Origin of the sequence: Streptosporangium sp. NPDC049376, from assembly GCF_044466505.1 — a bacterium.
GTDB lineage: Bacteria > Actinomycetota > Actinomycetes > Streptosporangiales > Streptosporangiaceae > Streptosporangium.
Genome location: NZ_JBITMT010000015.1, coordinates 114,914 through 170,533 on the forward strand (window position 1 = coordinate 114,914; position 55,620 = coordinate 170,533).

Below are 55,620 nucleotides of genomic sequence, written 5' to 3' on the forward strand. Positions count from 1 at the left end.
GAGATCCTCGCGGGACTGCGGGAGAGCTTCGACCTGACAGAGGCCGACCCGGGAGAGCGCGGCAGCGCCCCGGCCGAGCTCTTCCTGGTCGGCGGCGGACCGGCCAGGGTGGGTGTGATCGGTTCGGTCACCCGCCCGTTCTGCGGCTCCTGCGACCGGGTACGGCTCACCGCCGACGGCCAGGTCCGCAACTGCCTGTTCGCCACGGACGAGTCCGACCTGCGTGCGGCGATGCGCGCGGGCGCGGGCGATGAGGAACTGGCCGAGCGTTGGCTGGCCGCGGTGCGCGTCAAGAAGGCCGGGCACGGCATAGACGACCCGTCCTTCCTGCAACCGTCCCGCCCGATGTCCGCCATCGGCGGATGAGCGGGATGAGCGTCCGTCACGACGCCTGCATCCTGGCGGGCGGCATGGCGAGAAGGCTCGGCGGACAGGACAAACCAGGCCTCCACGTCGGCGGACGCCCACTGGTCGAGCGGGTCGCGGCGGCCGTACCGGACGCGCGGCGGCTGATCGTCGTCGGCTCCCCCCGTTCCGGCCTGCCCGGGGCCGTTTTCCTGCGCGAGCGCCCGCCGGGCGCGGGGCCCGTCCCCGCGCTGCGGGCGGGGATGACCGCCGTGACCGCCCCCTGGGTCGCCCTGCTCGCCGCCGACCTGCCGTTCCTGACGGCCGGGCACGTCTCGGCGCTGTTCGCCGCCGCCGAGGGGGCCGCAGGGGCGGTGCTCCTCGACGAGGAGGACAGACAGCAGTGGCTCGCCGGAGTCTGGCGTACGGCGGAGCTCACCCGGGCACTGGACGGCTACGAGGGACGGTCGCTGCACGGACTGCTCGGCCCGCTCGGGCCCGTCGGGCTCCGCCTTCCCGGGAAACCGTGGTTCGATTGCGACACACCGGATGATCTGCTGCGTGCCGGAGGCGGTGAGCCGGACGCGGCGGAGAACGCCGACAAGGCCGTCGACGAGGAGCGAGCGATGAACGTGCTGGAGGAGTGGACCGAGCTGGTCTGCCGGGAACTGGGCGTCGATCCGGCGCGGGTCGACAGGGACGCGGTGCTCGACCTGACGAAGGAGGTCGCCCACGGGGTGGCACGCCCGGCCGCCCCGCTGACGGCCTACCTGCTGGGCCTGGCCCAGGGGGCGGGAACCGCGGGCGACGACACGCTCAAGCGGCTGATCGAACTCGCTCAGGAATGGGAGAGAAAGACCGGAGACTGAGATTCCGGAGAAAAGGGCGACGCCGGGTGGTTACGGGGGCAAACCACCCGGCGTCGCTTCATCGGCGTTCCGACGGGGGCCCGGAACGCCGGCACCAGTGCCCCGACGGGGGACCAGGGCACTTGCTTAAAGCGTACACCTCCAACCCCTGAGATGCGTCAAGAGTTAGTCACGACCCGATCTCGCGTCGGTGGCGTGGGATCTCGTTCTGGCTGTCATCCGTAATGCCGAAGCCACTTTCCGCCTCGCGACGTGGTGCGTTGGCCCCGATCACGGCAACATACGGTAAAAAGATCGCGCCGGCGAAGAGCAGCAGCCTCACGGGCAGCGGGGCGGGCACGGTGAAGGCGAGGATGAGGCAGAGCAGCCGGATCCCCATCTTGATGAGGTAGTTCCTCTCGCGCCTGCCGATGTCCTCGCTCAGGGAGGGCTGCGCGTCGGTCACCTGGTGGACCTGTCGGCGCCTGTGCCATTTCCTCACATCTCCAACCTAGACCTCGCCTCCGGCGGGCGGGAAAGCGCGTGCGACCCTGGCCTCCAGGGGCCTACGGGGGTCTCCGGGGCCTTCGGGCAAGGAGGACACGATGACGGATCGTACGTACCGGGTGACCGAGATCGTGGGCACGTCGGGGGAGAGCATCGAGGCGGCCGTGCGCAACGGCGTCCGGAGGGCCTCGCAGACCCTGCGTCACCTCGACTGGTTCGAGGTGACCGAGGTCAGGGGGCACATCGTGGACGGCGAGATCGGGCACTTCCAGGTCGGCCTGAAGGTGGGCTTCCGCCTGGAGGACGACGCCTGAGGCCGCGCGGCGCCCGGGGACGTCCGTGAGGGACGGTCCGCGGGCGCCGCGGAGGGCTCAGCTGGCCTGGCTGACCGTCGACATGTTGAAGTCGGGGACCCGGACCGCGGGCATGACGGCGCGGGTGAAGTAGTCGCTCCACTCACGGGGCAGCGTCCGCTCGGCGGCACCGACCTCGGTGAGGCGGCCGAGCAGGCCGACCGGGCTCTCGTTGAAGCGGAAGTTGTTCACCTCACCCACGACCTCACCGTTCTCGACCAGGTAGACGCCGTCGCGGGTCAGGCCGGTCAGCAACAGGCTCTGCGGGTCGACCTCGCGGATGTACCACAGGCACGTCAGCAGCAGGCCCCGGCCGGTCGAGGCCACCATCTCGTCGAGTGAACGGCCGTCCCCGGGACCCGTCATGATCAGGTTGTCCGTCGCCGGGGTCACGGGCAGGCCGGTCAGCTCCGCCGAGTGCCTGGTCTGCAGCAGGTTCGCCAGCCTGCCGTCCGAGATCCAGTCGGTGGGCGCCAGCGGCAGCCCGTTGTCGAAGACCGAACTCTGCCTGTTCGAGGAGTGCGCCACCACGAAGGGGGCGGACTCGACGCCGGGCGCCGCGGGGTCGCTGCCCAGGCGGACGGGCAGCGGGCAGAGCGTGTCCCCGACACGGGTGCCGCCACCGGGCCTGGAGAAGACCGTGCGGCCCTCCATCGCGTCCCTGGCCCCGGCCGTCCAGTACAGGTAGATCATCAGATCGGCGACGGCCGAGGGCGGAAGCAGTGTCTCGTAGCGGCCCGCGGGCAGGTCGATCCGCCTCCTGGCCCATTCGAGGCGTGTGGCCAGCGAGGCGTCGAGCGCCGCCACGTCGACGTCGGAGAAGTCCGGGGTCGCCACACCCGCCCAGGCCGAGCGCCGCATGTCCGGAGACTTGGCGTTCAGCTCCAGGCGCCCCGTCGGCTGCGTGTGGCGGAGCCTGGTGCCCGCCGAGGTGCCGACGAAGGTGGTGGTGACGAGGTGCTCGGCGAAGCCGTACAGCCTGCGCCCGCCCGACTCGGCGGCGGCGAACGTCTCGCCGAGCGCCGGGGCGAACGCGCCGAAGACCCCGATGGAGGTCGGCTCGGCCGCCTCCTGCCAGTCGGCCGACTGGGCGCCCTCGGCCAGCGGCCTGGCGTCCTCGGACGGCCTGGCGTCCTCGGCCGCGTGGTCGGCCGCCGCGACGATGTCGGCGAGCTGCTCGGGGCGGGCCGCCGCCCGCGAGACCACGCCGACCCCCCGTCCCGCGACCGAGATCACGGTGAGCTGCGACGAGCGGGTCACGCCGTTGGTCGTGAGCGTGTTGCCCGCGAACCGCAGGTTGGCGCTTGAGGTCTCGTCCACGATCACGACGGTCTCGTCGGCCGTGGACAACTCCAGTGCCCTCTCGATGATTTCCTGGGGACTCATCCCACTCCTTGCCCGGTGGTCCGCAGGGGCGTCCCCCGGCGTGCGGTGTTCGTCGGTTGCCCGCTCGTGGGCGTGCTCTCCAGGCCCGGGCCAGGGAGGGCGTACCCGTCTCCCCACCGGCTCACGTGCCACTCTCCCGCAGGGTATTCAGGACGCGCACATCCCGGAAGAGCGCCGTGGGGCAGCCGTGGCTGACCGGGGCCACCTGGCCGGGCTGGCCCTTGCCACAGTTGAACGCGCCGCCCAGCACGTAGGTCTGCGGTCCGCCGACGGCCGCCATCGACCGCCAGAAGTCGGTGGTCGTCGCCTGGTAGGCGACGTCGCGAACCTGGCCGGCGAGCCTGCCGTTCTCGATCCGGTAGAACCGTTGCGCGGTGAACTGAAAGTTATATCGTTGCATGTCGATCGACCAGCTTTTGTCACCGACCACGTAGATGCCGCGTTCGACCCCGGAGATGAGCTCCTCGGTCGAGGGGCCCTCGGGGGCGGGCAGCAGCGAGACGTTGGCCATGCGCTGGATCGGGGGATGGCCGGGGGAGTCGGCGAACGCGCAGCCGTTGGAGGAGCCGAGCCCCTTCAGCAGCGCCATCCTGCGGTCGAGCTGGAAACCGGTCAGGACGCCGTCCGAGACGATGTCGAACCGCCTGGCCGCCACACCCTCGTCGTCGTAGCCGATCGTGGCCAGGCCGTGCTCGGCGGTGCGGTCACCGACGACGTTCATCGCCCGCGAGCCGTACACCAGGGTGCCGAGCTGGTCGAAGGTGGCGAAGCTGGTCCCGGCGTAGGCCGCCTCGTAGCCCAGGGCCCGGTCGAGCTCGGTGGCGTGCCCGACCGACTCGTGGATCGTCAGCCACAGGTTCGACGGGTCGATCACCAGGTCGTAGCGCCCGGCCTCGACGGAGGGGGCGGCGAGTTTCTCCGCGAGGTGCTCGGGGATGCGGGCCAGCTCGCCGGGGAAGTCCCAGCCGGTGCCGGTGAGGTACTCGTAGCCGCGCCCGACCGGAGGGGCGAGCGTGCGCATCGACTCGAACCTGCCGTCCTGGGTCCGTGTCGCCTCAAGCTGGGGGTGCACGCGCACCCGCTGCTGCGTGATCGAGGCACCCGCCGTGTCGGCGTAAAACTTCTGCTCCTTGACCTGCATCAGCGAGGCCTGTACGTGATCGACCCGCGGGTCTCGCAGCAGCCCCTCCGACCAGGCCGCCAGCAGGGCGACCTTGTCGCGCATCGGCACCTCGAACGGGTCGACGTCGTAGGAGGAGACCCAGGTGACCTCCGAGTGGACCGGCTCGGGGGCCAGTTCGACCGGCTCGCGGTTGACCGGCGCGCAGACGACGGCCACCTCGACGGCCTGCTCCGCGACCCGCGCGGCCGCCTCCGCGGTGAGCTCGACACCGGCCGCGAACCCCCAGGTGCCGTTCTTGACGACCCGTACGGCGTAGCCGAGGTCGTCGGCGTCGGAGGACCCCTCGGGCAGCGCGTCGGACAGGTTGAGTGTCTCCGCGCGGACGCGCTCGAACCGGAAGTCGGCATGCTCGGCGCCGAGGTCGCGGGCGCGCTGCAGAGCCGCGTCCGCCAGTCGCCTCATCGGCAGGGCGAGGAAATCGGGATCGATCTGGCGCATGTCAACGATCCTAACCCTGTGATCTTGTCCCTCACGGACAAGAGGTTTACCGCCGGGTAGCCGCTAGCGTCGGGTGCATGGCTCGATCTGTTCTCGTAACCGGCGGCAATCGCGGCATAGGCCTCGCGATCGCCCGCGAATTCGCCAGGGCCGGTGACTCCGTCGCCGTGACCTACCGCTCAGGGCAGCCCCCGGAGGGTCTGTTCGGCGTGCGCTGCGATGTGACCAGCATGGCCGACGTCGACGCGGCGTTCGGGAAGATCGAGGCCGAGCACGGCCCGGTCGAGGTGCTCGTCGCGAACGCGGGCATCACCAAGGACACGTTGCTGCCGACGATGAAGGAGGAGACCTTCACCGACGTCATCGACGCCAACCTGACCGGCGCCTACCGGGTCGCCAAGCGAGCCACGCGCGGCATGCTCAGGCTCAAGCGCGGCAGGATCGTGCTAATCTCCTCGGTGGTCGCCATGCTCGGCTCGGCCGGCCAGAGCAACTACGCCGCCTCGAAGGCCGGGCTGATCGGCTTCGCCAGGTCGGTGGCCAGAGAGCTGGGCTCGCGCGGCATCACGGTCAACGTGGTCTCGCCCGGGTTCGTCGAGACCGACATGACGGCCGAGCTCGAAGAGGCCTACCAGGAGCAGATCCGTAAGAACATCCCGCTGGGACGCTACGCGAGCACCGAGGAGATCGCGCGCGTGGTCGGGTTCCTGGCGAGCGAGGACGCCGCCTACATCACCGGGGCCGTGATCCCCGTGGACGGCGGCCTGGGAATGGGGCACTGACAATGGGAATTCTCGAAGGCAAGCGCATCCTGGTCACCGGTGTCCTGACCGAGGCCTCCATCGCGTTCTCCGTCGCCAAGCTGGCCCAGCTGGAGGGCGCGCAGGTCGTGCTGACCGGCTTCGGCAGGCTCAGCCTGGTCGAGCGCATCGCCAAGCGGCTGCCCGAGACGCCGCCGGTGATCGAGCTGGACGTGCAGAACACCGAGCACCTCGACTCGCTGGCCGACCGGGTCGGCGAGCACCTCGACGGCCTCGACGGCGTGGTGCACTCCATCGGCTTCGCCCCGCAGAGCTGCCTCGGCGGAAACTTCCTGAACACCTCGTGGGAGGACGTGGCCACCGCGGTGCACGTCTCGACCTACTCGTTCAAGTCCCTCGCCGTGGCCTGCCTGCCGCTGATGAAGGAGGGGGGCGCGGTCGTCGGGCTCGACTTCGACGCCAGCAAGGCCTGGCCGGTCTACGACTGGATGGGCGTGGCCAAGGCCGGGCTTGAGTCCTGCTCCCGCTATCTGGCCCGTGACCTGGGCAAGCACAACATCCGGGTCAACCTGGTGGCCGCGGGGCCGCTGCGCACGATGGCCGCCAAGAGCATCCCGGGCTTCGCCGAGTTCGAGGACAGCTGGCCGGAGAAGGCACCGCTCGGCTGGGACCTGCGCGACACCGTGCCCGCGGCCAAGGCCTGCCTGGCACTGATCTCCGACTGGTTCCCCGCGACGACCGGGGAGATCGTCCACGTCGACGGCGGCGTGCACGCGATCGGCTGACCGGCGGCTCAGGCCGTCCTGTGCCGCTTCATCCGCAGCGGCTCAAGCGGGATGGACTTCTCGCCGATCCGCCTGACGTACAGCAGGCGGACGGCGAGGATCGCCGCGAGCAGCAGCACGGCGGTGAAAGCCGTGCCCAGCGGGTCCGGTGTCTTGGTCGGTGTGACGGCCCGCTGGAACCTGCGCATGACCGGGCCCGCGGGCCACAGCAGTTCGAGCCGGGGCGCCTCGGCGTCGACCGTGGGCGGCGGGGTCTCGGAGCCGGTGGCCTCCCCACGCCTGCCGCCGCGTTCGCCGCCCCCGTCGGTCTCCGCCACGCGCCTGCGGGTCTGCGGAGGACGCGCCTGCTCGCCCGCCGGCCGCCGCGTGGCCTCCTCCGCGGGCACGGTGCCGCCGGCGTGGGAGGGCCGGGGGCTCGGGGAGGCGTGCGGGGACGGTGCCGTCTTGTGGGCCGGGTTCGCCGAGGTGCCCGCACATCCGGGGGAGTCGGACAGCGGGGAACAGGCGCCGCCCGGGTTCTGGGACGGCAGGACGTCGTTGTCCGCCGGATCCTGGATGTCGGGGACGTCCTGGACGTCCGCGGTGTCCTCACCCCAGGGGGTCACGAGGATCTCGGGAAGGACGGACGGCTGAGGCTGGTCCAGAACGCTCTCCGCGTCCAGCACGTCGGCCCCGCTCTGCGCCTTTCCGATTTTATCGCCTTTTTTGGCGTTATCGTCTTTCTTGCTCTTTCCGGCTTTTTCGGTATGCGGTGGGGTTTCCGCGTTCTGTCCGTAGCCGTAGCCCTCCCCGCCGGGGGAGGGGCCGCCGGCCGGTCCGTTCGCGGGGCCGCTCGTGGCACTGCTCATGGCGCCGCCCGGAGTGGCGCTCACGGTGTCGTCCGGCGGGCCCCCCGCCGTGTCGCTCACAGTGGTGCCCGCGGTGGTGCTCATGGTGACGTTCACGGTGTCGTCCACGACGACGCCGCCGAGCAGGGCGCCGCCCACAGCGTCACTCACAGTGTCACTAACGGTGTCGTTCGCGGTGGCACTCACGGTGTTGCCCAGGACGCCGACCGCCTCGCACAGACCGCCGGTCACCCCGCCGAGAAGCCCGCCGCCCTCACAGTCACCCGCCTGGGTGACGGCGCTCACGGGGGCGGGTGCGACGGCGAGCAGTACGCCGCCGAGTGTCAGCGCCAGGGCGCCGACGGAGATCGCGGTTCGCAATTGTCCCCCTTGTGCATCGGTGACGGAACGTCGCTGACACCTGAGTGCCCCTCCTGTCACCATTGACAGTTTTGTGGGGAGGCCAGGGTTTTCCACGTAAAGTTGCCATTCGGTATCGAGTAGTGATACGCGAGATGGATTCTCGTTCTGTTCGGGCTCGCTTTCCTCGTTCCGAGTTCCTCAGTCCGCCGAGACGTCGTCAAGAGCCTCTCTGATCTCCACCGGCAGGACGAGGTCCTCCGACTGGAGCACCCCGGTCAGCTGGGCACAGGTCCTGGCGCCGACGATCGCCGCCGCGACCCCCGGCTGGTCCCGCACCCAGGACAGGGCGACCGACAGTGGCGAGACCCCCAGCCCCTCGGCCGCGGTCGTCACCGACTCCACGACCCGCCGGCACCTCTCGTCCAGGTACGGCGTGACGAAGTCGGCGAAGTGCGGGGTCGCGGCCCGGGAGTCGGCGGGGATGCCGGTGCGGTACTTGCCGGTGAGGACCCCCCTGCCCAGGGGCGACCAGGCCAGTACCCCCGCGCCGACGTGCTCGGCCGCCGGGACCAGCTCACGCTCGGCCTCCCGCGCCAGCAGCGAGTACTCGACCTGGGCCGCGACGATCGGCGTCCGCCCGGGGACCGCCCGCTGGCTGACGGCCGCCGCCGCGAGCTGCCAGCCCGTGTAGCCGCAGACACCCGCGTAGGCCGCCCTGCCCGAGGACACGATGGCGTCCACCGCGGCCAGGGTCTCCTCAAGCGGCACCTCCTGGTCGAAGGCGTGCAGCTGCCACAGGTCGACCTCGTTGATCCCGAGGCGACCGAGGGAGGCGTCGATGGCCGCGATCAGGTGCCTTCTTGAGGCGTCGCGCGGCCTGTGTCCGGCCGGGGTGAGCACGGCCTTGGTCGAGATCACCAGCTCGGAACGGGGCACCGAGTCCCGCATCATCCGCCCGAGCAGCCGCTCCGCCTCGCCGCCCGAGTAGACGTCCGCGGTGTCGATGAGGGTGCCCCCGGCATCGGCGAACGTCCGGAGCTGCGCCGTGGCCTCCTCCGCGCCGGTGTCGCGTCCCCATGTCATCGTCCCGAGTCCGAGGCGGGACACCGACAGGCCGCTCCGGCCCACATAGCGCTGCTCCATGATCCGGCCAGGGTACCGCCCGGCCGGTTAAAAGTAGTGGAGCGAGGCCTGCAAGACTTGCCCGCGTGACGACCCTGTTGCTGGCCAGACACGGCCTGACCCCCCTCACCGGTCCCGTGCTGGCGGGCTGGACGCCAGGACTCCACCTCAGTGACGCAGGCCGGGCCCAGGCCGAGGCTCTGGCCGTACGGCTGGGCCCGCTGGAGCTGGACGCGATCGTCTCCAGCCCGCTGGAACGCTGCCAGGAGACGGCCGGAGCCGTGGCGGCCGGGCGGGAGACCGAGGTGGTGACCGACGAGCGGTTCGGGGAGTGCCGCTACGGAGACTGGACCGGCCGCCCGATCGCCGAGCTGGCCAAGGAGCCCCTGTGGCGGGTCGTGCAGACCCATCCGAGCGCCGTGACCTTCCCCGGCGGGGAGTCGCTGGCCGCCGTACAGCACCGGGCGGTGAGCGCCGTCAGGGAGTGGAACGAGCGGCTCGGCCCGAAGGGGGTCTATCTCGTCTGCAGCCACGGAGACGTGATCAAGGCCATCGTGGCGGACGCGATGGGCCTGCACCTTGACCAGTTCCAGCGGATAACCGCCGACCCCGCCTCACTCACCGCGATCCGCTACACCCCCCTGCGCCCCTTCGTGCTCAGGCTCAACGACCTGGGCGGAGAGGTCGCCGGGCTGCGCCCGCCAGAGGAAACCCAGGACGGAGCGGGGGAGAAGGACGGGGGACAAAACCTCACCGAGAGCGACGCCGCGGTCGGCGGCGGTGCCGGGACCACGTAAGGTCAGGGCTATGCCGGTCTTCGACTACGACCCACCTGAGAGATTCGTGGCCGGTGCCGTGGGGCAACCGGGATCGCGAGCGTTCTTCCTGCAGGCCCGCGGGCAGGGCCGGCTGACCACGGTCGGGCTGGAGAAGTTCCAGGTCGCCGCGCTGGCCGACCGGCTGGACGAGCTGCTCGACGAGGTGCTGCGGCGCGGAGGGGCCCAGGTGCCCGCCGCCGCCCCCGCCGCGCTGACGGACAACGACCCGCTCGACGTGCCCATCAGCGAGGACTTCAGGGTGGGCGCCATGGCCCTGGCCTGGGACGCGGAGACCGCCCAGGTGGTCATCGAGGCGCAGGAGGCCGTCGCGGAGGACGAGGAGGACTTCGAACCCTCCCCGCTGTCGGAGCCCGCGGTGCTGCGCGTGCACATCAGTCCCGCCGCCGCCAGGGCCTTCACCAGGCGCGCCATGGCCCTGGTCGCCGCAGGACGCCCACCGTGTCCGTTGTGCGGCCAGCCTCTCGACGCGGATGGGCATATTTGCGTGCGTCTCAACGGTTACCGGGGTAGGAGCGCTTCACAGGCAGAAGGAGGCGAATGAGTGCCGAGGGCGAGTTCACGCTGAGCGCGGCTCCCATGGCGGGACTGGACGACGAGACCGCTCTGCGTCTGCTCCGCGACGGGCACCTGGAGGTCGAGGGCCGTCTGGTCGAGGCGAGCAACATGACGCTCTACTGTTCGGTCCGGCTCGGCGGCCTGTCCGCCGCCTGCGTGTACAAGCCGGTGCGTGGAGAACGCCCGCTGTGGGACTTTCCCGACGGCACTCTCGCCGCCCGCGAGGTGGCCGCCTTCGAGGTCTCCGCGGCCACCGGCTGGCGGATCGTCCCGCCGACGGTCTACCGTGACGGCCCGTTCGGCCCGGGAATGTGCCAGATGTGGATCGACGCCGACCCCGACGCCGACCTGATGGTCCTCATCCGCAGCCGCCAGCCCTCCCTGCGGCGGATGGCGGTCTTCGACGCCGTCGTCAACAACGCCGACCGCAAGGGCGGCCACCTGCTGCCGCTGCCCGGGGGGCACGTCCACGGCGTCGACCACGGGGTCTGCTTCGCCACGGAGAACAAGCTGCGCACCGTGCTGTGGCAGTGGCGTGGCAAGCCGCTGTCGCGCGAGGCCGTGAACGTCCTGGCCCGTCTCGAACGTGACCTGGAACAGGGAGGTCTCGGCCGCCGGCTGCGCGAGCTGCTGACCCCCGCCGAGGTCCAGGCGACGGGCGAACGGGTTCGCAGGCTCCTCGACACCGGCCTGCACCCCCTGCCCTCCCAGGACTGGCCCGCCATTCCCTGGCCCCCGATCTGAGGTTCTTGATCCGAGGCCCTGATCCGAGGGACCCCGGTCCGGCCCGTCCGGCGGCGGGGGCGTAGCCTGCCGGGCATGTGCACGGTTGTGGTCAGCGTCGATCCCGGCGCCGACGTTCCCCTGATCATGGTCGGAGTGCGAGACGAGTTCGTCGACCGGCCGTGGTCGCCCCCGGGGCCGCACTGGCCGGGCCTGTTCGGTGGACGCGACCTGCTCGCGGGCGGGACCTGGCTCGCCGTGCATCCGGCGGAGGGCAGGATCGCCGCGCTGGTCAACGGGCAGGGCGTGCCCGCCCCGCAGGAGGGCAGGATCTCGCGTGGGGGGCTGCCGCTGACGGCCGCGGCCGAGGGCGGTCTCACGGGCCTCGACCCCGCGGGCTACGACCCCTTCCACCTGGTCCTGGCCGACCGGAGCGGAGTCCGGCTGTGGCACTGGGACGGGACCGGGCTGTGGGACGAGGAGCTCCCCGGAGGAACGCACATGATCGTCAACAGCGGCTGGGAGCGCGGTGAGGAGAACGAGCGGGTCGCCTTCTTCCGCCCGCTGTTCGCCAAGGCCACCAGGCCGGACACCCTCGGCGGCCCCTGGCGGGAGTGGCGGGAGGCCGCCACCGGTGCGGGCCTGGCCAGGGACGATCCCCGGGCCATGATCGTCCGGCATGAGCTGCCCGACGGACGCGTCTTCGGCTCGCTGTCGGTCTCCCTGCTCGGGCTGTCCGCCGAGGGCGTCCGCTACGACTTCACCGGCGATCCGCGGGACCCGGCGGCCTTCCGCCGCGTCCTGCCGGAATGATCCACGGGGTCGCCGAGGTTGAGAAAGTGCCCCTGTACCACCCACCGTCCCTGCCTGACCGGGACGGTCTGTCTGCTGGATAGGCTCATCACATGAGATCGTGGTCTGCGCCGAAGGTCCCTCGGCTTCCCGGTGCCGGTGTCCCGTTGCGGTTGTTCGACACCGCCTCCGGGGAGACCGGCCCCACCAGGCCGGGCCCGACGGCGCGGATGTACGTCTGCGGCATCACGCCGTACGACGCGACCCACCTCGGGCACGCCAACACCTACCTCGCCTTCGACCTGGTCAACCGCGCCTGGCGGGACGCCGGTCACGAGGTCCACTACACCCAGAACGCCACCGACGTCGACGACCCGCTGCTTGAGCGGGCGGAGCTGACCGGCGTCGACTGGCGTGAGCTGGCCGAGCGTGAGATCGAGCTCTTCAGGACCGACATGGAGGCGCTGCGGATCCTCCCGCCGCGCGAGTACGTCGGGGTGACCGAGGTCGTCGACCAGGTCGCCGAGCTGATCGAGCGCCTGCGCGACAAGGGCGCGACCTACGAGCTCGACGGTGACGTCTACTTCGACGTCGCGGCGGCGCCCAAGTTCGGCGCCGTCTCCGGATATCCGGAGGAGCTGATGCTCACCCTGTCCCGCGAGCGCGGCGGCGACCCGGACAGGGCGGGCAAGAAGCACCCGCTCGACTGGCTGCTGTGGCGCGCCGAGCGTCCCGGTGAGCCGTCCTGGTCCTCACGCCTCGGCAGGGGCAGGCCGGGCTGGCACATCGAGTGCACCGCCATCGCGCTGGCCAACCTGGGCAGCGGGTTCGACGTCGCGGGCGGCGGCTCCGACCTGATCTTCCCGCACCACGAGTGCGGCGCCCACGAAGGCCATGTGGCCTGCGGGGAGTGGCCCTTCGCCAAGGCGTACGTCCACGCGGGAATGGTCGCCCTCGACGGCGAGAAGATGTCCAAGTCCAAGGGCAACCTGGTCTTCGTCTCCAAGCTCCGCAGGCAGGCCGACCCGATGGCCATCCGGCTGGCGCTGCTGGCCCACCACTACCGCGCCGACTGGGAGTGGACCCCCGACCAGCTGGCCTCCGCGGAGGTACGGCTGGCCCGCTGGCGCTCGGCGACCGGGCTGCAGACCGGTCCCCAGGCGCGTGACCTGCTTGAGGAGGTCAGGGCCAGGGTCGCCGACGACCTGGACGCCCCGGGGGCGCTGGCGCTGATCGACGGCTGGGCGGAGCGGGCGCTGGCGGACGGCGGCACCGACCCGCAGGCGCCCGGGCTCGTCAAGGACATCACCGACGCGTTGCTCGGCGTCGAACTCTGAGAACGCGCAGGCCCGTGCCGCGGAGAGCGGCACGGGCCCGAGGCCGGGACGTGCGACCGGAAGGCAATCCGGTGCTCCGGCGGGAGACCTGAGGTCAGGGTCAGACGATCCGGACCTGCTCGGCCTGCAGACCCTTCTGGCCCTGCGTGATGACGAAGCTGACCCGCTGGTTCTCCTCCAGGGAGCGGTAGCCCCTGGAGTCGATGGCCGAGTAGTGCACGAAAACGTCGGCGCTGCCGTCATCCGGCGCGATGAATCCGAAACCCTTTTCGGCGTTGAACCACTTGACGGTACCTTCGGACAAAACCCACTTCTCCTCGTCGGGAGCCTCACCGGACCGCCAAGCCGGCGGTTCGGGGCTGCGTTGCGGGCCTCGCCTGCACCCACGAAACCATCGGGAGAAACCGGAAAGCCCGCCGTCGGCGGACCTCATTGAGCACTTGAGATGATAAGGCTTGCTGAGAACTACGACTGCAACCGGGCGACCTTATCAGAGGGGTTACCGTCTGACAAGTCACGAGTTGGCGGCGAAGAACCGTTCCTGCTCCTCCTCGGGGAGCCGGTCGACGAACAGGACGCCGTCGAGGTGGTCGGCCTCGTGCTGCAGGACCCGGGCGAGGGTCCCCAGGGCGCGGACGGTCACGGGCTTGCCGAACATGTCGCGGCCACGGGCCGTGACCATGTAGGAGCGTTCCAGCGGCCACCAGAGGCCGGGCGCCGACAGGCACGCCTCATCGGCCACGATTCTGCGCTCTGACGCCTCGATGCGCGGATTGACCAGATGCCCGGACCTGCCGTCGAGCTCGTAGACGAGGACCCTCAGCGAGACGCCGATCTGCGGGGCGGCCAGACCGGCTCGGCCCGAGCCCGCGCGCAACGTCGCCTGGAGCGACTTGACCAGGCCGCGCAGCTCGCGGTCGAAGTCGGTCACCGGCTCGGCCGCGGTCCTGAGCACCGGGTCTGCGAACAGTCGGATCGGCTGGACGGTCACGCGCACTCCCCGGGTCGGCGGGCGGACAGGCACACGATTCCCATTGTCGCCTCCGGCCAACCCCCGTGGGGGCCGCTTGGCCGTATGGGCGAAGGGAGCGCATCGGTCTTCCGGCCGGTGCGCGGGCTCACTCCGGCGGGGTGCCGCCGGCGGGGTCCTCGCCGGGGGCGCGCTCCAGGCGCAGCTCGCGGATGATCTCCTCGGCGCTGTCGTCCCGCGACGGCAGGAAACCGGTGCCGACGAACATCTCGTAGTAGGCGTGGCGGAAACACCCGGCCAGCAGCAGCCGGGCGCTGGCCAGCGGGTCCGCGTCCGCCGAGATCCGGCCTATCCGCTGCTCGGCCGCGAGGTACTCGGCCAGGGGGACGACCTCGGACATGGGGCCCATCTCGCTGTCACGCATCGCCTCACGGAAGCGGACGGTGACCGAGGGGGAGGTGAAGGCGGGCAGCGCCGCGGCCTGGACCTCCAGGTAGTAGTCGATGCCCGCCCTCGCGATGGGCAGCAGGTTGTCGTTCACCCGCCCTTTTCCGACGAGATACATGAGGTCGTCGAGAATGCGCACCCAGACCGGAAGCCGGTCCTGCAACAGGGCGAGGAACATGTCGACCGCCTGCCCGGGGGTCGTGCCCCGCACCTGAGGGTAGGAGGGGACGTTCTCACCGTCCTCGCGTTTCATGATCACGGCCATCTCGAGGACACGGCGTCGCGCCTCCTGTGCCTTCTGGTGCGGATCGAGCTGTGGAGTGGCCATGATCGCCCTAACGTGCGCTGTCACGTGGACAATGTTCGGCGCGGTGACGGGCCCGTTCACCGGTGTTTACAGAACGGTGTTTCTCCTGGTCGTCCAAACGTCGTGAACCGGTTTCCCAACCCGGTGCGACCCGAAGGAAGACCCGGATGGTCACCGATTATCACTCTAAATCAGTGGAGAAAGGAGTAAACGATTATAACTATGTCGCGGGCGTCTCAGCCATCGCCGTCGCGATCTCTGCGCCGGAGATAGCGTTCGAACTCCGCGGCGATGGCGTCGCCGCTCGCCTCGGGCAGCTCGGCGGCGTCCTTGCGCTCCTCAAGCTCCTTGACGTAGTCGGCCACCTCGCTGTCCTGTGAGGCCAGCTCGTCCACCCCGTGCTCCCAGGCCCGCGACTCCTCCGCCAGGGCGCCCATCGGCATCGGGATGTCGAGGAGGTCCTCCATCCGGCTGAGCAGCGCCATGGTTGCCTTGGGGTTGGGCGGCTGCGCCACGTAGTGCGGCACCGAGGCCCACAGTGAGACCGCGTGCACCCCGGCGGTGCCGAGCGCGTGCTGGAGCACGCCGACGATGCCGGTCGGCCCCTCGTAGCGGTTCAGTTCCAGGTTGATCGCTCTGGCCAGCCCCTCGTCGGTCGCCGAGCCGACGATCGGCACGGGCCGGGTGTGCGGGGAGTCGTTGAGAAGCGCGCCGAGCAGTACGGCCAGCTCGACGCCCAGTTCGCGGCAGATCACGACGATCTCCTCGCAGAACGAGCGCCAGCGCATGTTCGGCTCGATGCCGCGCACCAGCACCACGTCGCGGTCGGCGCCGGGAGGACGGGCGAAGGACAGCTTGGTCGTCGGCCACGTGATGGACCTGGTCAGGCCCTCACCCATCTCCACGATGGGGCGCGTCACCTGGAAGTCGTAGTACTCCTCCGGATCGAAGGAGACCAACGGGGTGGCCTTCCACTCCTCCTCAAGGTGTGCGATCACTCCGCTCGAAGCCTCGCCCGCGTCGTTCCACCCCTCGAACGCGGCGATCAGCACCGGGTCGACGAGCTCGGGTAGACCTTCGAGTTCGATCACGCGCGGCCTCCTCCTGGTTTCCTCGCCGTACTGTCTATCCCGCTAAGCCTATGCTGTGAGGGGGCCTTTACGTCACCTTCCCAGGGGTGCGCATGATCAGGACGGCCACGGCACGTTCGCCCCGTCCTGCCCGCCGCGGTGCCGTACGGCGGGGCGGTGACGGTCGCAGGGGCCCCAGTAGTCTTGTCCCATGACGAGCACCCCGTCTTTCCGTGAGGCTCTGGCCGAGCGGGTGATGGTCGCCGACGGGGCCATGGGGACGATGCTCCAGGCCCACGAGATCACCCTCGACGACTTCGAGGGGCACGAGGGCTGCAACGAGGTCCTCAACGTCACCCGCCCCGACATCGTCCGCGCCGTGCACGACGCCTACTTCGAGGTCGGCGTCGACTGCGTCGAGACCAACACCTTCGGCGCCAACCTGGCCGCGCTGGGCGAGTACGACATCCAGGAACGCGTCTTCGAGTACTCGGAGGCCGGGGCCAGGGTCGCCAGGCAGGCCGCGGACCACTGGTCGGCGCCCGGCCGTCCCCGATACGTGCTCGGATCCATCGGGCCCGGCACCAAGCTGCCCACCCTGGGGCACCGGCCGTACGGCGTGCTGCGCGACGCCTACTACGACAACGCGGCCGGTCTGATCTCCGGAGGGGCCGACGCCCTCATCGTCGAGACCTGCCAGGACCTGCTCCAGGTCAAGGCGGCCGTCGTCGGGGCGAAGCGGGCCGTGGCCGACGGGGGCAGGGACGTGCCGATCATCGCCCAGGTGACGATCGAGACCAACGGCGCGATGCTGCTCGGCTCCGAGATCGGCGCCGCGCTCACCGCCGTCGAGCCCCTCGGCGTCGACGTCATCGGGCTCAACTGCGCCACCGGCCCGGCCGAGATGAGCGAGCACCTGCGCCATCTGGCCAACCACGCGCGGGTGCGCCTGTCCTGCATGCCGAACGCGGGCCTGCCCGTGCTGACCTCGGACGGCGCCTACTATCCGCTCTCGCCGGAGGAGCTGGCCTCCGCCCACGAGACCTTCGTCCGCGACTACGGCCTGTCCCTGGTCGGCGGCTGCTGCGGCACCACGCCCGAGCATCTGCGCCAGGTGGTCGAGCGGGTGCGCGGCCACGAGGTGCCCGCCCGCCGTCCCCGTCCCGAGCCGGGTGCCTCCTCGCTCTACCAGAGCGTCCCCTTCCGCCAGGAGACCTCCTACCTGGCCATCGGTGAGCGCACCAACGCCAACGGCTCAAAGGCCTTCCGCGAGGCGATGCTCGCGGGCGACTGGGAGGAGTGCGTCGAGATCGCCAGGGCGCAGGCCCGAGACGGCGCCCACATGCTGGACCTGTGCGTCGACTACGTCGGCCGTGACGGCGCCGGCGACATGCGGGAGCTGGCCTTCCGGCTGGCCACGGCCTCGACGCTGCCGATCGTGCTCGACTCGACGGAGCCCGCCGTGATCGAGGCGGGACTGGAGATGCTCGGCGGGCGCGTGATCGTCAACTCGGTCAACTACGAGGACGGCGACGGCCCGGACTCGCGCTTCCACAGGATCATGCGGCTGGTCCGCGAGCACGGCGCCGCGGTGACCGTCATGACCATCGACGAGCAGGGCCAGGCCCGCACCGCGGCCGACAAGGTCAGGATCGCCTCCAGGATCATCGACGACCTGCGCCGGGACTGGGGGATGCGGATCGAGGACATCGTCGTCGACACCCTCACCTTCCCCATCGCGACCGGCCAGGAGGAGACCAGGCGCGACGGCGTCGAGACCATCGAGGCGATCAGGGAGCTCAAGCGGCTGTACCCCGGCGTGCAGACCGTGCTCGGCCTGTCCAACATCTCCTTCGGCCTCAACCCGGCCGCGCGGGTGGTCCTCAACAGCGTCTTCCTCAACGAGTGCGTCAACGCGGGCCTCGACTCGGCCATCGCGCACGCCTCCAAGATCCTGCCGATGTCACGCATCCCCGACGAGCAGCGCCAGGTCGCCCTGGACATGGTCTACGACAGGCGCAGGGAGGGCTACGACCCGCTGCAGCGGTTCATGGAGCTGTTCGAGGGGGTGGACGCCGCCTCGGTCAAGGCCGACAGGGCCGCCGAGCTGCTCGCCCTGCCGCTGTGGGAGCGGCTCAGGCGCCGTATCGTCGACGGTGAGCGCAAGGGGCTCGAAACCGACCTCGACGAGGCCCTGGCCCTGCGTCCGGCCCTGGAGATCGTCAACGACGTGCTGCTCGACGGCATGAAGACCGTCGGCGAGCTGTTCGGCTCCGGCCAGATGCAACTGCCGTTCGTGCTCCAGTCGGCCGAGGTGATGAAGAGCTCCGTCGCCTACCTCGAACCCCACATGGAGCGGGTCGAGGGCGAGAGCAAGGGCCGCATCGTGCTGGCCACCGTCAAGGGCGACGTGCACGACATCGGCAAGAACCTGGTCGACATCATCCTGTCCAACAACGGCTACGAGGTCGTCAACCTCGGCATCAAACAGCCGGTCTCGGTGATCCTTGAGGCGGCCGAGGACAAGGGCGCCGACGTGATCGGCATGTCCGGCCTGCTGGTCAAGTCCACGGTCGTCATGAAGGAGAACCTGGAGGAGATGAACTCCAGGGGCATCGCCGAGCGCTATCCCGTGCTGCTCGGCGGCGCCGCGCTCACCCGCGCCTACGTCGAGCAGGATCTCGCCGAGCTCTTCCAGGGTGAGGTCCGCTACGCCCGTGACGCCTTCGAGGGGCTGCGTCTGATGGACGCCTTCATGGCGGTCAAGCGCGGTGAGGAGGGCGCCAGGCTGCCCGAGCTGCGCGAACGGCGGGTCAGGACCGGGGCGAGACTGGTCAGGACGCCGGAGGAGGAGCTGCCCGCCCGCTCGGACGTGGCCGCGGACAACCCCGTGCCGAGGGCGCCCTTCCACGGTGAACGCGTCGTCAAGGGCATCCCGCTCGCCGACTACGCCGCCTTCCTCGACGAGCGCGCGACCTTCATGGGTCAGTGGGGCCTGAAGGCCGCGCGGGGCGGGGAGGGCCCCTCCTACGAGGAACTGGTCGAGACAGAGGGCAGGCCCCGCCTGCGCATGTGGCTGGAGCGGATGCAGACAGAGGGCCTGCTTGAGGCGGCCGTCGCCTACGGCTACTTCCCCTGCGTCAGCGAGGGGAACGCGCTGATCGTCCTGGACGAGGCGGGCGGGGAGCGCACCAGGTTCACCTTCCCGCGCCAGCGCCGTGACCGGCACCTGTGCCTGTCGGACTTCTTCAGGTCCAGGGAGTCCGGTGAGACGGATGTGGTCGCCTTCCAGATCGTCACCATGGGCGGCCGGATCTCCGAGGCGACGGCCGAGCTGTTCGCCAAGGACGCCTACCGTGACTACCTGGAGCTGCACGGCCTGTCGGTACAGCTCACCGAGGCGCTGGCCGAGTACTGGCACGCCCGGGTCCGCGCGGAGCTCGGCATCGGTGGCGACGAGTCGCTTGAGGACATGCTGAAGGTCAACATCACCGGGTGCCGTTACTCCTTCGGCTACCCAGCCTGTCCCAACCTGGAGGACCAGGTCCAGCTGACCCAGCTGATCGACCCGGCCAGGATCGGGGTGAGCCTGTCGGAGGAGTTCCAGCTCCATCCGGAGCAGTCGACGTCCGCGCTGGTCGTCCACCACCCTGAGGCCAAGTATTTCAACGTCTGACGTGTAAGGGGTTTTCAGGGTATGGACGCGGTTCTCTTCGACATGGACGGTCTGCTCGTCGACAGCGAGAAGATCTGGTTCCAGGTCGAGAGCGAGGTGATGGAACGGCTCGGCGGCGACTGGAGGCCGACCGACCAGGAGAACCTGGTCGGCGGTTCGATGCCCTCGACCGTCGCCTACATGCTGAAGGCCTCCGGCTCCGGCGCGGACCCCGCGGACGTGGCGGCCTGGATGCTGGAGGGCATGACCTCCAGGCTCGCCGATGGGGTCGAGATGATGCCGGGCGCCGCCGAGCTGCTGGCGGCCGTACGGCGGGCGGGGCTGCCGACCGCGCTGGTCACCTCCTCGCTCAGGCCCATCGCCGAGGCCTGTCTCGACGGCATCGGCAGGCACAACTTCGACCGGGTCGTCACCGGGGACGACGTGACGAGGACCAAGCCGGACCCCGAGCCCTACCTGCTGGCCGCGAGCCTGCTCGGGGTCGGCCCGGCCCGCTGCGTCGTGCTTGAGGACTCCCCGAACGGTGTGACCTCCGCCACCGCGGCGGGCTGCCGTGTCGTGGCCGTGCCCAGCGTGCTGCCCGTCCCGCAGGCACCCGGGCGCCTGGTCGTCGGCTCGCTGCGCGAGGTCGGCGTCGAGACGCTGCGGGAGCTGTCCGCCGCGAGCCTGTGACCCACCCGGACTCTTCCCTGAGAGGGTCCCCGGCGGCCCCCTAGGGGACGTTCCCTCCGCTGGGAGGAGGAACGGTCCTCGCGCGACATGCCAGGATGGATCGGGTAAGCCGACTTTGAGGGGCGGTCCGCATGTTGTCGTACGGTCAGATCGCGTGGTTGCCGCTGTGCGCCGGGGTCACCGGGGTGGGGCTGGTGCTGAGCTTCCTGGCGCTGCGCCGCAGAGGCGCGGCCGCGGGACTGAGAGGGGCGGCCTGGTCGCTGCTGCCCATGGCGGCCTACCTCACCGGTGCGCTGCCCGCGCTCTGGCAGGCGGGTACGGCCATCGCCGGATTCCTCACCGGCCTGGTCTTCAACCCCATCGTGTGGTCGGGGGTCGCCGTCACGGGGCTTTCCGCGCTGCTGTTCCTGGTGTCCGGCGTGCTGCGCCGCCGTGCCGCCCCCAAGGCGGCCGCGGCTCCCGCGGCCTCCGCCGCCCCCGCCGCGCCGGGGGTCACCGCCGGGTCCCCGGCCACCCAGCCCCTGCCGCGGCGCCAGCCCCAGGCCGGAGCGAAGCCGGGCGCCCAGACCGGTGCCAAGCCCGGCGCCCGGGGGGCCTCGCCCGCCGCCGACGACGACTTCTCGGATATCGAGGCCATTCTCAAGCGCCGCGGGATCGGATGACCCAGCGTCACCCCTTGGGTGCAATGTCACAAATCTGAGACACAAGCCGAACGGCTTCTGGACATTCGCTTCAAGATCAAAACAAATGAATTTCGCATGAATCACAGTTGAGCCACATGGTGTGCCAGGGGACTAGTCAGCGCAGATCAGCCCATAGATTCTGCGTCACGGGACCGTCAAACGGCCCATAGACTTCAGGCGCGCTACCCGACCCGGGCACGCGTAATAGGACAATGTCGTCTGGGACCCAGGGGGCCACTGGTATGACCGCACCGCTCGATGTCTCCGGGCAGGCCATGGAGGCCCAGCCCGAGGCCGTTCTCGAAGGGGCGGGCGGAAAGGCCATCGAAGGCCGTTCGCTCGGGCGGATCGCGTGGATTCGCCTCAAGCGCGACAAGGCGGCGATCATCGGCGCCTTCATCGTGGCCTTCCTGACCTTGGTCGCCATCTTCGCCGAACGTCCCTTCGGGGGCCTGATCGCGCTGTTCGGTGACAACCCGAACATTCCGAACAACGACCTGATCGACCCGCTCACCAGCGCCCCCAGCGGCGCCTGGGGCGGCATCAGCCTGGAGCATCCGTTCGGCCTCGAACCGGTCAACGGGCGCGACCTGTTCGCCAGGGTCCTGTCGGGTGCCCAGATCTCGCTGCTGGTCGCCTTCCTCGCCACCCTGATGTCGGTGGTGATCGGCTCGCTGATGGGTGTGTTGGCAGGCTTCTTCGGGGGCTGGGTCGACACGCTGATCAGCCGCCTGATGGACATCTTCCTGGCCTTCCCGCTGCTGCTGTTCGCCATCGCCATCGTGGGCGCGCTGCCCGACTCGGCGCTCGGCCTGACCGGCAACGGCCTGCGGATCGCCGTGATCGTGTTCATCATCGGTTTCTTCAGCTGGCCGTACATCGCGCGTATCGTGCGTGGTCAGACGCTGTCGCTGCGTGAGCGGGAGTTCGTGGACGCCGCGCGTTCGCTCGGCGCGGGCAACGGCTACATCATCTTCCGCGAGATGCTGCCGAACCTCGTGGCGCCGATCCTGGTGTACGCGACGCTGCTCATCCCCACGAACATCCTCTTCGAGGCCGCGCTGTCCTTCCTCGGAGTGGGCGTGAACGAACCGCAGGCCTCGTGGGGCGGCATGCTCACCCGGGCGGTGGACTACTACCAGATCGCCCCGCACTTCATGATCGTTCCGGGCCTCGCGATCTTCATCACCGTCATGGCCTTCAACCTGCTGGGCGACGGGCTCAGGGACGCCCTCGACCCGCGCGCCCGATAGCGGAACACGACCGTTTCTCCATATCACTGTCACTCATGACAAGGGGTGTACCACCACGATGAGGAAGACCAACGTCCTGGCGCTCGCGGCGCTGGGCACCGTGCTGACGATGGGGCTCGCCGCCTGTGGCGGCACAGCCGGTGGCGGTGGCAACACGTCCCCCGCGAACAACGGCTCGACGGGCACCGGTAACGCCTCGGCCGCCAAGCACAACGACGGCTACACCAAGGTCGTCAACCCGTCGGACGCCAAGGGCGGCACGCTCAAGTTCGCGCTGACCGACGAGCCGGACTCCGCCGACCCGGGCAACACCTACTACGCCTGGAACTGGAACTTCACCCGGCTCTACGCCCGCCCCCTGATGACCTACGCGGCCAAGCCCGGTCCCGAGGGCCTGAAGCTGGTCCCCGACCTGGCCGAGGCCCCCGGTGAGGTCAGCGCCGACGGCAAGACGTGGACCTACAAGCTGAAGAAGGGCATCAAGTACGACGACGGCACCGAGGTCAAGGCCGCGGACGTCAAGTACGCCATCGCCCGCAGCAACTTCACCGCGGAGCTCACCGACGGTCCGAAGTACTTCGCGCAGTACCTCGACGCCGGCGACTACAAGGGTCCCTACAAGGACAAGAACCTCGACGACTTCAAGGGCATCGAGACCCCCGACGACTACACGGTCGTCTTCAAGCTCAAGGCGCCCTTCTCCGAGTTCGACTTCCTGGTCGCCAACCCGCAGTCCGCCCCGGTGCCGCAGGCCAAGGACACCGGTGTCGACTACGAGAAGGCCGTCGCCTCCACCGGTCCCTACAAGTTCGAGAGCTACGAGGTCGGCAAGCAGCTCAACCTCGTCAGGAACGAGAACTGGGACCAGGCGACCGACACCACCCGCAAGCAGCTGCCTGACCGCATCGAGGTGCAGTACAAGCAGAACGCCGAGGACATCGACAACCGCCTGATCGCCGGGCAGATCCAGGTCGACCTGGGCGGCACCGGTCTGCAGCCCGCCGGCCGCGCGAAGGTCGTCAGCAACCCGCAGCTGAAGGACTCGACGGACAACCCGTTCACGCCCTTCAACCGCTACGCGATGATGTCCACCAAGGTCGCGCCGTTCGACAACGTCGAGTGCCGCAAGGCCGTGCAGTACGCCACCGACAAGGTCGCCACCCAGGCGCCGTGGGGCGGCCCGCTCGGCGGTGACATCGGCACCACCGCGATGACCCCGACCACGGTCGGCTACAAGCCGTTCGACCTCTACCCGAACGGCGCCGACCACAAGGGCGACCTGGCCAAGGCCAAGGAGGCCCTGGCGGCCTGCGGTCACCCGGACGGCTTCTCGACCAACATCGCGGTCCGCGGTGACCGGACCAAGGAGGTCCAGGTCGCCGAGGCGATGCAGGCCTCCCTCGACCGGGTCGGCATCAAGCTCACGATCAAGAAGTACCCCTCGGGTGACTGGAGCGCGCAGTACGCCGGCAAGCCGGACTTCGTGCACAAGAACAACCTGGGCATCATGATCGCCGGCTGGGGCTCCGACTGGCCGTCCGGCTTCGGCTTCCTGTCGCAGATCGTCGACGGCCGGGCCATCAAGCCCTCCGGCAACTACAACATGATGGAGCTCGACGACAAGTCGATCAACGAGCTGCTCGACAAGGGCGTCCAGACCTCCGACGCCGCCGCCCGCAACGAGATCTGGGCCCAGGTCGACCAGAAGGTCATGGAGTCGGCCGCGTTCATGTCCTTCGTCTACGAGAAGACGCTGATCTTCCGTCCCGCCAGCCTCACCAACGCGTACGTGCACCCCGCCTGGGGCATGTACGACTACACGTGGCTGGGTGTCAAGCAGTAGTCCTTCTCTAGCTAGCCAAAGGCAGGTGAAGGCCTGACGATGCCCGGGAGCGACCCTCCCGGGCATCCCGGCCGAACGATCGTGGTCGCTTTCATCGTCCGCCGCGTGATCGCCGCCGTGCTGATGCTCGCCGTCGTCAGCATGGCCACTTTCGCGATCTTCTTCCTCATCCCGCGCGCCCTGGGACAGACCCCTGAGGGCATGGCGTCGCGTTACGTGGGAAGGGACGCCACACCCGAGGCGATCCAGGGAGCCGTCAAGCGGCTGCACCTGGACGACCCGCTGCTCGTGCAGTACGGGCGTTTCGTCAAGGGCATCGTCGCCGGTGAGGATTACTCCCTCGGCCCCAAGAAGGCCGAGTGCCCCGCGCCCTGCTTCGGCTTCTCGTTCAACAACAACCAGCCGGTCTGGCCGACGCTGCTCGACCGGTTGCCCGCGACGCTCTCGCTGGCCCTCGGCGCCGCCGTCCTGTGGCTCGTCACCGGTGTCAGCATCGGTGTCATCTCCGCGCTGAAACGCGGCACCGCACTGGACAGAGCGGCCATGACGATCGCCCTGGCCGGAGTGTCGTTGCCGATCTACTTCACCGGCCTGGTCTCCCTGTCGGTGTTCGCCTACACGCTCGGGATCTTCCCCGGCGGCGGCAGCTACACCCCGATCACCCAGGACCCGGTCATGTGGTTCCAGGCGCTCGTGCTGCCCTGGATCACCCTGGCCTTCCTCTACGCCGCCCTGTACGCACGGCTCACCAGGGCGGGCATGCTGGAGACGATGGGTGAGGACTACATCCGCACCGCCCGCGCCAAGGGGCTCAGGGAGCGCACGGTCGTCACCAAGCACGCCCTGCGCGCCACGCTGACCCCCATCCTCACCATCTTCGGTCTCGACCTCGGGCTGCTGCTGGGCGGTGCGGTGCTCACCGAGAGCACCTTCTCCATCCAGGGAGTCGGCAAGCTGGTGATCGACGCGATCCGCGGCAACGACCTGCCGGTCGTGCTGGGGGTGACCCTGTTCGCGGCGTTCTTCATCGTCCTGGCCAACCTCATCGTGGACATCCTGTACGCGGTGGTCGACCCGAGGGTGAGGCTCTCATGACGACTCAGCCACCCGAGTCCTTCCTCGAACTGCGCGACCTGCGCATTCACTTCCCGACCGAGGACGGCCTGGTCAAGTCCGTCGACGGCCTGTCGTACAAGCTCGACCGGGGCAAGACCCTGGGCATCGTGGGCGAGTCCGGCTCCGGCAAGAGCGTGACGAGCCTGGGCATCCTCGGCCTGCACAAGGGCGGCAGCGCGAAGATCTCCGGTGAGATCTGGCTCGACGGCGAGGAACTCGTCAGCGCCAGTGCCGACCACGTGCGGACGCTGCGCGGCAAGAAGATGGCGATGATCTTCCAGGATCCGCTGTCGTCGATGCATCCCTTCTACTCCGTCGGCGCCCAGATCGTCGAGGCCTACCGGATCCACAACAAGGTCAGCAAGGCCGTCGCGCGCAAGCACGCGATCGACATGCTCGGCCGGGTGGGCATCCCGCAGCCCGACAGGAGGGTCGACGACTTCCCCCACCAGTTCTCCGGTGGCATGCGCCAGCGCGCGATGATCGCCATGGCGCTCTCCTGCGACCCCGAGCTGCTGATCGCCGACGAGCCGACCACGGCCCTCGACGTGACCGTCCAGGCGCAGATCCTGGACCTCATGACCGACCTGCAGCGCGAGTTCAACTCCGCGCTGATCATCATCACCCACGACCTCGGCGTGGTGGCCGAGCTGTCGGACGACATCCTGGTGATGTACGGCGGCAAGTGCGTCGAGTACGGCTCCGCGGAGGACATCTTCTACCGGCCGGAGCACCCCTACACCTGGGGCCTGCTGGGGTCGATGCCCCGTCTGGACCGTGATCGGACCGAGCGCCTGCTCCCGATCAAGGGCACGCCGCCCTCCCTGATCAACGTCCCGAGCGGTTGCGCCTTCAACCCCCGGTGCGCCTACGCGGGCCGTACCGAGGGCAAGTCCACCACACAGGTGCCCGAACTGCTGGAGACCGAGGGCGGTCACCTGGTCCGCTGCCACATGCCACGCGCGGAGCGGCGGTCCATCTGGGACAACGAGATCAAGCCGATGATGGAGAGCACGTGAGCGAGCGTAGCCAGCGAGCCGGTGGGCACACCGTATGCCCGCGAGTGACGGGAGAGGGCGCGTGACCTCGCACGAGGACCACAAGAACGAGGCCGAGGTCCTGCTGTCCGTCCAGGGGCTCCAGAAGCACTTCCCGGTGACCAAGGGGCTGCTGCGCCGCCAGGTCGGCGCGGTCAAGGCCGTCGACGGGGTCTCCTTCGACGTCCGCAAGGGGGAGACGCTCGGCCTGGTCGGTGAGTCCGGCTGTGGCAAGAGCACCACCGGCAGGCTGATCACCCGGCTGCTCGAACCGACCGGTGGGAAGATCCACTTCGAGGGTCACGACATCACCCACATGTCGGCGTCGCGGATCCGCCCGCTCCGCCGGGACATGCAGATGATCTTCCAGGACCCCTACTCCTCGCTCAACCCCAGGCACACGGTCGGCGCCATCGTGGGCGCCCCCTTCCGCATCCAGGGGATCGAGACCGAGCAGGGTACGAAGAAGGCGGTCCAGGACATCCTCGAACTGGTCGGCCTCAACCCGGAGCACTACAACCGCTATCCGCACGAGTTCTCCGGCGGCCAGCGCCAGCGCATCGGCATCGCCCGCACACTCGCGCTCAAGCCCAAGCTCATCATCGCCGACGAGCCGGTCTCCGCGCTGGACGTGTCGATCCAGGCCCAGGTGGTCAACCTCCTGGAGGACCTGCAGGACGAGCTGGACCTGACCTACGTCATCGTCGCGCACGACCTGTCGGTCATCCGGCACATCAGCGACCGGGTCGCGGTCATGTACCTCGGCAAGATCGTCGAACTGGCAGACCGCAAGTCCCTGTACGACACGCCGATGCACCCGTACACCAACGCCCTGATGTCGGCGGTGCCGATCCCCGACCCGGCCAGGCGTAACGACCGCGAGCGCATCCGGCTCCAGGGCGACGTGCCCAGCCCGCTCAACCCGCCGCCCGCCTGCCGCTTCCACACCCGCTGCTGGAAGGCGCAGGAGGTGTGCAAGACGGTCGAGCCGCCGCTGGTCGAGCTGGCCCCCCGGCACCAGGTGGCCTGCCACTTCCCGGAGAACGCCCCGGAGACAGGCCGGGCGACCCCGGCCGAGACGGTCTCCGCCTGAGGCGCCGACGCGCCGGGGCGCCGAGGCATCCGGACCTCCCGCCCCGTACGGCCCCGCCGTACGGGGCGGCCGGCGTTCAGGGGAGCAGGGCCCCGGCGAGGGTGCCCAGCAGCACGGCGGGCAGGAACCCGGTACGGCGGGCGCACAGCCCGGCCACCGTGGCGGCGACGGCCAACCGGACCGAGGGAGCGCCGCCGGGCGCCGCCTGGACGGTCACCACGGCGGCCAGCAGGGCCACCGGCAGCGCCGCGGCCGCCGCGCCGAATCCCGGGCCGCCGACGCGTCCCGAGGCCGCCGCGCTCACACCGGCCAGCCGCAGCAGGTAGGTCGTCACCGCCAGCCCCGTCACGAACAGCACGACGCTCACGCCCGTCTCACCGCCCCCGGCAGTACGGCCAGCGCCGCGAGCGCGACCGGCAGGCCCGCGGGCAGCCACCACGAGGACACCAGCGCCGTCGCCGCGGCGCCCGCCGCGACGGCCAGATCGGCACGGGTGCGCAGCAACGGGGCCAGCAGCGCCGCGAAGGCCGCGACCGCGGCGCCGTCGACGGCCTGCCGGGCCTCGTCGGGCAGCGCGGCCCCCAGCGTCGCGCCCACGACGGTCCCGGCCACCCAGCCGGTGAAGAGCACCGACCCGACGACGAGGAAGGTCCGCCTGCGCGCGCGGGGGGACTCACGCGTCACCGCCGCGGCCACCGACTCGTCGGAGACCAGGTGCGCGGCGAGCGCGCGCCCCCACCGGGTCGGGAAGACGTCGCCGAGCGCCAGGCCGAAGGCGGTCAGCCGCAGGTTGACCAGCGACGCCGTGGCCACCGCGGCGGCCACTGAAACGGTCACTGAAACGGACGCTGAGAGGGCCACTGAGGCGGCCGCCGTGGCCCCCGGGACCGCCGGAGCCCGCGTTCCCACGTCGTCCAGCGCGGCCAGCCCGACGATCTGGCTCCCGCCCGCGTGCACCGCCACGCTGGCCAGCACCGCCTCCCAGACGGACCAGCCTCGCTCGACCGCCGCCGCGCCGAACACCGCCGAGTAGACGGCGGCCCCGCCCGCCGCGCCCAGCGCGAGCCCGAGGTCCTCCCGGAGGCCGCCCCGTCGTCCGGGAGGGGGCGTGCCCGTTCGTCGTCTCATGCGCCGATCCTCGGCGAAGGACCCCCGTCCTGTTCAACAGCCTCCGGCTATGCCCATAGCCGGAGGCTATCGTTGCGGGATGGAGGTTACGCTGCCCGCGGTACGGGCCTTCGTGGCCGTCGTCAGGGAGGGCTCGTTCGGCGGGGCGGCCACCCGGCTCGGCGTCAGCCAGCCCACGGTGAGCGCCGCCGTCAGACGCCTGGAGACCGCCGTGGGACGGCCGCTGCTGGTTCGTGACCGCGACGGCGTACGGCCGACCGAGCTGGGCCACCGGCTGCTGGCCCACGCGGTGGCCGTGGTGAGCGCCGCCGACGACTTCGAGGCGCTGCTGGCGGGGGAGACCCCGGAGCTGACGGTCGGCTTCATGGGTGAGGCGGCGGGCCCGCTGACCTCCCGGCTGCTCGCCGTCGTGCGCCGCGCCCGCGGCGGAGAGGTACGGCTGCGCCGGTTCGACTTCGACGACCCGTCCTGCGGCCTGCTGACCGGGGCCAGCGACCTGGCCGTGGTGTGGCCGCCGCTGGAGGCGGGTGACGCCCTGGAGACCCTGCTCCTGGGCACCGACCGGCGTGCCGTGGCCGTACCCGTCGGAGACCCTCTCGCCGGGCTCGCCACCGCGGGGCCGGCCGAGCTGGCGGGCCGCGTCTGGGTGGTGCCGCGCAGCCGGGACGAGGTCTGGCGGGCCTTTCGCCGTCCTGAGGCGGTCGGGGTGACGGACGTGGCGGGGGAGGTCGGCTCGGACGCGATCGAGGAGACCCTGGAACTGGTCGCGGCGGGACGGGGCGTCGCCCTGCTCTCTGAGGGGACCGACGAGCACTACGCCCGTGCCGGAGTGGTCTTCGTCCCCCTCACCGGCGGTCCCAGGTGCGCCACCGCCCTGGCCTGGCGGCGCGCGGACACCCGCCCTGTGCTGGCCGGCGTCCTGCGGGCACTCGGGGCTAGGGAATGGCGCCCGGAGTGATCAAGCCGGTCTCGTAGGCCAGGACGACGGCCTGGACGCGGTCGCGCAGGCCGAGTTTGGTGAGCACGTTGCCGACATGGGTCTTGACCGTGGTCTCGCTGACCACCAGCTCGGCGGCGATCTCCGCGTTCGACATGCCTCTGGCGATGAGCTTCAGCACTTCGAGCTCCCGCTCGGTCAGCCGGTCCAGACGGGCCGGAGTCGACTGCTGGTAGGCCGAGGGCAGCCGCGCTCCGAAACGGTCGAGCAGCCTGCGCGTGACGCTCGGCGCGACGATGGCGTCTCCCGCGGCGACCACCCGGATGGCCTGCACCAGCTCGTCGGGCGGGACGTCCTTGAGCAGGAAGCCGCTGGCCCCGGCGCGCAGCGCCTCCACGATGTACTCGTCGAGGTCGAAGGTCGTCAGCACCAGCACCCTGGGAACGTGCGCCCCACCGGTCGCCTCCCGGACGATCCTCCTGGTCGCCTCGATGCCGTCGACCCCGGGCATCCTGATGTCCATCAGCACCACGTCGGGCAGCAGAGCCCGCGACTGGTCCTGGGCGGCCTTGCCGTCCCCGGCCTCGCCGACCACGGTGACGTCGGGCTCGGCCTCCAGGATGAGACGGAAGCCGGTGCGCAGCAGTGGCTGGTCGTCCACCAGCAGCACTCTGATCGTCATCACACGTCCTTGAGGGGGAACCGGGCATTGACCTCGAACCCGCCCTCTGGGCGCGGGCCGATCCTCAGGACTCCACCATAGAGGGCCACACGCTCACGGATGCCGACGAGGCCGTGGCCGCTGCCCTCCCCGGGGACGGCGTCGCCGTCGAGGCCCCGGCCGTCGTCCTCGACCTCGACGGCCAGCTGGCCGTGCTCGTGCCGTACCGTCACCCAGGCGCGGGCCGTGGGACCCGCGTGCCGCAGGCTGTTGGTCAGTGCCTCCTGGACCAGCCGGTAGGCGGCCAGGTCGACCCCGGGCGGCAGCGTCCCCGGGGTGCCCTCGACCCACAGCTGCGCGCGCAGGCCCGCCTCCCGCATCTGGTCGACCAGCGCGGGGATCTCGGCGACCCCGGGCTGCGGGTTGCGTTCGGCGGGGGAGGCGTCGGTCCTGAGCACACCCACGATGTTGCGCATCTCCGCCATCGCGGTGCGGCCCATCTCCTCGATCGCGGACAGGGCCTCCCGCGCCCCCTCCGGGTTGGTCGCCAGCACCCGGCGCGCCGCGGAGGCCTGGACGGTCATCACGCTGACGTGGTGGGCGACCACGTCGTGCAGCTCCCTGGCGATGCGGGAGCGTTCCTCCGCCCTGGCCGCCCTGGTGTCGGCCTCCCTGGCCCGTTCGGTGCGCCGGGCCCGGTCGCGCAGCTCCTCCAGGTACGCCCTGCGCAGCCGTACGCTCCGGCCGGTGAGCCACATGGTGACGGTGAGGACCGTGACCGGCAGGTGGACGCCCCAGTCGCCGAGCGTGCCGCCGGGAACCGTCGTGACGAAGTGGCACACCAGGCTCCACACCAGCGCGCACAGGCTTAGCGCCAGGCCGCGGTGGGCGGCGACCGTGTAGACCAGCAGCAGCACCGCGGGCCACAGCGGCAGCCCGTCGACGCCCAGTGTCGCCAGGGCGATCCCCGCCAGGCAGGTCGTCAGCAGCATGGAGAAGGGCGCGCGGCGGCGCAGCACCAGGGACAGACACCAGGCCACGGTCAGCGCGGCGACGAGGCCCTCCTGCGTCCCCTCGCGGGGCGGGACGGCGCGCAGGAGGAGCACGGCGACCCCCGCGAGCGCCACCGCGAGAGCCGTGTCGGGGACCAGTGGACGGTCGTTGAGCCAGGCCCGCAGGACGCCGGAGGGGTTGCGCACACAATCAATTTAGGCGCCCAGTCTCCGCCGCCGCCCTGCTGCGGGTGGATATCGCACTCATACCCACGGATGACGCGGAACGCCTCGGAGGGCTGCGGAGGTGCTCAGAGTTCGTCGGTCGCGGCCCTGGCAGGACGTCTTCTCGTGCTGCGCACGGTGTCGCCGGGCTGCCGCTCGGGCAACGGCGGGGGAGTGCCGCCGAACTGCGGGCACAGCTCCTGGTAGTTGCACCAGTCGCACAGGCGGCTCGGTCGCGGCGGCCACTCGCCGGTCTCCATGGCCCGCTCGATGGCCGTCCACAACGCCCGCACCTTGCGCTCCGTCGCCAGCAGGTCGGCCTCGTCGGGGGCGTAGCGCAGGACCTCTCCCTGGCCGCCGAGGTACATCAGCTGCAGCACGCGCGGCACCGAGCCGTGCAACCGCCACAGCGCCAGCGCGTAGAACCTCATCTGGAACAGCGCCTTGGCCTCGAAGGCGGGGCCGGGCGCGCTGCCGGTCTTGTAGTCGACGACCCGGACCTCCCCGGTCGGCGCGACGTCGAGCCTGTCGATGTAGCCCCGTAGCACCAGGCCGTTGTCCAGCGTCGCCTCGATGTAGAGCTCCCTCTCGGCGGGTTCGAGGAGGGTCGGGTCCTCAAGGGTGAAGTAGCGCTCGACCATGACGGCCGCCTGGGAGAGCCACGCGGCCAGCTCCGCCTCGTCGGTGAACATGTCCTCGTAGGACGGCTCGGCGGCCAGCAGCCTGCGCCACTGCGGTTCGAGCAGGTCGAGCGCCGCGGCCCGGGTGCGTTCTGCGGCCGGCAGGTCGTAGAGGCGTTCGAGCACCGAGTGGACCATCGTGCCGCGCACCGCGGCGGGTGACGGCGGCTCGGGCAGCCGGTCGATCACCCGGAAACGGTAGAGCAACGGACATGTCATGAAGTCGCCCGCCCGGGACGGCGACAACGCTCCGATGATCGTGGGCTCGGTCGGTGGCATGTCCGCACTGTAGGTCACGGTGGCGACAGTTCGGGACGGCTCGCGGAACCCCACGCGGACCTCACAGGTCCTTCCGGGGGCCTCACGGGTGGGAGGTCTCGGGGAGATCTCGGAGGGGTCTCGGGAGGACCAGGTTGGCCGCGGGCGGCTGCGGGCGGCCCGATGGCGCGTAGCATCGAGGCCTGAAGACGATGTGAGCGAGGAACGGTGAGCCAGCGGTGAGCAGCGACAGCCCGCGCCAGGACAAGCCAGGACTGCGGATGGGGCGGCCCTTCGGCATCCCCGTCTACGTCTCGCCGACCTGGTTCATCGTCGCGGCGTTCATCACCTTCACCTTCCAGGGGTCGGTGAGCGCCCAGCTGCCCGAGCTGGACGTCCCGATGACCTACGTCGTCTCCTTCGTCTTCGCGGTGCTGCTGTACGTCTCGGTGCTCCTGCACGAGCTGGCCCACTGCGTGGTCGCCAGGATGTACGGCCTGCCGGTCCGCCGCATCACCCTCTACCTGCTCGGCGGCGTCTCGGAGATCGAGCGTGAGCCGGAGACCCCCGGCAGGGAGTTCATGGTGGCCTTCGCCGGGCCGCTGCTGTCCCTGGGCCTGGCGGTCATCGGGTTCCTGGCCTACCGGGTCATCGACCCCGGCACGGTCGCGGGCGTCCTGGTCTTCCAGCTGTGGCTGGCGAACCTGATCGTCGGGGTGTTCAACCTCCTGCCCGGCCTGCCCCTGGACGGCGGCCGCATGCTCCGAGCCGGGGTGTGGAAGCTCACCAAGAGCTCAGGCTCGGGTACCGCGACCGCCGCCTGGGTCGGCCGGGCGCTGGCCGTCCTCCTGGTCGCGGTGCCGGTCGGCCTCGCGCTGATCAGCGGGCAGGCGCCGAACACCAGCATGCTCATCTGGTCGATCCTGCTGGCCTCCTTCATCTGGCTCGGCGCCACCCAGTCGCTGCGCAGCGCCCGGGTGCGCGCCCGCATCCCGCAGGTCAACGCCCGGGCCCTGGCCAGGCGCGCCATCCCGGTGACCGCGGACGTGCCGCTGGCCGAGGCGCTGCGCCGGGCCACCGAGGCGCAGGCGGGGGCGATGGTCGTCGTCGACCACGACGGCCGCCCGACCGGGATCGTCAACGAGGTCGCGGTCGAGGCGACCCCGGAGAACCGCCGCCCCTGGGTGAGCGCGGGCTCACTGGCGCGCAACCTCGAACCGTCGCTGGTGCTGGCCGCGGACCTGACGGGCGAGGCCCTGATCGACGCCATGCGTGAGAGCCCCGCCGGGGAGTACCTCCTGGTCGAGCGCGGCGGTGAGATCTTCGGGGTGCTGGCGACCTCCGACGTGAACCGTGTGTTCAGCGGGGCCTAGACGGTACGGTACGGGCCCGTCCCGCGGTTCCCGGGGGAGAGGCGCCGTCCGGGTTCTCCGGCCCTCGTTCCTGAAGGTCTTCTGCTGTACTTTTTGCTACGGTCCGATGCGGTTGATTTGATTGACCCGGTCCCACCTGCCGTGTTCCGGACGCGCACAACCGTCCGGGCTGGGTGCGGCTGGTGACGGACGGGCCGATGCGGGTTCCGTTCATCGGGTGGCGTTTCCGGGAGGGAGAGTTCTGTGACCGACGAGGGCTTCGGAGTGGTGCGTCCACTTCCAGGCAACGGGCTGGTCGCCCATGTGGGGGGCCTGCTGCTGGTGTGTGACGCGGCTGAGCCCGTCGTCGAGGACCTTCTGGGCGCGCTCAGGGAGACGGCGGCCTCCGGCGGCGACGGCCGGGCCCTGGCCCGCCGCGTCGCCCAGGTGCTCGCGGTCGTGATGGGCGAACCCGTGGCGTGCGCCGTCGCCGGTCCGGTGGCCTCCGGGGTGGCCGTGCTGGTCAGCGGCCCGGCGTTCGCCTCGGTCACCGGTCAGGGCGGTGAGGTGCAGCTCGCCGGGCGCGACGCCCTCACCTGGTCCGACCGGCTGGTGCCCGGCCCGGTCACCCGGGTCGAGCTGCGCCTTCCGGAGGCGGGGCAGGCGCATCCGCTGACCCGGCTGGACAGCGGTGTGGTCACCGCGGGCGGAGTCCTATGCGACCCCGCCGAGCCCGGGCAGAAGCCCGTAGGGGTCCCGCGCCGTGAGCCGGTGGCCGAGGCCCTCCCGCAGGCCGCGTCCGCCGTGGAGCCGATGCCCTCAACGGGAGCTCAGGCGGCGCCCCCGCCGGTCCCGGCACCCGCCGAGTGGGCCGAGCCCGCGCGGTCCCAGCCGTCGGTGGACTGGTCCGTGCCCGAGGCGGCGTCACCGCCCCCCGCCTCCCCTGAGCCCGCGGCGTCCCCGATGCCCCCGGGGCCGCCCGCTCCCTATCCGATGGGCTCCCCGGACCACTACGCCTCCGGCCCGCCCGCGCACCAGTCCGCTCCCCAGGGATGGCACTCCGATCCGGGGCCGCAGATTCCCGCCATGGCCCAGCACGAGGAGCCGGAGCCCGTCCCCGACATCCGTGACCAGCCCTTCGAGTACGAGCTGCTGACGCCGGGAGGTCTCCAGGGCACGGCGGAGTCCCCGCTCTCCCCGGCGCCCGCGGACCAGCAGGCCGAGTCCCGCCCGCTGGTCTACGGGGTCGACTGCAAGAACGACCACTTCAACGACCCGCGCGTGCCGTACTGCGCGGTCTGCGGCATCGCGCTGGTCCAGCGCACGCTCGTCCCCTACAAGGGACCGCGCCCGCCGCTCGGCGTGCTCCTGCTCGACGACGGCATGACGCTCCGCCTCGACAGTGACTACCTGGTCGGCCGTGACCCCGAGCGGGCCCCCGAGGTCGCCGACGGGTCGGTGCGTCCCGCGAAGGTCACCAGTCCCGACGGGTCGGTCTCGCGCCGTCACCTGCGGGTCGCGCTGGACGGCTGGGACGTCAACCTGGTCGATCTGGGTTCGGTCAACGGCACCCAGATCCAGCCGCCGGGCGACCCCAACTTCTACGACATCCCGCCGAACGAGCCGGTCGCCATCCTGCCGGGCACGACCGTGCGGATCGGCGTCTCACGCACGATGCGTTACGAGTCGCACCGTAACCGCTGAGGACCGGCGCGGGCCGCGCTCAGCTCCGTACGGAGACCTCGACAGGGCTTTCCGCAGGGGTCCGGCGCAGCGCGGAGACGAGCGCGGGCCAGTCCACCGGGTCGGCGTCCCGCTCTGCCCGGACCAGCAGATGCGCCGCCGGCCCCGTGACCTGCCCGGCGCCGTCCCCGGCCACGGTCAGGGCGTCCCCGGGCACCGGGCCGCCGGTCACCTCGACCCCGAGCCGGGTCAGCCGCCTGACGAGGGCCGGGGCCCTGCCGCCGCCCTCGACGACCAGCGGGCGCCCGCAGGCCAAGGCCAGGGTGAGCGCCACGCGGACGGTGTCCTCGCCGGCCTGCCCATGAGGCACCGCGACCGGCCCGGCGGGCGGCGGGCCCGGCGGACCGGGTGAGGCCACCGTCACCACGGGGCAGGCGACCCCGTCGCGGATCGCGGCGTGCCCGGGGGTTCCCCGGGGCAGCACGACGAGGCCCGGAGCGGCCTCCGCGGCCAGCTCGGCGAGCTCGGCGCCGACGGAGGCGCTGAAGCGGCTCACCACCCTCACCTCGGGGCCGTGCGCGCGCACGGCGTCCGCGAGGACCTCAAGCTCGTGGAGCGTCTCGGTCAGCTCGGCCAGCTCCGACGACAGGCCCCCGCCGAGTTCGAGCCGGCCGCCGGGATAGGGCCGCAGATGGGCGAGGATCACCTCGGCGGGCGCGGCGGAGCGGGCCAGGAGGGCCGCCAGCTCCGCCAGCGGGACCTGCTCGGCGGGGGAGCCGGGTACGACGACCAGCACGCGGGTGGCGGCGCGCGTGCCGAGGGCCTCGCGTCCGGCCTGCTCGATGTCGCGCGCGACCCGCCGCCCGGGGTAGACCTTGCGCAGCAGCGGCTCCGTCATCGCCGTGGTCAGCAACGCCATCACCACCATCAGCGAGTACAGCTCCTCGTCGAGGACGCCCTTCTGCAGCCCGACGGACAGGATGACGAGTTCGGTGAGTCCACGGGTGTTGAGAAGCGTGGCGATCGCCAGCGCCTGCCGTCCGGGAAGCCGTGTGCGGGCCGCGGCGTAGGAGCCGAGCAGCTTGCCGCCGATCGCGACCACCAGGATCGCGGCCAGAGTCCCCAGGCTGGACAGGTCGAGCGTGCGGAGGTTGACGTCGAGCCCCGCGACGACGAAGAACATCGGCAGCAGCAGGAGCACGGCGAGCTGTTCGAGGCGCTCCAGGATCTCGTGGTTGAGCCGTTCCGCGCCCTCACGGGGCATCACGGCGCCGAAGACGAACGCTCCGAAGATGAAGTGCACATGCATCCACTCGGTGGCCCAGGAGGAGGCCAGCAGGCCGATGAGCACCAGGGAGAGCAGCCCCGGGGTCAGCCTGCCCGCCCGCTGCCTGGCGGGCACCAGGTGGGCCAGCAGCGGCCGGACGACCAGGAACATCAGCAGCCCGTACGGCAGGGCCAGCGCGACCCGCCACTGGTCCGCGCCCTCGCCGACGCCTCCACCGGCGCTCCCGCCGGCGCCCGCGAGGCCCGCCACGACGGCGAGCGCGGTCCAGGCGAGCACGTCGATCACCGCGGCGGAGGCCAGCGAGAGGCCGCCGACCGTGGAGCGCTGCATCCCCCGGTCGGTGATGATCCTGGCCAGCACGGGGAAGGCCGTCGCCGCCATCGCCGCGCCCATGAACAGCACGAACGGCAGCGTCCTGGCCCCGTCGACGTGGTCGCCCGCGATGCCGAGCGCCAGCGCGCAGCCGAGCACGAACGGCACGAGCGTCGAGCCGAGCGCCACGGTCACCGCGGTCCTGCCCCGGCCCCTGACCAGCTTCTGGTCGAGTTCCATGCCGACGACGAACATGAACAGCACGAGCCCGACGTCGGCCAGGGCGCGCAGCGGGGGCATCATCCCGTCGCCGAACAGCCGGTCGCCGAGAAGCGGCCCGAGCAGGGTCGGGCCGAGAAGAATGCCGGCCACGATCTCCCCGACGACCGGTGGCTGGCCGAGCCGCCGGGCCACGGCCCCCAATAATCGCGCGGAGATGAGGACGATCACGAGGTCGAGCAGCAGCAAATCAACGTGGAACACTGGGACACGCTTCCCCGTAAGTAATGAAAGTAATGAAAAGCCCCGAGAGTGACCAAGGCGACGTTACCGTCTTAATAGATCATCGCGAGCGTCGCGGGGCACGTCGAAGGGAACGCCGGTGGAGGGTATCGCCGACTACGAGTTCGTCCGCCCGCTGGGAACGGGCAACCATGGCGAGTTCTACCTGGCGAGGAGACCACGGCGGCTGCCGGTCGAGGCCGACCTGGTGGCGGTGAAGGTGGTCGGCGGCACCGGCAAGGACGCCTTCCGGCGGGCGACCAGGGAGCTGAAGGCCTTCGCCACGGTGCGCTCGCCGTACCTCGTTACGCTCTACGACGCGGGGCAGCAGGGTGGGGTCTTCTACTACTCGATGGAGTACTTACCCGAGGGCTCGCTGAGACTGCCCGCCGGGACGCCCTCGCGGGAGCGGGTCCTGCGTTCGGTCGCGTGCGCGGCCCAGGCCGTCCAGGCGCTGCACGAGGGGGGCATCCTGCACCGGGACGTCCATCCGGGCAACGTGCTGCTCACCGAGACCGGGGGCAAGCTGTCGGACCTGGGCCTGTCGCAGGTGTTCGCGCCCGGCGCGACGGTGACCGGGATGGGCGGCATCGGGTCGGCCGAGTTCACCGACCCCGCGCTGCTGCGGGGCGGTGACCCCTCTCCCGAGGGAGACGTGTGGTCGCTCGGAGCAACGCTGCACTGGTCGATGACCCGCACCGGCCTGTACGGCGAGCTGCCCGTCCACGACCCGCTGCTGACCCTGCGCAGGGTCAGCACGACGCCGCCGTCGGTCAGCGGCGATCTGGAGCCGGAGCTGGCCGACCTCGTCCGGGCCTGCATCGGGGACATGGCCGCGCGGCCGACCGCCAGGGGGGTCGCGGACCGCCTGCACGCGCTGCTCGACTGAAGGGGGCCGGTCCTACCCTCGCAGCCTGTACCACTGCAGGTCGTCCAGGCGGGTGCCGTCAGGGCCGGGCAGCAGGCCGTGCACCAGGCCCTCCCTGGTGAAGCCCGCGCGCTCAAGCACCCGGTGCGAGGCGTGGTTGTCCGGGGCGGTGCCCGCGACGACCCTGGTCAGCGGGGTGTGCTCGAAGGCCCACTCGACGAGCAGGTTCACCGCCCGGGCGGTGAACCCCCTGCCACGGAAGGCGGGCAGCAGGCTGTAGCCGGTCATCGCCTGGCCGAGCACCGGGACGATCGAGGTCAGCTGGATGTGCCCGGCGAAGGCGTCCGTCGCGGCCTCCCTGATGGTCAGCTCGACGCGTTCGCCCGCCAGCCAGTGCGCCCCCGCCTCCCGGCACAGTTTCTCGACCCTGGCCATGTCCGGCCCCTCCGGGGGGACGCTGTAGCGCACGACGTCGGGCAGGTTCTCCAGCGCGTGGTGGTCGGCGACATCCTGGGGGCCCAGGGGCCTCAGCCGTACCACGCCGTCGGACAGGGAACCGCCCGGCAGGGCGGGCAGGAAGGGCTGGACGCGTTCGCCGGACTCGCCGTACAGGCGGGCGAAGGCGATCAGGTCGCTCCTGCCGCCGTCCCTGCGGGCCTCGGCCGAGCGCCTGACGCCCTCGCGCTGGAAGCCCGCGGCGAGCGCGACCCGCTGGCTGGCCAGGTTCTCGACATCGGTCAGCAGTTCGAGCCGCCGCACCCCGAGGGCGAAGGCCCATTCGGTGAGCGCCCTGGTGGCCGCCGTCGCGACCCCCCGCCCCTGCGCCCACGGAGCGACCAGGTAGCCCACCTCGCCGTTGCCGCGCGCGTCGAGCGGCCTGAGGCCGATGTTGCCCATCCACTCGTCCGTCTCGGTGTCGGCGATGGTGAAGGAGGCGCCGCCGTCCCGCCAGGACCGCTCGGCCGCCCTCAGGTAGGCGAACGCGTCGTCACGGGTGTACGGCACCGGCAGGGTCGGCAGGAAACGGCTGATCCGAGGGTCGTCGCAGGCGCGGGCGATCGACTCGACGTCGGTCTCGGCCGGTGGGCGCAGGACGACGTCCCGGGAAAGGATCACGTCTTGTGGGAGCATCCCCAAGTGCTATCAGTTCCCCATGAAGGGGGACCAATCATTTCGGTCCGATCACGCTCTCCGGCGTGCGTCGAGGCCTTCATCGGGCCTTCATCGGGTCCTCGCCGGCGGGACGGGTGGCGGCCGGGCGCCGATAACCTTGCGGGCATGGGTTTTCGCAGGCATGGGCCGTTTCAGGCCGGGGATCAGGTTCAGCTCACCGATCCCAAGAACAAGCGTCACACGGTGACGCTGAAGGAAGACGGGGTCTTCCACACGCACAAGGGCGGCATCCCGCACAGCGACCTGATCGGCCGGCCCGAGGGGTCGGTGGTGCGTTCGTCCGGCGGCACCCAGTATCTCGCGTTCCGGCACCTGCTCCAGGACTACACGCTGTCCATGCCGCGTGGCGCCGCGGTCATCTACCCCAAGGACTCGGCGCAGATCGTCGCCATGGCCGACATCTTCCCCGGCGCGCGTGTCGTCGAGGCGGGGGTCGGCTCGGGCGCGCTGACCTGCTTCCTGCTGCGCGCGGTCGGCTCCGAGGGCCGGGTCACCTCCTACGAGCGGCGTGAGGACTTCGCCGAGGTCGCCACCAAGAACGTGGAGAAGTTCTACGGCGGCCCGATGGACCAGTGGCGCCTGGTCGTCGGTGACTTCGTGGACGCGCTCGACGAGAGCGACGTCGACCGGATCATCCTGGACATGCTCGCGCCGTGGGAGTGCGTCGACGCCGCGGCCAAGGCCCTCACTCCGGGTGGTGTCATCTGCTGTTATGTGGCGACAACCACCCAATTGTCCCGCACGGTGGAAACTCTCCGCGAACACGGGAGTTTCACCGAGCCTCATGCGTGGGAGACCCTGGTTCGCGACTGGCATGTCGAGGGCCTCGCCGTACGGCCGGACCACAGGATGGTCGGGCACACCGGGTTTCTCGTCACCGCGCGTCGCATGGCGGACGGGGTGACCCCACCACCGCGTCGCAGGCGTCCAGCAAAGGGGGCATATGGCGAAGAGTCCACCTCTTCCACCAGTTGATGACGATTCAGCCACGAGGGTGCACCGGAGAGTGACGCGGGAACAGAACTCCGTGTTCTTATGCTCCAAGGACTAAACGCACCATAAGGGATTGTTAAGTGCCTACTTAATGTAGGCATACGAACACTGCTCGGCCAGGTAAGGGACAGCCCCCAGATGGGTAGGGTTTTGAGTAGTCGGTCTCGACTGGGAAGGAGGTGACGCCGTGGCAGCTCGCGACGACGCCGAGGCTCGTGCCGCGCAGCGCGAACGGGAGGTCGCCGACCTCACAGCACAGGTCTCCTTCCTGCAGGAGGAGATCACCACGCTACGTCGGAAGCTGACGGAGTCTCCCCGGCAGGCCAGGATTCTCGAAGAGCGTCTCCATGAAGCACAGGCGAACCTCGCGGCCGTAACCGGCCAGAACGAGCGGCTCGTGGCCACCCTCAAGGAGGCCAGGGACCAGATCGTCGCGCTCAAGGAGGAAGTCGACCGGTTGGCGCAGCCGCCCTCCGGCTTCGGCGTGTTCCTTGAGTCCAGGGAAGACGGCACGGTGGAGGTCTTCACCGGCGGTCGCAAACTTCGAGTGAACGTCAGTCCAGCGGTGGACGTCGACTCGCTGAAGCGTGGCCAGGAGGTCATGCTCAACGAGGCGCTCAACGTCGTCGAGGCCCTCGGATACGAGGAGGTCGGCGAGATCGTCATGCTCAAGGAGCTCCTTGAGGACGGCCAGCGCGCGCTGGTGATCTCGCACGCCGACGAGGAGCGGGTGGTGAGACTGGCCGAGTCGCTGCTCGACCAGCCGATCCGCGCGGGCGACTCGCTGCTGCTTGAGCCGCGCTCCGGTTACGTCTACGAGCGCATTCCCAAGTCCGAGGTCGAGGAACTCGTCCTGGAGGAGGTGCCCGACATCTCCTACGAGGAGATCGGCGGGCTCATGCGGCAGATCGAGCAGATCAGGGACGCCATCGAGCTTCCCTACCTGCACGCCGACCTCTTCCGCGAGCACAAGCTCCGTCCCCCGAAGGGCGTGCTGCTGTACGGCCCGCCCGGATGCGGCAAGACGCTCATCGCCAAGGCGGTGGCCAACTCCCTGGCCAAGCAGGTCGCGGAGAAGACCGGCCAGTCGGGCAAGAGCTTCTTCCTCAACATCAAGGGTCCCGAGCTTCTCAACAAGTACGTCGGCGAGACCGAGCGGCACATCCGCCTGGTCTTCCAGCGCGCCAGGGAGAAGGCCTCCGAGGGCACCCCGGTGATCGTGTTCTTCGACGAGATGGACTCGATCTTCAGGACCCGTGGCTCCGGCGTCTCCTCCGACGTCGAGAACACCATCGTTCCCCAGCTGCTGTCCGAGATCGACGGTGTCGAGGGCCTGGAGAACGTCATCGTCATCGGCGCCTCCAACCGTGAGGACATGATCGACCCGGCGATCCTGCGGCCCGGCCGTCTGGACGTCAAGATCAAGATCGAGCGGCCGGACGCCGAGGCGGCCAGGGACATCTTCTCGAAGTACCTCATCGAGGACCTTCCGCTGCACACCGACGACCTTGCCGAGCACGGTGAAAGCCGTGGCGGCACGATCTCGGCGATGATCCAGCGGGTGGTCGAGCGGATGTACGCCGAGAGCGAGGAGAACCGCTTCCTTGAGGTGACCTACGCCAACGGTGACAAGGAGGTCCTGTACTTCAAGGACTTCAACTCCGGCGCGATGATCCAGAACATCGTGGACCGCGGCAAGAAGATGGCCATCAAGCAGTTCCTGGACACCGGGCAGAAGGGGCTGCGGATCCAGCACCTGCTGGCGGCCTGCGTGGACGAGTTCTCCGAGAACGAGGACCTGCCCAACACCACCAACCCCGACGACTGGGCCCGCATCTCCGGCAAGAAGGGCGAGCGGATCGTCTACATCCGCACCCTCGTGACGGGCAAGCAGGGCACCGAGGCGGGCCGGTCCATCGACACGGTCGCCAACACCGGTCAGTACCTGTAGAAGCACCACCAAGGCGGCGCGTGCCCTCCGAGGGCGCGCGCCGCCTTCGCGTGTCCCCTCCACGGGCCCTCGGAAAACCGCCGCGAGGCCCGGAAGGCGGGTCACGGAAAACAGCGGGAACAAGATCCGGGCCGAGGGAACCCGGTTGATCGAAACACCGTCCAAGTGGCGTGCGTGAACACTTCGCCCCGGCGGGCACATGACCGGCACGGCCGCAAAGGGAACCGGCCGCCTCGCCGAACTCGACCTCCTGCGTTTCCTCGCCGCCGTCGGGGTCGTCGCCTTCCACTACCTCATCGCCTTCGCCTCGGTCTGGGGGGAGCGTCCGGCGAAGTTGTTCCCGGAGACGGCCACCCCGGCGGGCCTGGGCATCCTCGGCGTCGAGCTGTTCTTCATGATCAGCGGCTTCGTGATCCTGATGAGCGTCTGGGGGCGAGGGCTGGGCGCCTTCGCCCTGTCACGCCTGGTGCGGCTCTTTCCCGCCTACTGGATCAGCGTGGGCGTCGTCGCGGCCGTCTACGGCCTGGGCGCGGCCACCGCCCTGGACCCCAAGCTCGGCCTGCGTGACTACCTGGTCAACCTGACCATGTTCCAGCGCGCCTTCGGCCTGACCGACGCCAACGGCGTCTACTGGTCGCTCTGGGCCGAGCTTCGCTTCTACCTGCTGATCTCGATCCTGGTGATCGTCGGGGTGACGTTCACCCGCTGCCTGGTCTTCATGGGCGTGTGGCTGCTGGCGGCCGGGATCTTCACCGGCAACGAGAACGAGTGGGTACAGCTGATCGTGATGCCGAAGTACGCGGCGTACTTCGTCGGCGGCATGGCCTTCTTCCTCATGACCAAGCACGGCCCCAGGCCGGTGCTGTGGTGCGTGGCCGGGCTCAGCGGCGGGCTGGCGGTCTACGCGGCCCTGGCCAGGGTCGAGGGCCGCATCGACGCGGTGGGCTACGCCGCGATGCCGGTGCCCGGCTGGGCGGTCGTCGTGACCGTCGTGATCTTCTACGTGCTCATGGCGCTGGTGGCGCTGGGCGCCCTCGGCTGGCTGCGCTGGCGCGGGCTGGTCGTGCTCGGCGCGCTGACCTACCCCCTCTACCTGTTCCACTCGACGGTCGCCGCCGTGCTCGTGCCCGTCCTGCGCGACACGCTCGCGCCCTGGCTGACCGTCGCGGTCACCGTGCTGGTCACGCTGGTGCTGTCCTACCTGGTCCACCGGCTCGTCGAGCGGCCCATCCAGGAGTTCGTCAAGGCCAGGCGGCGGCGGGCGGCCGTACCACAGGGGAGGCACGGACGCGGTCCCGGCGGGGGAGCGGTTCCCGCTCCGGGGGCCTCGGGAGAAAACGCCTCAGAAAAGGCCTCTGTGCCATAACTGTCTGGTCACCGGGGATAGTGAAGGGTCTAGGGTCGGGGATATATACGGCGGAGTAGTCGTCCTGGATGAACAGAGGGTGCGCATGACGGTACGGCGGGTGATGGGCATCGAGACCGAATACGGCATCTCCGTGCCCGGACAGCCGGGGGCCAACGCGATGGTGACCTCCTCCCAGGTGGTGAACGCCTATCTGGCGGCCTCGGCGGCCAGGGCCAGGCGGGCACGCTGGGACTTCGAGGAGGAGAACCCTCTGCGCGACGCCCGGGGCTTCGACCTGTCCAGGGAGGTGGCCGACCAGAGCCAGCTCACGGACGAGGATCTGGGCCTGGCCAACGTGATCCTCACCAACGGGGCCCGGCTGTACGTGGATCACGCCCATCCCGAATACTCGACTCCCGAATGCACCAATCCACGAGCCGCGGTGATCTGGGACAAGGCGGGGGAGCGCGTCATGCACGACGCCGCGACGCGCGCCTCGGCCGTCCCCGCCAACGCTCCGATCCAGCTCTACAAGAACAACACCGACAACAAGGGCGCCTCCTACGGCTGCCACGAGAACTACCTGATGCGGCGCGCCACGCCGTTCGCAGACATCGTCAGGTATCTGACCCCGTTCTTCGTCTCCCGGCAGGTCGTCGTCGGTGCCGGCAGGGTCGGCATCGGCCAGGACTCCCGGGGCGAGGGCTTCCAGATCAGTCAGCGTGCCGACTTCTTCGAGGTCGAGGTCGGCCTGGAGACCACGCTCAAGCGGCCGATCATCAACACCAGGGACGAGCCGCACGCCGACCCGGAGAAGTACCGCAGGCTGCACGTCATCATCGGCGACGCCAACATGTCGGAGATCTCGACCTACCTGAAGCTGGGCTCGACCGCGCTGGTCCTCGCCATGATCGAGGACGGCTACTTCACCCGTGACCTCGCGGTCGACAACCCGGTCCAGGCGCTGCGCGCGGTCTCCCACGACCCCACGCTGAAGTACGAGATCGCGATGCGCGACGGCCGCAGGCTCACCGCGGTGCAGCTGCAGATGGAGTATCTGGAGCTGGCCCGCAAGTACGCCGAGGAGCGCAGCGGGAACGGCGTCGACGAGATCACCAAGGACGTCCTCGACCGCTGGGAGTCCGTCCTGACCCGTCTGGCCGAGGACCCGATGCAGCTGTCGCGGGAGCTCGACTGGGTGGCCAAGCTCGAACTGCTGGAGGGCTACCGTACCCGTGACGGCCTGGCCTGGTCCCACCCGCGACTGCAGCTGGTGGACCTGCAGTACTCCGACATCCGCCCCGAGCGCGGCCTGTACAACCGGCTGGTCGCCCGGGGCAGGATGCAGCGCCTGGTGACCGAGGACGAGGTGCGGCGGGCCATCGAGGCGCCGCCGAGCGACACGCGGGCCTACTTCAGGGGTCGTTGCCTGAGCCAGTTCAGCGAGTCGGTCGCCGCCGCGTCCTGGGACTCGGTCATCTTCGACATCCCGGGCAGGGAGTCCCTGCAGCGCGTTCCGACCATGGAGCCGCTGCGCGGTACGAAGGCCCATGTCGGAGAGCTGTTCGACCGCTGTCGCACCGCCGCCGACCTGGTCACCGCTCTCACCGGCGATCAGTGACCTCCCGTGCGGGCGGGTGCTCCCGCCCGCGCGGTTTATGGCTTTGTGTCCGCTATTGCATGGATTGACGGACGCTGTGAACCGGTATACATTCCGGGTGTTTTGTGGCGGTGCGAGGGAAATCCGGTGAGATTCCGGTGCGGTCGCGCCACTGTAACCGGCCCGAGAGGGCGGGGAGCCAGGTCACTCGGCCGCCACCGACCTACGAAAAGGGGCGCGTCAATCCCCTGAAGGAGGTGGCCGTGAGCCAGATCTCTGCTCCGCCGGTCAAGCCCATCCCGCTCGGTTCGCTCACCCGCTGGCTTCTCGCCGTACCGGTGCTGCTGCTCCTCGCCTACCTGGTCGCCTTCGACCAGGGCGCGATCTCGCAGGCCGGTAACTACCTGCACGAACTCATGCACGACGGGCGTCACCTGCTCGGTGTTCCCTGCCACTGAGCGCACCGAGCCACACGTGATCACCAAACTCATCGTCAGAGGCATGCTCGTCGGCCTTCTCGCAGGACTGCTCGCCGGGGTGTTCGCCTACACCGTGGGCGAACCCCGCGTCGAGCGGGCCATCGCGCTGGAGGAGGCCGCGGCGGCCTCCTCCGGTACCGGTGCCCACAGTCACGAGGCGGCCGAGCCCGCCCACTCCCACGGGGAGGAGGCGCCGGTCAGCAGGAACGGCCAGCGCTTCGGCCTCTTCCTCGCCCTGGCCCTGTACGGCCTGGCTCTCGGGGGCCTGTTCGCCCTCGTGTACGCGGGCGTGCGCGGCCGGGTCGGCCCGAGATCGGAACCGCTGCTGGCGGTCTCCCTCGCGGCGGCGGCGTTCGTCGCGATCGTCCTTATCCCTTTCGTGAAATATCCCGCCAACCCACCGGCCGTCGGTGACCCGGAGACGATCAACCAGCGCACGGTGCTCTACCTGGTCGCCGTCGCCATCGGCATCCTCTCCGTCGGCGCCGCGGCGGCCGCGCACCGCTACGTCTCCTCCGAGGAGGCGTGGCCGCGCTGGCTCGCGGGCGGCGCGGCGCTGCTGGTGCCGGTCGCGGCGGCCTGGATCCTGCTGCCCGGGATCGACGAGGTGCCCGAGGGGTTCCCCGCCGGTCTCCTGTGGGACTTCCGCCTGGCCTCCCTCGGGACACAGGCGGTGTTCTGGCTGGGCGTAGGAGCCCTGTTCGCCTTCGCCGCGCGCAGGCGCAGCCCGGCGTGACGGCCCCCTCGGGGGTCGCGCGCCTGCTGCTGGTCTGTCACGCCTCGACACGGGCGACGGCACGGGCGGCCTTTCCCGGAGACGAGCCGCTCGACGGGAACGGCCTGCGCCGCGCCCGGGCGCTGGCCCCGCGGATCGGTCCGGGCCGGGCCGTCCGCGGAGCCGAGCTGCGTTGCGCGCAGACGGCCGAGGCGCTCGGCCTGCGTGCCGGGCCGGAGCCGTCGCTCGCCGACTGCGACTACGGGCGCTGGCGCGGCATGACGCTGGCCGAGGTCGAGGCGGCCGATCCCGAAGGACTCGCGGCCTGGCTCACCGACCCGGCGGCGGCCCCCCACGGCGGGGAGCCGATCACCGGACTCGTCGGCCGGGTCGCGGCCTGGCTCGCGGTCCTCGGCCCGGGGCGGACGGTCGCCGTCACCCACGCCCCGGTGGTCAGGGCCGCGGTCGTGCACGCCCTCGGCGCCCCGGCCCATGCCTTCTGGCGCGTCGACGTCGCGCCCCTCGCCCTGGTGACGCTCACCGGGCGGGGCGGACGCTGGCGGCTGAGTTACCCCGTATGACGAGAGCCGAGGAGGCAGTCAAGGTGCGCGACCTGCGCTATCCCTTCACCGCGATCGTGGGGTCGGAGGACCTCAAGCTCGCCCTGATCCTGAACGCCGTCTCCCCCGGTGTCGGCGGAGTCCTGGTCAGAGGGGAGAAGGGCACGGCCAAGTCCACGATCGTGCGGGCGCTCGCGGCGCTGCTCCCGCCCGTCGAGGTGGTGCGTGGCTGCCGCTTCTCCTGTGACCCCGCCGCCCCGGACCCCGGCTGCCCGGACGGCCCGCACGAGGCCGCCCCCGGCACCGTACGGCCCGCCAGGCTCGTCGAGCTGCCGGTCGGCGCCTCAGAGGATCGCCTCGCGGGCTCGCTCGACCTGGAACGGGCGCTCACCGAGGGGGTGAAGGCCTTCGAGCCCGGCCTGCTCGCCGACGCGCACCGGGGCGTCCTCTACGTCGACGAGGTCAACCTCCTGCACGACCACCTGGTGGACCTGCTGCTCGACGCCGCCGCGCTCGGCACCTGTTACGTCGAACGCGAGGGAGTCTCGGTACGGCACGCCGCCAGGTTCCTGCTGGTGGGGACCATGAACCCGGAGGAGGGGGAGCTACGTCCCCAGCTCCTCGACAGGTTCGGGCTGACCGTGGAGGTCAGGGCGTCGCGGGAGGTGTCCCAGCGGGCCGAGGTGGTCCGGCGGCGCCTGGCCTTCGAGGCCGACCCGGTCGCCTTCGCCGCCTCGTGGCAGGCGCGGGAACGGGAGCTGGCCACGCGTGTCGCCGAAGCCAGGGCCAGGGTCGCCGAGGTCACCCTGCCGGACTCCGCGCTGCGGAGCATCGCCACGGTCTGCGCCGCCTTCGAGGTCGACGGCCTGCGGGCCGACCTGGTCACCGCGCGGGCGGCCATCGCGCACGCCGCGTGGCGGGGCGGGACGACCGTGACGGCCGAGGACGTCCGCGAGGCCGCCAGGCTCGCCCTCCCGCACCGCCGCCGTCGCGACCCCTTCGACGCGCCGGGCCTGGACGAGGCCAGGCTGGACGAACTCCTCGACCAGACGCCCGAGGACCCGGAGGAGCCGGACGACCCCGGTGACGGTCCGGAGGGCGGCCCCGGCGACGGCCCCGAGGGCGGTCCAGGAGGAGGCCCGGACAGCCCGGGGAGCGGCCCCGGCGGTTCCGGCGAGGACGTCTCGGGGACGGAGCCGGCCGAGCCGGCGAGCCGGGAGGGCGTCCCCGCGCCCGCCGGGGGAGACGCCGCGACCGGGCGGACGGGAGACGACCGGGTCGCCGAGGCCGACCCCGCGAGGCGCGCCAGGCTGTTCACCGTGCCCGGTCTCGGCGCCGGGGCCCCGGGCCGCAGGTCCAGGGCCGCGACCCCGCTGGGCAGGGTGACCGGGGCCAGGGTCCCGGGGGGACGGCCCGCCTCACTGCACCTGCGGGCGACCGTCGAGGCCGCCGCGCCGTACCAGGTGGGACGGGGCAGGAGCGGGCCCGGCCTGCTGCTGCGGCGCGAGGACCTCAGAGAGGCCGCGCGCGAGGGCAGGGAGGGCAACCTGGTGCTGTTCGTCGTGGACGCCAGCGGATCCATGGCGGCCAGGCGGCGCATGCGCGCGGTCAAGGGCGCCGTGCTCGGCCTGCTTCTCGACGCCTACCAGCGCCGTGACAAGGTAGGCCTGGTCACCTTCCGGGGCACCCGCGCCGACCTGGTGCTGCCGCCGACCTCCTCGGTCGAGGCGGGGGCCGCCCGGCTGCGCGAGCTGCCGACCGGTGGGCGAACCCCGCTGGCGGCGGGGCTGCTGCGCGCGGCCGAGGTCCTGCGGATCGAGCGCCTGCGTGACCCGTCCCGGCGCCCGCTGCTGGTCCTGGTGACCGACGGGCGGGCGACCTCCGGCACCGTCGAGGAGGCCCACAGGGCGGCGGCGCTGCTGGCCGGGGTCGCCACGGTCGTGGTCGACTGCGAGACGGGGCACATCCGCCTCGGGCTGGCCGCGTCCCTGGCCCGGCGGATGGGCGCGCGGGCCGTGCGCCTCGACGACCTCACCGACCTCGCCGGAGTGGTCCGTGACAGGCGGGCCGCCGCGTGAGAACCGCTCCCGCGAGCCGTACGAGAACGAAAGGCTGATGACGATGCCCCAGGGGAAACCGGTCAGCGTGCCCGACGACGGGCTGACCACCAGGCAGCGCCGCACCCGGCCGTTGCTGATCGTCCACACCGGGCCGGGCAAGGGCAAGTCGACTGCGGCCTTCGGCCTGGCGTTGCGGGCCTGGAACCAGGGCTGGCCGATCGGCGTGTTCCAGTTCGTCAAGTCCGCCAAGTGGCGCATCGGCGAGGAGCGGGCGCTACGGGTGCTGGGTGAGTCCGGTGAGGGCGGCACGGTGTCCTGGCACAAGATGGGGGAGGGGTGGTCCTGGATCCAGCGGCCGGGCGCCGAGGAGGACCACGCCGCGGACGCCAGGGAGGGCTGGGAGCAGATCAAGCGTGACCTGGCCGCGCGGACCTTCCGGCTGTACGTCCTCGACGAGTTCACCTATCCGATGAAGTGGGGCTGGATCGACGTCGACGAGGTCGTCGCCACGCTCACCTCCCGCCCCGACGGCCAGCACGTCGTCGTCACCGGGCGGGACGCCGACCCCCGCCTGGTCGCCGCCGCCGATCTGGTGACGGAGATGGGCAAGGTCAAGCACCCCATGGACGCCGGGCAGAAGGGGCAGAAGGGCATCGAATGGTAGCCCGGCTGGTGATCGCGGCCCCCGCGTCCGGTGCGGGGAAGACCACGGTCGCGACCGGGCTGATGGCCGCGCTCACCCGGAGAGGCACCCGGGTCTCCCCGCACAAGGTGGGGCCCGACTACATCGACCCGGGCTACCATGCCCTGGCCACCGGCCGTCCCGGACGCAACCTCGACCCGTGGCTCGTCGGTGAGGAACTGATCGCCCCGCTGTTCCTGCACGGCGCCGCCGGGGCCGACCTGGCGGTGGTCGAGGGGGTGATGGGCCTGTACGACGGGGCGGGCACGAGCGAGTTCGCCTCGACCGCGCACGTCGCCAGGCTGCTGCAGGCCCCGGTCGTCCTGGTGGTCGACGCGGCCAGGCAGAGCCGGTCGGTCGCGGCGCTCGTGCACGGTTTCGCCTCCTACGACACCCGGATTCGCCTCGGCGGGGTGATCCTCAACCGGGTCGGCTCCGCCAGGCACGAGGAGTTGTGTCGCGCGGTCCTGGCCGAGAGCGGCGTCCCGGTGCTCGGCGCGATCCACCGCAGCGACCTCGTGACGACCCCCTCCCGCCATCTCGGCCTGGTCCCCGCGGCCGAACGCGCCACGCAGGCGGCCGGTGCCATGGACGCCGTCGCCGACCTGGTCGCCGCCTCGTGCGACCTGGAGGAACTGCTGCGGCTCGCCCGCACCGCCCCCGCCCTGTCCGCGCGGCCGTGGAGCCCGGGGCCCGCCGTACCGGCGACCAAGAGAGTCGCGGTCGCCGCAGGGCAGGCGTTCACCTTCGGGTACACCGAGCAGGCGGAGCTGCTGGCGGCGGCGGGGGCCGAGGTCGTCCCCTTCGACCCGCTGGCGGACGAGGCCCTGCCCGAGGGGACGGGCGGCGTCGTCATCGGAGGGGGCTTCCCCGAGGTCTACGCCGCCGAGCTGTCGGCGAACGAGCCGTTGCGCAGGGAGGTCGCCGCGTTCGGCGGGCCGATCTCCGCCGAGTGCGCCGGCCTGCTGTATCTCGCCAGGCGGCTGGACGGCAGACCCATGTGCGGGGTCTTCGACCTGGAGGCCAGGATGACGGGGACCCTCACCCTGGGCTACCGCGACGCGGTCGCGGTCGAGGACTCGGTGCTGACCCGGGCGGGGGAGCGCTACCGGGGGCACGAGTTCCACCGCACCGCCGTCGACCCCGCGCCGGGAAGGCCGCTGTTCCGCTGGAGGGGAGGGGCGGACGGGTTCGCCTCCGGCCCGGTTGTGGCCTCCTACCTCCACCTGCACTGGGCGGGCACCCCCCGGCTGGCCACCCGGTTCGTCGAGGCCTGTATCCGATCTACATAGTAAAGGCGTCGGCTCTGGAAAGCACGACGCCATGGGACCCGCGCAGGGCGGGTCCCATGGCGGACGACGGAAAACGGTTCAGGCGGCGCTGAAGCAGCGGACCTTGGCCAGCATGGCCGAGGTCTGCTCGGCGCTCAGACGCGCCCTGGGGTCCTTGCGCAGCAGCCCGCGCAGGACGGGTTCGAGCGCGCCCGCCCGCTGCGGGGCCCGCGCGGGCTCGCGCAGCGCCTCGACCAGCGCGGGCATCGAGTTGACCGTCCTGAACGGGGTCCTGCCCTCGACGGCCATGTAGAGGGTCGCCCCGAAGGACCACATGTCCGCCTCGCGGGTGCCGCCCCGGCCGTGCAGGGTCTCCGGGGCGATGAAGGCCGGGGTGCCGCGCATCGAGTTGCCCGCGGTGCCCTCGGGGGCGGCGAAGCCGAAGTCCGCGAGCACCACCCGGTCGCCCGTCAGCATGATGTTGGCGGGCTTGATGTCACGGTGGATCACGCCGCCGTCGTGCGCGTGCCGCAGCGCGTCGAGCAGTCTGCGGCCCATCCCCGCCACCAGGTCGACCGGGAGCGGCCCCGCCTGGACGAGCGTGTCGTGCAGGGTGAGGGCTTCGAGGAACTCCATGACGATCCAGAGCCGTTCGGCCTCCTCGGCCAGGTTGTGGACCGTCACGATGCCCCGATGGCTGAGCCTGGCGGCCATCCGGGCCTCGCGCACCACCCGCCGCCGCTGCTCGGCCGCGGCTGGACCCGGTGGCAGGGCGATCTCCTTGAGCGCCACCTTCCGTTCGAGTAACAGGTCGTAGGCGCGCCATACCACGCCCGTCGCACCCCGGCCTACGGGGGAGTGAAGCTTGTAACGGCTGGCGACGATGGTGCTCACGGTCCAATGATCGCAGTTTTACACCGGGTTGGCCTACTCGGAACGGTCCTGACTCGCCGGAGCGGCCTCAGATCAGGCCGATGCCGAGCAGCAACGTGCCCGCGGCGAGGAACACGCCGCCGAGGACCGTGAGCCAGATCAGCTTGTTCGGCTTGGTGTCCGACGGGCGTACGACCGACAGGAAGAAGCCGAGCGGCATCAGGATCGGTGACGAGACGATCAGGAGCCTGGTCAGCCTCTGGAGGCCCTCTCCCCAGTGGGTCTGGTCGATGTAGAACAGCGCGACGAGCGAGAACAGGACCAGGACGCCGGCGTGGGCGTGCCCGGCTCGCCACAGGTTCTGCCGTACGGGGTTGTCGAGGTAGCCGGGGACGTTGCGCATGATGTGCGTCAGCAGCATGAGCCCGCCGAAGGCGATGGTGGGCACGGTGATCAGGAGCACTCCGGCGGTGCTCAGCGTCTCGGGGGGCATTGGGCTCCTTCTGGAAGGCCGATGTCGGCCCATCATTGGATAGAGTAGCTATCTAGTCAAGTGGGATTTGCCGCCGGAGGCTTCGGGAGGGTTGTCTTGGGGCGAGTCCGGGGAGTTCGCGGTCCTCGTAAAGATCGAGGACGATCCACGCGAAATGTCCGCCGGTTCGGGGAAGATATGGGACAACGACGTCCCCCATGTGGAGGTGCCACAGATGGCTAGCAAGGACACCGGAGGCCAGAAGCAGACCGGGCGGACCGACAAGGAGGTCGAGGAGACCGCGCAGGCCGACTCCACCGACGTCCAGGACCGCCACGAGAAGCTCTCCGACGACGTCGACGCCATTCTCGACGAGATCGACGAGGTGCTTGAGGAGAACGCGGAGGAGTTCGTCAGGTCCTACGTCCAGAAGGGCGGCCAGTAGCCGGTCGTCCGCGTCCGCGGTCCGGAGGCGGAAGTCCGGAGGCGGCGGCTTCGCGGGTGAGAGCCCGGGATCGGCGCCTCCGGGGTGAGCGTCCGGAGACGAGAGGGGAAGTCAGACGGGCCCGGGGCAGAGCGGGGTGAGGTCGCGCGCGGCGGCACCGGCCCCCCGGGTGGTTCGACGGCGTTGGTGAACGTGGGAAGACGAGAGGCGGACCGGCTCAGGGTACGGCCGGGCCGTGCGACGACAGGCCGATCGGCCGTCGCCGGTCCCGCCGCGCCCTGACGGCGCGGACCGGCGCGGGCGGACGGGTGAGACGAAACAGCCACCCGTCCCCTTTTTTCTGGGTTCTCCGGCCGCCTGAAGGGCCCTCCCGTCCGTGCGGAGAGCCGGGCAGGAGACCCCCGCGCGTGGGCGCGGAACGCGGCGCCCGCGCGGATGTAAAGATTCGAAGACGCTCCCGGAGAGGGTTCGCGCTGAGCTGATCCAGGGAAGTGCATGCAGCACGACAAGATGAGTAAGGTCGGGCCTTATAGGACCGCACCTTTGGAGGGAGTCGCGTGGGATCGCACAGGGACCTGCCCGCCGGCATGGTGAATCACATCTTCACGAACAGCGGCATTTCCTCGTTCACCGAGTTCGTCGGCTCCTACGCGCCGGACTTGTTGCCCGGCAGAAACGAGACCCTGGCGGCCCCGGTAGGAGACCACGTCCCGCATGCGACCACGATCGTCGCCGCGACCTGCGCGGGCGGTGTGGTGATGGCCGGTGACCGCAGGGCGACCTCGGGGAACATCATCTCCCAGCGGGACATGGAGAAGGTGTTCCGCACCGACGACTTCTCGTGCATGGGCATCGCCGGGGCGGCCAGCACCGGCCTTGAGATGGCCCGCCTCTACCGGGTCGAGCTGGAGCACTACGAGAAGATGGAGGGCAGGACGCTCTCCGTCGCCGGGAAGGCCAACCGCCTGGCCACGATGATCCGCGGCAACCTCGGCATGGCGATGCAGGGCCTGGCCGTCGTGCCGTTGTTCGCCGCCTACGACCCGGAGATCGACGGCGGGCGGATCTTCGGATACGACGTCGGCGGCGGGCCGTACGAGCAGCACCAGCACCACGCGATCGGCTCGGGATCGATCTTCGCGCGTGGTTCGCTGAAGAAGCTCTACCGGGAGAACTCCTCGCCGGAGGAGGTCGTGCGGGCGCTCGTCAACGCGCTGTACGACGCGGCCGACGACGACTCGGCGACCGGCGGCCCCGACGTCACTCGCAAGATCTGGCCCGTCGTAGCGCAGATCACCGCCGACGGCTTCCGCCGTCTGTCCGACGAGGAGGTCGGCGCCCACGTCCAGACAGTCCTCGAAGGGCGCATGAGCTCCCCCGACGGCCCCGTCGCCCCGCTGCGCTAACACGAGAGGATCACCCCAGGTGTCCATACCCTTTGGATATGTCTCGCCCGAGCAGCAGATGCGGGACAAGGCGGACTACGCGCGTAAGGGGATCGCGCGAGGCCGCAGCGTCGTCGTCCTGCAGTACGAGCACGGCATCCTGTTCGTCGCCCCCAACCCCTCCCGGGCCCTGCACAAGATCAGCGAGATCTACGACAAGATCGGGTTCGCCGCGGTCGGCCGCTACAACGAGTTCGAGGCTCTGCGCCTCGGCGGCATCCGTTACGCCGACATCAACGGCTACAACTACGCCAGGGACGACGTCACCGCGCGCGGACTGGCCAACCTCTACGCGCAGAACCTCGGTCAGATCTTCACCGAGTCGCCCAAGCCCTTCGAGGTCGAGATCGTGGTCGCCGAGGTGGGTGACAGCGCGGAGGAGGACCACATCTACCGCCTCACCTTCGACGGCTCGGTCTTCGACGAGACCGGCCTGGTGGCGATGGGCGGTCAGGCGGAGGCGGTCGCGGGCAGGCTCAAGGAGCGCTACCGCGAGGGCATGCCGCTGGCCGAGGCCCTTGAGGCGGCGCTGTTCGCGCTCACCGAGCCGGGCGGCGAGCGTCCTCCGGCCGGTCAGCTCGAGGTCGCGGTGCTCGACCGCAACCGGCCGCACCGCAAGTTCCTGCGCCTGAACGGTCCGCGTCTGGAGCAGGCGCTCGCCGAGGGACGGCCCCAGGACGCCGCGTCCGAGGCGGAGTCCGGTACGGCGCAGGCCTCCGATCTGCCGCCGACCGCGCCCGAGGGCGACATCGACACCGGCTCCAACGGCTGACGGGCCGTCCCGGCTGTGGTGAGAGCGCCGTGTCCCGTGTGGGGCACGGCGCTCCGCTGTGATGTGGATCACTGTCCTCCCGGCGAACCCGGCCCACACGGTGGTCGTCGTAACGGGCATGAAACGCTCCATGCTGGCCGTGGCCGCCGCCCTCTCCGTCGCCCTGGGCGGCGCGATCCCCGCCGAGGCCGCGGCGATTCCGAACTTCCCCAAGCCGAAGATCTTCGGGACCACCTTCCAGAGCGATCCGGGCCACGACTTCACCAAGCACATCAGCTCCCGTAAGGACGGCATCCTGCGCGGCTGGATCACCCACGTCGGACGTACCCAGGTGGAGTACAAGCCGATCAAGTGGAAGAGGGACAAGTACACCGAGGGGTACTTCGTCGGTCCGCCCGAGGGGGATGTGACCGCCTACGCCTCACCCGTCGCCAAGAACGTCGTCTTCCTGAGCGCCTTCGGCTGCTCGGCGAAGATGACCGGGACCACCGTCGACAAGGGGGGCCTGGGCGCCAAGCGGTGCTCCAGGAAGGCCCTGCTGACCAGGGCGAAGAGCACCCGCCCC

General features: G+C 70.7%; 54 protein-coding genes and 1 riboswitch (2 of these 55 only partly in view). Of the genes, 36 read left to right on the forward strand and 18 right to left on the reverse strand.

Annotated elements, in window-relative coordinates; genetic code table 11:
- Together moaA and ACIBVQ_RS30315 are read left to right on the forward strand one after the other, a co-directional pair.
- On the forward strand, positions 1 to 366 hold the end of the coding sequence (moaA, locus tag ACIBVQ_RS30310; protein WP_399181632.1) for a GTP 3',8-cyclase MoaA. The gene continues 624 nt to the left of window position 1, outside the view; 366 of the gene's 990 nt are visible here — the last part of the coding sequence; its start codon lies beyond the left edge, outside the window; the stop codon is at positions 364 to 366.
- 5 nt (positions 367 to 371) lie between these two features.
- Positions 372 to 1,214: an NTP transferase domain-containing protein gene (locus tag ACIBVQ_RS30315; protein ID WP_362915874.1), complete on the forward strand. Its 843-nt coding sequence runs from the start codon at positions 372 to 374 to the stop codon at positions 1,212 to 1,214.
- Positions 1,215 to 1,383: 169 nt separating this feature from the next.
- Here ACIBVQ_RS30315 and ACIBVQ_RS30320 read toward each other — a convergent pair whose 3' ends face one another.
- The gene (locus tag ACIBVQ_RS30320; protein ID WP_352013129.1) at positions 1,384 to 1,659 is read right to left on the reverse strand and encodes a DUF3099 domain-containing protein; all 276 of its coding nucleotides are present in this window, start codon (positions 1,657 to 1,659) and stop codon (positions 1,384 to 1,386) included.
- Positions 1,660 to 1,798: 139 nt separating this feature from the next.
- On the opposite strand from ACIBVQ_RS30320, the gene ACIBVQ_RS30325 reads away from it, so the two are divergent.
- On the forward strand, positions 1,799 to 2,014 hold the full coding sequence (locus ACIBVQ_RS30325; RefSeq protein WP_390049002.1) for a dodecin: 216 nt from the start codon (positions 1,799 to 1,801) through the stop codon (positions 2,012 to 2,014).
- A 57-nt stretch (positions 2,015 to 2,071) separates the two neighbouring features.
- Here ACIBVQ_RS30325 and ACIBVQ_RS30330 read toward each other — a convergent pair whose 3' ends face one another.
- On the reverse strand, positions 2,072 to 3,439 hold the full coding sequence (locus tag ACIBVQ_RS30330; RefSeq protein ID WP_362777403.1) for a metallopeptidase TldD-related protein: 1,368 nt from the start codon (positions 3,437 to 3,439) through the stop codon (positions 2,072 to 2,074).
- A gap of 121 nt (positions 3,440 to 3,560) precedes the next feature.
- Positions 3,561 to 5,060, reverse strand: coding sequence for a TldD/PmbA family protein (locus ACIBVQ_RS30335; RefSeq protein WP_362915872.1), 1,500 nt, complete (start codon positions 5,058 to 5,060; stop codon positions 3,561 to 3,563).
- A gap of 77 nt (positions 5,061 to 5,137) precedes the next feature.
- Between ACIBVQ_RS30335 and ACIBVQ_RS30340 the strand changes: the two genes are divergently transcribed.
- Both ACIBVQ_RS30340 and fabI read left to right on the forward strand, forming a co-directional pair.
- A complete protein-coding gene (locus ACIBVQ_RS30340; protein WP_352013125.1) occupies positions 5,138 to 5,842 on the forward strand; it encodes a beta-ketoacyl-ACP reductase in 705 nt (234 codons plus the stop codon).
- 2 nt (positions 5,843 to 5,844) lie between these two features.
- Positions 5,845 to 6,606 carry an enoyl-ACP reductase FabI gene (fabI, locus tag ACIBVQ_RS30345; RefSeq protein ID WP_352013124.1) on the forward strand — a complete coding sequence of 254 codons (762 nt, stop codon included), beginning with the start codon at positions 5,845 to 5,847 and terminating at the stop codon, positions 6,604 to 6,606.
- Between the two features lie 8 nt (positions 6,607 to 6,614).
- Here the strand turns inward: fabI and ACIBVQ_RS30350 are convergent, their stop codons facing one another.
- Together ACIBVQ_RS30350 and ACIBVQ_RS30355 are read right to left on the reverse strand one after the other, a co-directional pair.
- Positions 6,615 to 7,814, reverse strand: a complete 1,200-nt coding sequence (locus tag ACIBVQ_RS30350; RefSeq protein WP_399181637.1) for a hypothetical protein — start codon at positions 7,812 to 7,814, stop codon at positions 6,615 to 6,617.
- A 180-nt stretch (positions 7,815 to 7,994) separates the two neighbouring features.
- The gene (locus ACIBVQ_RS30355) at positions 7,995 to 8,939 is read right to left on the reverse strand and encodes an aldo/keto reductase (protein ID WP_362915868.1); all 945 of its coding nucleotides are present in this window, start codon (positions 8,937 to 8,939) and stop codon (positions 7,995 to 7,997) included.
- A 65-nt stretch (positions 8,940 to 9,004) separates the two neighbouring features.
- On the opposite strand from ACIBVQ_RS30355, the gene ACIBVQ_RS30360 reads away from it, so the two are divergent.
- The 5 genes from ACIBVQ_RS30360 (at position 9,005) to mshC (ending at position 13,164) form a co-directional block, all read left to right on the forward strand.
- A complete protein-coding gene (locus ACIBVQ_RS30360; RefSeq protein WP_352013121.1) occupies positions 9,005 to 9,715 on the forward strand; it encodes a histidine phosphatase family protein in 711 nt (236 codons plus the stop codon).
- Between the two features lie 10 nt (positions 9,716 to 9,725).
- Positions 9,726 to 10,298: a DUF3090 domain-containing protein gene (locus tag ACIBVQ_RS30365; RefSeq protein WP_352013120.1), complete on the forward strand. Its 573-nt coding sequence runs from the start codon at positions 9,726 to 9,728 to the stop codon at positions 10,296 to 10,298.
- Positions 10,295 to 11,056, forward strand: a complete 762-nt coding sequence (locus ACIBVQ_RS30370) for an SCO1664 family protein (RefSeq protein WP_352013119.1) — start codon at positions 10,295 to 10,297, stop codon at positions 11,054 to 11,056. The genes ACIBVQ_RS30365 and ACIBVQ_RS30370 overlap by 4 nt, the downstream gene beginning before the upstream one ends.
- A gap of 75 nt (positions 11,057 to 11,131) precedes the next feature.
- Positions 11,132 to 11,848, forward strand: a complete 717-nt coding sequence (locus ACIBVQ_RS30375; protein ID WP_362777410.1) for an NRDE family protein — start codon at positions 11,132 to 11,134, stop codon at positions 11,846 to 11,848.
- A gap of 92 nt (positions 11,849 to 11,940) precedes the next feature.
- Positions 11,941 to 13,164 (forward strand): cysteine--1-D-myo-inosityl 2-amino-2-deoxy-alpha-D-glucopyranoside ligase, encoded by a 1,224-nt coding sequence (mshC, locus tag ACIBVQ_RS30380; protein WP_352013117.1) that lies wholly within the window; start codon positions 11,941 to 11,943, stop codon positions 13,162 to 13,164.
- A 100-nt stretch (positions 13,165 to 13,264) separates the two neighbouring features.
- On the opposite strand, the gene ACIBVQ_RS30385 is transcribed toward mshC, so the two are convergent.
- The 4 genes from ACIBVQ_RS30385 to ACIBVQ_RS30400 all read right to left on the reverse strand — a co-directional run bounded on the left by ACIBVQ_RS30385 (position 13,265) and on the right by ACIBVQ_RS30400 (position 15,979).
- On the reverse strand, positions 13,265 to 13,468 hold the full coding sequence (locus tag ACIBVQ_RS30385) for a cold-shock protein (protein WP_352013116.1): 204 nt from the start codon (positions 13,466 to 13,468) through the stop codon (positions 13,265 to 13,267).
- A gap of 210 nt (positions 13,469 to 13,678) precedes the next feature.
- Positions 13,679 to 14,155: a peptide deformylase gene (gene def / locus ACIBVQ_RS30390; RefSeq protein ID WP_399181641.1), complete on the reverse strand. Its 477-nt coding sequence runs from the start codon at positions 14,153 to 14,155 to the stop codon at positions 13,679 to 13,681.
- A gap of 127 nt (positions 14,156 to 14,282) precedes the next feature.
- Positions 14,283 to 14,933 (reverse strand): hypothetical protein, encoded by a 651-nt coding sequence (locus ACIBVQ_RS30395; RefSeq protein WP_352013114.1) that lies wholly within the window; start codon positions 14,931 to 14,933, stop codon positions 14,283 to 14,285.
- 191 nt (positions 14,934 to 15,124) lie between these two features.
- A complete protein-coding gene (locus ACIBVQ_RS30400; protein ID WP_352013113.1) occupies positions 15,125 to 15,979 on the reverse strand; it encodes a PAC2 family protein in 855 nt (284 codons plus the stop codon).
- 190 nt (positions 15,980 to 16,169) lie between these two features.
- Here ACIBVQ_RS30400 and metH point away from each other — a divergent pair, with 190 nt between their 5' ends.
- From metH to ACIBVQ_RS30440, 8 genes are all read left to right on the forward strand, one after another.
- Positions 16,170 to 19,634: a methionine synthase gene (metH, locus tag ACIBVQ_RS30405; protein WP_399181644.1), complete on the forward strand. Its 3,465-nt coding sequence runs from the start codon at positions 16,170 to 16,172 to the stop codon at positions 19,632 to 19,634.
- 21 nt (positions 19,635 to 19,655) lie between these two features.
- Positions 19,656 to 20,306 (forward strand): HAD family hydrolase, encoded by a 651-nt coding sequence (locus ACIBVQ_RS30410; protein WP_386190389.1) that lies wholly within the window; start codon positions 19,656 to 19,658, stop codon positions 20,304 to 20,306.
- A gap of 131 nt (positions 20,307 to 20,437) precedes the next feature.
- Positions 20,438 to 20,968 carry a cellulose synthase gene (locus tag ACIBVQ_RS30415; RefSeq protein ID WP_362777422.1) on the forward strand — a complete coding sequence of 177 codons (531 nt, stop codon included), beginning with the start codon at positions 20,438 to 20,440 and terminating at the stop codon, positions 20,966 to 20,968.
- A 263-nt stretch (positions 20,969 to 21,231) separates the two neighbouring features.
- Positions 21,232 to 22,242 (forward strand): ABC transporter permease, encoded by a 1,011-nt coding sequence (locus ACIBVQ_RS30420; protein ID WP_352013109.1) that lies wholly within the window; start codon positions 21,232 to 21,234, stop codon positions 22,240 to 22,242.
- 58 nt (positions 22,243 to 22,300) lie between these two features.
- Positions 22,301 to 24,085, forward strand: a complete 1,785-nt coding sequence (locus tag ACIBVQ_RS30425; RefSeq protein ID WP_362915859.1) for an ABC transporter substrate-binding protein — start codon at positions 22,301 to 22,303, stop codon at positions 24,083 to 24,085.
- A gap of 81 nt (positions 24,086 to 24,166) precedes the next feature.
- Positions 24,167 to 25,180: an ABC transporter permease gene (locus ACIBVQ_RS30430; RefSeq protein ID WP_352013236.1), complete on the forward strand. Its 1,014-nt coding sequence runs from the start codon at positions 24,167 to 24,169 to the stop codon at positions 25,178 to 25,180.
- Positions 25,177 to 26,220 (forward strand): ABC transporter ATP-binding protein, encoded by a 1,044-nt coding sequence (locus tag ACIBVQ_RS30435; RefSeq protein WP_352013107.1) that lies wholly within the window; start codon positions 25,177 to 25,179, stop codon positions 26,218 to 26,220. Before ACIBVQ_RS30430 ends, ACIBVQ_RS30435 begins: the two co-directional genes overlap by 4 nt.
- 61 nt (positions 26,221 to 26,281) lie before the next feature.
- Positions 26,282 to 27,331, forward strand: coding sequence for a dipeptide ABC transporter ATP-binding protein (locus ACIBVQ_RS30440; RefSeq protein ID WP_352013106.1), 1,050 nt, complete (start codon positions 26,282 to 26,284; stop codon positions 27,329 to 27,331).
- A 76-nt stretch (positions 27,332 to 27,407) separates the two neighbouring features.
- Here the strand turns inward: ACIBVQ_RS30440 and ACIBVQ_RS30445 are convergent, their stop codons facing one another.
- Positions 27,408 to 27,698, reverse strand: coding sequence for a hypothetical protein (locus tag ACIBVQ_RS30445; protein ID WP_352013105.1), 291 nt, complete (start codon positions 27,696 to 27,698; stop codon positions 27,408 to 27,410).
- Complete coding sequence (locus tag ACIBVQ_RS30450) at positions 27,695 to 28,459, reverse strand: AzlC family ABC transporter permease (RefSeq protein WP_399181648.1); 765 nt, start codon at positions 28,457 to 28,459, stop codon at positions 27,695 to 27,697. The genes ACIBVQ_RS30445 and ACIBVQ_RS30450 overlap by 4 nt, the downstream gene beginning before the upstream one ends.
- A gap of 79 nt (positions 28,460 to 28,538) precedes the next feature.
- On the opposite strand from ACIBVQ_RS30450, the gene ACIBVQ_RS30455 reads away from it, so the two are divergent.
- Entirely contained in the window at positions 28,539 to 29,417 is an 879-nt protein-coding gene (locus ACIBVQ_RS30455; protein WP_362915855.1) for a LysR family transcriptional regulator, read from the forward strand.
- Here ACIBVQ_RS30455 and ACIBVQ_RS30460 read toward each other — a convergent pair.
- The 3 genes from ACIBVQ_RS30460 to ACIBVQ_RS30470 form a co-directional block, all read right to left on the reverse strand.
- On the reverse strand, positions 29,395 to 30,078 hold the full coding sequence (locus tag ACIBVQ_RS30460; RefSeq protein ID WP_352013102.1) for a response regulator transcription factor: 684 nt from the start codon (positions 30,076 to 30,078) through the stop codon (positions 29,395 to 29,397). The genes ACIBVQ_RS30455 and ACIBVQ_RS30460 overlap by 23 nt on opposite strands.
- Entirely contained in the window at positions 30,078 to 31,256 is a 1,179-nt protein-coding gene (locus ACIBVQ_RS30465; RefSeq protein ID WP_399181651.1) for a sensor histidine kinase, read from the reverse strand. The genes ACIBVQ_RS30460 and ACIBVQ_RS30465 overlap by 1 nt, the downstream gene beginning before the upstream one ends.
- Before the next feature lie 104 nt (positions 31,257 to 31,360).
- Positions 31,361 to 32,233 carry a RecB family exonuclease gene (locus tag ACIBVQ_RS30470; protein WP_362777438.1) on the reverse strand — a complete coding sequence of 291 codons (873 nt, stop codon included), beginning with the start codon at positions 32,231 to 32,233 and terminating at the stop codon, positions 31,361 to 31,363.
- A gap of 260 nt (positions 32,234 to 32,493) precedes the next feature.
- On the opposite strand from ACIBVQ_RS30470, the gene ACIBVQ_RS30475 reads away from it, so the two are divergent.
- Positions 32,494 to 33,585: a site-2 protease family protein gene (locus ACIBVQ_RS30475; protein WP_399181673.1), complete on the forward strand. Its 1,092-nt coding sequence runs from the start codon at positions 32,494 to 32,496 to the stop codon at positions 33,583 to 33,585.
- Positions 33,586 to 33,828: 243 nt separating this feature from the next.
- Complete coding sequence (locus ACIBVQ_RS30480) at positions 33,829 to 35,268, forward strand: FHA domain-containing protein (RefSeq protein ID WP_399181653.1); 1,440 nt, start codon at positions 33,829 to 33,831, stop codon at positions 35,266 to 35,268.
- Between the two features lie 19 nt (positions 35,269 to 35,287).
- Here the strand turns inward: ACIBVQ_RS30480 and ACIBVQ_RS30485 are convergent, their stop codons facing one another.
- Positions 35,288 to 37,330 (reverse strand): cation:proton antiporter, encoded by a 2,043-nt coding sequence (locus ACIBVQ_RS30485; protein WP_399181655.1) that lies wholly within the window; start codon positions 37,328 to 37,330, stop codon positions 35,288 to 35,290.
- A 118-nt stretch (positions 37,331 to 37,448) separates the two neighbouring features.
- On the opposite strand from ACIBVQ_RS30485, the gene ACIBVQ_RS30490 reads away from it, so the two are divergent.
- Entirely contained in the window at positions 37,449 to 38,237 is a 789-nt protein-coding gene (locus ACIBVQ_RS30490) for a protein kinase (protein ID WP_362777444.1), read from the forward strand.
- Between the two features lie 12 nt (positions 38,238 to 38,249).
- Here the strand turns inward: ACIBVQ_RS30490 and ACIBVQ_RS30495 are convergent, their stop codons facing one another.
- Complete coding sequence (locus ACIBVQ_RS30495) at positions 38,250 to 39,332, reverse strand: GNAT family N-acetyltransferase (protein ID WP_362915847.1); 1,083 nt, start codon at positions 39,330 to 39,332, stop codon at positions 38,250 to 38,252.
- A gap of 162 nt (positions 39,333 to 39,494) precedes the next feature.
- On the opposite strand from ACIBVQ_RS30495, the gene ACIBVQ_RS30500 reads away from it, so the two are divergent.
- From ACIBVQ_RS30500 to ACIBVQ_RS30545, 10 genes are all read left to right on the forward strand, one after another.
- The gene (locus ACIBVQ_RS30500; protein ID WP_352013095.1) at positions 39,495 to 40,364 is read left to right on the forward strand and encodes a tRNA (adenine-N1)-methyltransferase; all 870 of its coding nucleotides are present in this window, start codon (positions 39,495 to 39,497) and stop codon (positions 40,362 to 40,364) included.
- A 205-nt stretch (positions 40,365 to 40,569) separates the two neighbouring features.
- Positions 40,570 to 42,333, forward strand: a complete 1,764-nt coding sequence (arc, locus tag ACIBVQ_RS30505) for a proteasome ATPase (RefSeq protein WP_352013094.1) — start codon at positions 40,570 to 40,572, stop codon at positions 42,331 to 42,333.
- A gap of 199 nt (positions 42,334 to 42,532) precedes the next feature.
- Positions 42,533 to 43,699: an acyltransferase family protein gene (locus ACIBVQ_RS30510; RefSeq protein WP_399181659.1), complete on the forward strand. Its 1,167-nt coding sequence runs from the start codon at positions 42,533 to 42,535 to the stop codon at positions 43,697 to 43,699.
- An 85-nt stretch (positions 43,700 to 43,784) separates the two neighbouring features.
- Positions 43,785 to 45,302, forward strand: a complete 1,518-nt coding sequence (gene dop / locus ACIBVQ_RS30515) for a depupylase/deamidase Dop (protein WP_352013092.1) — start codon at positions 43,785 to 43,787, stop codon at positions 45,300 to 45,302.
- Between the two features lie 91 nt (positions 45,303 to 45,393).
- A riboswitch (cobalamin riboswitch) is annotated at positions 45,394 to 45,513 on the forward strand.
- A 31-nt stretch (positions 45,514 to 45,544) separates the two neighbouring features.
- Positions 45,545 to 45,739 (forward strand): CbtB domain-containing protein, encoded by a 195-nt coding sequence (locus ACIBVQ_RS30520; RefSeq protein WP_352013091.1) that lies wholly within the window; start codon positions 45,545 to 45,547, stop codon positions 45,737 to 45,739.
- Between the two features lie 16 nt (positions 45,740 to 45,755).
- Positions 45,756 to 46,496, forward strand: a complete 741-nt coding sequence (locus ACIBVQ_RS30525) for a CbtA family protein (protein ID WP_352013090.1) — start codon at positions 45,756 to 45,758, stop codon at positions 46,494 to 46,496.
- On the forward strand, positions 46,493 to 47,056 hold the full coding sequence (locus ACIBVQ_RS30530) for a histidine phosphatase family protein (RefSeq protein WP_352013089.1): 564 nt from the start codon (positions 46,493 to 46,495) through the stop codon (positions 47,054 to 47,056). Before ACIBVQ_RS30525 ends, ACIBVQ_RS30530 begins: the two co-directional genes overlap by 4 nt.
- Positions 47,053 to 49,113 (forward strand): putative cobaltochelatase, encoded by a 2,061-nt coding sequence (locus tag ACIBVQ_RS30535; RefSeq protein ID WP_399181662.1) that lies wholly within the window; start codon positions 47,053 to 47,055, stop codon positions 49,111 to 49,113. The genes ACIBVQ_RS30530 and ACIBVQ_RS30535 overlap by 4 nt, the downstream gene beginning before the upstream one ends.
- Before the next feature lie 43 nt (positions 49,114 to 49,156).
- Positions 49,157 to 49,759 carry a cob(I)yrinic acid a,c-diamide adenosyltransferase gene (gene cobO, locus ACIBVQ_RS30540; protein WP_352013234.1) on the forward strand — a complete coding sequence of 201 codons (603 nt, stop codon included), beginning with the start codon at positions 49,157 to 49,159 and terminating at the stop codon, positions 49,757 to 49,759.
- Complete coding sequence (locus tag ACIBVQ_RS30545) at positions 49,753 to 51,069, forward strand: cobyrinate a,c-diamide synthase (RefSeq protein ID WP_399181664.1); 1,317 nt, start codon at positions 49,753 to 49,755, stop codon at positions 51,067 to 51,069. The genes cobO and ACIBVQ_RS30545 overlap by 7 nt, the downstream gene beginning before the upstream one ends.
- Positions 51,070 to 51,147: 78 nt before the next feature.
- Here the strand turns inward: ACIBVQ_RS30545 and ACIBVQ_RS30550 are convergent, their stop codons facing one another.
- Together ACIBVQ_RS30550 and ACIBVQ_RS30555 are read right to left on the reverse strand one after the other, a co-directional pair.
- Complete coding sequence (locus ACIBVQ_RS30550; RefSeq protein WP_352013086.1) at positions 51,148 to 51,942, reverse strand: serine/threonine-protein kinase; 795 nt, start codon at positions 51,940 to 51,942, stop codon at positions 51,148 to 51,150.
- A 67-nt stretch (positions 51,943 to 52,009) separates the two neighbouring features.
- Entirely contained in the window at positions 52,010 to 52,414 is a 405-nt protein-coding gene (locus tag ACIBVQ_RS30555) for a hypothetical protein (RefSeq protein ID WP_352013085.1), read from the reverse strand.
- Between the two features lie 214 nt (positions 52,415 to 52,628).
- On the opposite strand from ACIBVQ_RS30555, the gene ACIBVQ_RS30560 reads away from it, so the two are divergent.
- The 4 genes from ACIBVQ_RS30560 to ACIBVQ_RS30575 all read left to right on the forward strand — a co-directional run.
- On the forward strand, positions 52,629 to 52,838 hold the full coding sequence (locus ACIBVQ_RS30560; RefSeq protein WP_352013084.1) for a ubiquitin-like protein Pup: 210 nt from the start codon (positions 52,629 to 52,631) through the stop codon (positions 52,836 to 52,838).
- 557 nt (positions 52,839 to 53,395) lie between these two features.
- Positions 53,396 to 54,244, forward strand: coding sequence for a proteasome subunit beta (gene prcB, locus ACIBVQ_RS30565; protein WP_386190379.1), 849 nt, complete (start codon positions 53,396 to 53,398; stop codon positions 54,242 to 54,244).
- A gap of 19 nt (positions 54,245 to 54,263) precedes the next feature.
- Positions 54,264 to 55,055, forward strand: coding sequence for a proteasome subunit alpha (gene prcA / locus ACIBVQ_RS30570; protein WP_352013083.1), 792 nt, complete (start codon positions 54,264 to 54,266; stop codon positions 55,053 to 55,055).
- A 118-nt stretch (positions 55,056 to 55,173) separates the two neighbouring features.
- A protein-coding gene (locus ACIBVQ_RS30575; RefSeq protein WP_362915835.1) for a hypothetical protein crosses the window boundary here: on the forward strand, positions 55,174 to 55,620 show its 5' portion. 60 nt of this gene lie beyond the right edge of the window; only the first 447 of its 507 coding nucleotides appear in the window; the start codon lies at positions 55,174 to 55,176; its stop codon lies off the right edge, out of view.

What these genes read in the sequence shown, in the direction of transcription:
- ACIBVQ_RS30420 (WP_352013109.1), top strand. Translation starts at nt 21,232, where the DNA reads ATGACCGCACCGCTCGATGTCTCCGGGCAGGCCATGGAGGCCCAGCCC.
- ACIBVQ_RS30435 (WP_352013107.1), top strand. Translation starts at nt 25,177, where the DNA reads ATGACGACTCAGCCACCCGAGTCCTTCCTCGAACTGCGCGACCTGCGC.
- ACIBVQ_RS30325 (WP_390049002.1), top strand. Translation starts at nt 1,799, where the DNA reads ATGACGGATCGTACGTACCGGGTGACCGAGATCGTGGGCACGTCGGGG.
- ACIBVQ_RS30460 (WP_352013102.1), bottom strand. Translation starts at nt 30,078, where the DNA reads ATGACGATCAGAGTGCTGCTGGTGGACGACCAGCCACTGCTGCGCACC.
- ACIBVQ_RS30560 (WP_352013084.1), top strand. Translation starts at nt 52,629, where the DNA reads ATGGCTAGCAAGGACACCGGAGGCCAGAAGCAGACCGGGCGGACCGAC.
- ACIBVQ_RS30355 (WP_362915868.1), bottom strand. Translation starts at nt 8,939, where the DNA reads ATGGAGCAGCGCTATGTGGGCCGGAGCGGCCTGTCGGTGTCCCGCCTC.
- ACIBVQ_RS30510 (WP_399181659.1), top strand. Translation starts at nt 42,533, where the DNA reads ATGACCGGCACGGCCGCAAAGGGAACCGGCCGCCTCGCCGAACTCGAC.
- ACIBVQ_RS30470 (WP_362777438.1), bottom strand. Translation starts at nt 32,233, where the DNA reads ATGCCACCGACCGAGCCCACGATCATCGGAGCGTTGTCGCCGTCCCGG.
- dop (WP_352013092.1), top strand. Translation starts at nt 43,785, where the DNA reads ATGACGGTACGGCGGGTGATGGGCATCGAGACCGAATACGGCATCTCC.
- ACIBVQ_RS30535 (WP_399181662.1), top strand. Translation starts at nt 47,053, where the DNA reads ATGACGAGAGCCGAGGAGGCAGTCAAGGTGCGCGACCTGCGCTATCCC.
- ACIBVQ_RS30415 (WP_362777422.1), top strand. Translation starts at nt 20,438, where the DNA reads ATGTTGTCGTACGGTCAGATCGCGTGGTTGCCGCTGTGCGCCGGGGTC.
- mshC (WP_352013117.1), top strand. Translation starts at nt 11,941, where the DNA reads ATGAGATCGTGGTCTGCGCCGAAGGTCCCTCGGCTTCCCGGTGCCGGT.
- ACIBVQ_RS30370 (WP_352013119.1), top strand. Translation starts at nt 10,295, where the DNA reads ATGAGTGCCGAGGGCGAGTTCACGCTGAGCGCGGCTCCCATGGCGGGA.
- ACIBVQ_RS30335 (WP_362915872.1), bottom strand. Translation starts at nt 5,060, where the DNA reads ATGCGCCAGATCGATCCCGATTTCCTCGCCCTGCCGATGAGGCGACTG.
- fabI (WP_352013124.1), top strand. Translation starts at nt 5,845, where the DNA reads ATGGGAATTCTCGAAGGCAAGCGCATCCTGGTCACCGGTGTCCTGACC.
- ACIBVQ_RS30450 (WP_399181648.1), bottom strand. Translation starts at nt 28,459, where the DNA reads ATGAGACGACGAACGGGCACGCCCCCTCCCGGACGACGGGGCGGCCTC.
- ACIBVQ_RS30545 (WP_399181664.1), top strand. Translation starts at nt 49,753, where the DNA reads ATGGTAGCCCGGCTGGTGATCGCGGCCCCCGCGTCCGGTGCGGGGAAG.
- ACIBVQ_RS30555 (WP_352013085.1), bottom strand. Translation starts at nt 52,414, where the DNA reads ATGCCCCCCGAGACGCTGAGCACCGCCGGAGTGCTCCTGATCACCGTG.
- ACIBVQ_RS30330 (WP_362777403.1), bottom strand. Translation starts at nt 3,439, where the DNA reads ATGAGTCCCCAGGAAATCATCGAGAGGGCACTGGAGTTGTCCACGGCC.
- ACIBVQ_RS30425 (WP_362915859.1), top strand. Translation starts at nt 22,301, where the DNA reads ATGAGGAAGACCAACGTCCTGGCGCTCGCGGCGCTGGGCACCGTGCTG.
- metH (WP_399181644.1), top strand. Translation starts at nt 16,170, where the DNA reads ATGACGAGCACCCCGTCTTTCCGTGAGGCTCTGGCCGAGCGGGTGATG.
- ACIBVQ_RS30375 (WP_362777410.1), top strand. Translation starts at nt 11,132, where the DNA reads ATGTGCACGGTTGTGGTCAGCGTCGATCCCGGCGCCGACGTTCCCCTG.
- ACIBVQ_RS30455 (WP_362915855.1), top strand. Translation starts at nt 28,539, where the DNA reads ATGGAGGTTACGCTGCCCGCGGTACGGGCCTTCGTGGCCGTCGTCAGG.
- ACIBVQ_RS30365 (WP_352013120.1), top strand. Translation starts at nt 9,726, where the DNA reads ATGCCGGTCTTCGACTACGACCCACCTGAGAGATTCGTGGCCGGTGCC.
- ACIBVQ_RS30410 (WP_386190389.1), top strand. Translation starts at nt 19,656, where the DNA reads ATGGACGCGGTTCTCTTCGACATGGACGGTCTGCTCGTCGACAGCGAG.
- ACIBVQ_RS30475 (WP_399181673.1), top strand. Translation starts at nt 32,494, where the DNA reads ATGGGGCGGCCCTTCGGCATCCCCGTCTACGTCTCGCCGACCTGGTTC.
- cobO (WP_352013234.1), top strand. Translation starts at nt 49,157, where the DNA reads ATGCCCCAGGGGAAACCGGTCAGCGTGCCCGACGACGGGCTGACCACC.
- ACIBVQ_RS30500 (WP_352013095.1), top strand. Translation starts at nt 39,495, where the DNA reads ATGGGTTTTCGCAGGCATGGGCCGTTTCAGGCCGGGGATCAGGTTCAG.
- ACIBVQ_RS30315 (WP_362915874.1), top strand. Translation starts at nt 372, where the DNA reads ATGAGCGTCCGTCACGACGCCTGCATCCTGGCGGGCGGCATGGCGAGA.
- ACIBVQ_RS30340 (WP_352013125.1), top strand. Translation starts at nt 5,138, where the DNA reads ATGGCTCGATCTGTTCTCGTAACCGGCGGCAATCGCGGCATAGGCCTC.